Below are 57,671 nucleotides of genomic sequence, written 5' to 3' on the forward strand. Positions count from 1 at the left end.
TTTCTGGGTTGAGCGCTTTGTCGGACCTGAGGTTACACTACACGTCGGTCAGCGATCTTTCGCCGCTGTCCGGGTTGAGCGCTTTGTCGCTCCTTTGGTTAGACCACACGTTGGTCAGCGATCTGTCGCCGCTGTCCGGGTTGAGTGCTTTGTCGGCCCTGTGGTTAAACGACACGTCGGTCAGCGATCTGTTGCCGCTGTCCGGGTTGAGTGCTCTGACGGGCCTGTGGTTAAACGACACGCCGGTCAGCGATCTGTTGCCGCTGTCCGGGTTGAGCGCTTTGTCGGACCTGAGGTTAAACGACACGTCGGTCAGCGATCTGTCGCCGCTGTCAGAGGTGACAGAGTTAAAAAGCCTGTACCTTCGAAATACCCAAATTCAATTTTTGTCCCCTTTGTCAGGCCTACCGCACCTTCGTGATGTGCGGCTGGACGGTAGTCAGGTGGTGGACTTGCGACCGCTGGCACATATGCGCGGTGTTGAACTGGGTTATTTGGATAAAGGTGTGACCTTTCAAGACACCCCCGCCGCGCAGGTCGACACCCGATTGGCGGAGATTGCCGAGATCGAGGATGACACAGCGCGGCTCGAAACCCTGTTTGAGTATCTGGAGGATTGGGAGCCACCGGGGGAACAGGCGCGCATCAACGAGCCGGAACCCGACCCTTTGTTTCAGGTCGTCGAAGAAGGCAACAAGCTAGAGGTTGCGGCCTCCTGTCCAGACGCGGCAGAGCGAGAGGATGCGCTCAAACGCGCCATGCATCAAGCAATGCCAGCTATGGCTGATCGGCTTGCCAGATCGGCGGGAAATCAATTTCCCCGGCTGGCCGATCTGGCCCGTCATTTGGCGGAGCTGGTCGACACCCCGTTTGAGACGCTGGATATGGCGGGTTTGCATCTGGCCCTTGTTGAGCTGCGCGCAATAGAAGCCGTTGGTCAAGAAGAGGGTATGGCGTTCGAAGCCCATATTGTTGCGCAGTTGTCGGCCATGGTGGATGCCGGGGGTGCGCTGACGGTGGATCACCCTTTGGTGACGCTGTTGATGGAACGCGCGCGCAAAGCCCGCGAAAACCCAGATAGTGACGCAGATGATCACGTGCGCAGTGAGATGAGCCATGCGGTCGCCGGGGATGTTGACGCCATGGGGCCGCGATTGCGGGCAATGGAACAATCGGTTGCGGACAATCCTGACCCGCAAGCCAAAGAAGCCAAGAAAGCCATCAATCGAAATGTGCTTTGGGTGATCGGGGTGAGCGGTTTTGGTTTTGTCGCCAATGCGGTGGCCGGTCAAGTTGTGACTGACTTGGTGGGTGTACCGGTGTCTGCCTTTGTCAAGGCGAACCTGCCCTTGCTTCTTGAGGTGGCAGGTACGTATGGCGCGGTATTTGCCGATTGGTTTGCGGCAAGCCTTGCCAATGTTCCCGACTATCGACCGATCATTGAGGCGCATCAAGGTCGGCATACAAAGAAGGCCCCGGAAGCGCCGCCAAGTTGAGGCATACCCTTGCAACCAAGCCAATCCTGCGCCATCTAGCAGGCAACGCAACCGCAACTGGCGGAGGAAATTATGTTGGAACTGGGTGGTGCCGCACCGGCGGCGACTGATCTGATCAAGGATGTGACCGAGGCGGATTTCATGAGAGAGGTTGTCGACGCCTCGATGGAAACCCCGGTTATTGTTGATTTTTGGGCCCCTTGGTGTGGGCCGTGCAAAACGCTGGGGCCTCAGCTTGAAGCGGCTGTGACGGCGGCGAATGGCGCGGTCAAGATGGCCAAGGTCAATGTCGACGAAGCGCAAATGATTGCCGGTCAGTTGCAAATTCAGTCGATTCCGACGGTTTACGCCTTTTGGCAGGGCCAGCCGGTTGATGGGTTTCAGGGCGCGGTGCCTGAATCTGAGGTCAAAGCCTTTGTGGGTCGTGTGGTTGAGGCGGGCGGCGGTGATGCGTCGGGTGGTCTTGATGGCGCGCTGGATGCGGCCGATGAAATGCTTGAGGCAGGCGCGGCAGATGATGCGGCCCAGACCTATGCCGCGGTTGTGGAAGAAGATCCCAACAATGTGCGCGCCTTTGCCGGGTTGGTGCAGGCGCATTTGGCGCAGGATGATTTGGCGCAGGCCGAGGCAATCTTGAACGGTGCCCCGGCTGAGATTTCGGGCGCGCCCGAACTCGAAGCGGCCCATGCGCAGATTGAGCTGGCCAAACAGGCGGCGGATGCTGGCCCTGTGGCTGAGCTGACGGCGGCGGTTGAGGCGGACCCTGACAACCATCAGGCGCGGTTTGATCTGGCCCAGGCATTGCACGCCAATGATGATGCCGAAAATGCGGTGGCCCAGTTGCTTGAACTGTTCCGGCGCGACCGTGAGTGGAATGACGGCGCGGCCAAGGCCCAGCTGTTCACCATTTTCGATGCGCTCAAGCCAAATGACCCGGTGGTGCTCAATGGGCGGCGCAAGCTTAGCTCGATGATCTTTGCCTAACGGCCCGACTGCGCTAGATTGCCGGGTATGAAACGGCTGACTGATCTTCCTGAGACCTTGCCGGTCTTCCCGCTTCCGGGGGCTTTGATGCTGCCTCGGGCGCGGTTGCCGCTGCATGTTTTTGAGCCGCGCTATTTGGCGATGCTGGATGATGTGCTCAAAACGCAGACCCGTTTGATCGGGATGATCCAACCCTGCCCAACCCCCGAAAGCGAAAATCCGCGTCTGCACAGCATTGGCTGCGCCGGGCGGATCACCCAGTTTTCCGAAACTGAGGACGGGCGGTATATGATCACCTTGTCGGGGGTGTCGCGCTATCGGGTGATAGAAGAGCTGGAGGGGTTTCAGCCCTACCGCCGCTGCCGCGTGTCGTGGTCGGGGTTTGAGCGCGATCTTGAAGGGGCTGAGGAGGATCATGCCTTTGACCGCCCTCGGTTTATGAACCTGCTGGAGCGGTATTTCGATGTTCAGGAATTGTCAGTGGATTGGCCGACGCTCAAGGATGCGGATGACGAATTGCTGATCAATTCACTCTCTATGTTGCTTGATCTGAGCCCGGAAGACCGCCAAGCGCTGCTTGAGGCTCCGTCCCTGACGACACGGCGTGAGACCCTTGTGACGCTGATAGAATACTCCCTTCGCGGGGGAGAAGAGGATTTGATACAATGAGCCCGAACACAGTGATCGACCGGCGTATGTTAGAAGCGCTGATTTGCCCGGTGACCCAAGGCGGCCTCGATTATGACGCTGAGAAACAAGAACTGGTCAGCCGAAGCGCCAAACTTGCCTTTCCGATTCGCGATGGCATTCCGGTGATGTTGGTCGACGAGGCGAGATCGCTTGAGGAGTGAGTCTGTCGCGACGGCTAGGGACGGAACGCAGACCCGGTGAAATAACGAGGCGCGGTTTGACGGATTTCGCTTTTGATCAGGCATAGGGGCATAGGGTTCAGGCTCTAGCAAGAGGCCGCTCATTCAAGGGCATATGCCGCAGGCTGGGGCTCGGTTCATGACGCCCGTCACGCCAATAGCGCGCAAGGGCCGGTTGGCATCCCTCTGGGATGACGGGCTAAGAGGGATGCCTGTTGTTTTTCGCTCGGCCACCACGCCCAGATATCCAGCCCAGACATCCAGCATTGACTGCGTAAGCCAGCATTGACTGCGCAAGCCGCGCGGCTCATCCCATGCCTTCGAAACTGTAGGCCCAATGGCACGAGCCAATGGCGCAAAGCATCTCAGGCCCTTGCTGGGAGCGCAAATTTATGGGGCCTGACCCTAAAGCGTCTCAAGCGCGCGGGCAAAAATGCTCGGGTCTACATTGCCACCTGAAATTGTCGCGATAATCGTGTCACTGTCGACATCATCCGCGTGAAACAAGGCACAGGCCAAGGCAATGGCTCCACCGGGTTCGGCCACCACCTTGAGGTGTTGAAACGCCAGCCCCATGGCGCGTAAGGCCTCGTCTTCGCTGGCAACCAGACCGGGGCCACACAGGCGCGACATGATCGGAAAGGTGATTTCACCGGGCATCGGTGTGAGGATCGCGTCACACAGCCCACCGGCTTCTACCGCGTTCCGTTCCGCTTTGCCCGATTTCAATGAGCGAGCAACATCGTCATATCCCACGGGTTCTGCCGGGTGGACGCGCATTTTCGGGGCTTTTTCCGCAAGCGCCAGCGCCACGCCGGATGTGAAGCCGCCGCCTCCGCAACAGACCAAAACATCAGCTTCGCTCACCCCTAATGCGGCGGCTTGCTCGGCGATTTCCAAACCACAGGTGCCTTGTCCGGCGATCACTTGGGGTTCGTCATAGGGTTTGATCAGGGTCAGCCCGCGTTCTTTTGCGATATTTGTGCCAATCGTTTCACGGCACTCGCGTGCGCCTCGGTCATACAACACGACTTCGCCGCCCAGCCGTTTGGTGCCTTCGATTTTCAACGTCGGTGCATCTGAGGGCATGACAATGACCGCCGGGATGCCAAAGGCGTGGGCCGCAGCGGCAATACCTTGGGCGTGGTTGCCCGATGAAAACGCGATCACACCACGGTTTCGGGTGGCTTCGTCAAGCGCCGAGACCGCCGACCATCCGCCGCGATATTTGAAGCTTCCGGTATGTTGCAGGCACTCTGCCTTGACCAAAATGCGTTTGCCCGCAATGTCATCCAGTGCTGGTGAGGACAACAGCGGTGTGCGGCGGACATGGCCATCGACCCGTTTTGCAGCGGCGGAAATCATCTCAAAATTCATCGGCTTGATCCTGATACGCGAGTGTCGCTGCCAAAGGGCCTCAGTGCGGCGCGGCTGTCAACGGGTCTTGCGCTGGGGCGGCGCATTCGGCAGCTTGCGGCCATGATTGAACGCCATGCAGACCAAGACGGGCAACGCAGCATTGCCTATTATTCGCCCTGCGGCACCTATCGCTATGGGCTTGAGCGGATTTGGGGGGAGGGGCCGGCGTTGCTGTTTGTGATGCTCAACCCGTCAACGGCGACCGAAGAAAAGAATGACCCGACGATTGAGCGCTGCCAGCGCCGCGCGATCCAGCTTGGGTTTGGCACCTTGAAAATCGCCAATTTATTTGCCTTTCGCGCCACGCTGCCCACCGATTTGCGCAAAGCGGATGACCCAGAGGGGCCTGAAAACGCCGCCTTGCTCGGCCAATGGTCGGGCAAAGCGCAAATGACCATTGCTGGGTGGGGAACGCATGGCGCGCTATTGGGGCAGGGCACGCGGGTTGCGCCGCTTTTGAATGGTGATGTACGACACTTGGGCTTGACCAAGGACGGCCATCCGCGCCATCCCCTTTATGTTTCTTACGCGACAAAGCCGACGGCTTGGCCCAAGGAGGCCCGTTATGTCTAAACCTGTTTCTTCACAACACACTGACACGCTTGAATTGGGCCGTCTGGCCGATGAGGTGGCGCGGTTAAATGCGCATCGGTTTGTGCGTGTTCACAATTCGATCCCGCGCTTGATTGGGTTTCAGTTCTTGCGCGGTCTGGCCTTTGGGTTGGGCACTGCTATTGGCGCAACGGCCCTGGTGTCTGTGGTTGTTCTTGTGCTCAGCCAAATCGAATTTGTCCCGATTATCGGTTCCCTTGCAGGGCAGGTTATTGATGAAATTGCCAACAAACCTTGAAGGCATTCGTTAACCACCGAACGCGAATATTATTGAATAAAGGGCCGCAATCTGGGATGTTTCCAGCGGCTCCGTGTGAGGTTTGATGCGATGTTTTTCTTAGCTGGTCTTCTTGGGATGATGGCCCTTGGTTCCGTGGTGGTGGTGAGCACTGCCACGCCCGATGATGAGCTTGTCGATGACACCCCTCAAAACTCTGGTGCGGATGGCGCAGGGCAAACCGGGTCTTTGTTTGAGCAATTGGGGCTGGTTGAAAGCGGCACAGACGACGATGATTCCATGGCGGGAAGCGATCACACCGATGCCCTGATTGGGTTGGACGGCGATGATGTGATTTCTGGCGGCGGTGAAGACGACGAACTGCACGGCAACGATGGCAACGACACGGTGCTTGGCGGAGACGAGAACGACACCGTGCATGGCGAAGATGGCGATGACGTGTTGGATGGCGGCGCCGATGATGACGATTTGTACGGTCATCATGGCGACGATGCGATGCAAGGCGGGTCCGGTGACGACCATTTGGTTGGCGGTCTGGGCGACGATCTGATGGATGGGGGCATCGGCGATGATGCCCTTGGCGGTCGCGAAGGTGCGGATACATTGCATGGCGGACTGGGCTCAGACACGCTGTTTGGCGGCTTCGACAATGATATTGTAAACGGCGTTGTCCGCGATGAAACTGGCGAAGATATTGACGATCAAGACTTCCTGAATGGCGGTGATGGCGACGACACAATCACCGCCGGGTCGGGCGATATTGTCACCGCAGGCGAAGGCGAAGATACCTTTGTGCTGGGGGATTGGATAACCGGCGATGCTGCTCAGTTTATGGATTATGACAACGCGGAAGATCAGCTTGTCATCGTCTATGATGATAGCGCTGGCGGTGAAGATCCTGAACTTGAAATTCGGGCGTCGGCTGATGATCCGAACACCACCGAGATTGTGGTGGATGGCACCGTTTTGGCAACCCTGGCCAGTGAAAACGCACCGACATTGGAAACCGTTGTCTTGGTTGGTGAAAGCGTCGCTGAGGAATTGGCCGTTGCCTAAGGGGCGGCCGCGTCCGCCCTTAAACCCTATGAACGCGGTGCCAAAGAAATCAACACACTGACAAACTCTCTTCCCTTTTGATTGGGAATCGCGTATGTGCGCGCATCCGCTCTTGCGGATATCTCCACGGGCCTTGCTGGACGACATCCCGGCTTGCGCCATAACCCTTATCTTCTGAAAGGAGACCCCGATGTCGATTACGCCCGAAGAAAAAACACGCTTGATGAAAGAATTCGGCACCAAAGAAGGCGACACAGGTTCGCCCGAAGTACAGGTTGCTATCCTCACCTCGCGTATCTCGACACTGACCGAGCACTTCAAAACCCACAAGAAAGACAACCACTCGCGTCGTGGTCTTCTTAAGTTGGTTGCTCAGCGTCGTAAGCTGCTGGATTACACCAAAGCCAAAGATGTGGCCCGTTACCAGGACCTGATCAAACGCCTCGGCATCCGCCGCTAAAACAGGCTGGGTTCGCCCATCTGTTCTTAAACCAAATATCCACATTGGGTTGAACACTCGGTCACAGGTTCAGGGCGCATGTGCGTGCTGAACAGGACAAGAGCGCTCATCCTCGGAGACAGAAAGGCGGCAAATTTTTTGCCGCCTTTTTCTATGTGCGCAAGATGTTTTGGCCGCATCTTATGCCCGCCCCCCCCCCCTCGTTAAAGCAGGCGCTTCGCCCCACTAGGGCGCGGGGCTGACTGCTGTACGCGGATGACAGCCCCAGAGCTTTCAATACGACCTCAACACCTTACGATAGAAAATCTAGAAAAAATATAATCAAGGGTTGATTAAAAGAAGATTTTAGCTGCATCTTTACACGACAAAATTGAGCCAACTGATTGATTACCAAGCGAGCCGACAGGCCTTTGCCAGGGAGAGCCATAGTGCCCCAAGCGTTTGATCGAATCCTCATTGTTATGATGGAAAACCAATACCGGAACTATGTTCTGAGCGATGCCTTTATGGGCAAATTGGCCCGTGCCGGGATGTCGCTGACCAATTCCTTTGGGTGTTTTCATCCTTCACAGACAAATTACGTGGCCTCTCTCGCGGGGGAGCTGTGCAATGTCACCAATGACGACGCTCCGACGACTCCCTTGCCGCAGCAAACGCTGATCGACCGGATCGAAGAGAAAAATGTCAGCTGGAAGGCCTATATGGAGGCATTGCCCCCAGAGCTTTGGAACGAAAACTGGGCCAAACCGACTTATCCTGCGGCTGACGCCCCCTTGGCTCAATACCCCAATAGCAATGACGCGCTTGCTCGGTATTTTCGCAAACACAACGCCTTTGCATCATTCCGAACCATTCAGTCAAACCCGGATCGCTGGGCGAAAATCGTTGACGAAAACCAGTTTTGGAATGACGTCGAAAACGGCAACCTCCCTCAGTATTCCTGGTTCACGCCCGATATTTGGAACGATGGGCATTACCTTTATAACACCCATTTTGACACCAATCCGCGCACCCGCTTGGTTCCGCAATTGTCGGCTTGGTTGGAATACGTGTTTTTGGGTGATCCGGGCGTGGAAAACGTGCAGGGCGCGCAGGCTTCTGGCGTTGCCAATATCGGTTTGAACCTTGATGTCGATCTGTTGCTGAGCGACCCGGAAAAGGCGTGGAAAGCCTCGCGGGTGCCTGAGGGCACTTTGATCATGATCACCTTTGATGAGGCGGATTATGACGCTGTGGGCTATGACACCAATTACGATGGCCCCAATCAAATCTACTCTGTTTTGTTGGGGGATATGATCACGCCGGGCAGCACATGGGACCGGCCCTTTAACCACTATAGCCTGCTGCGTACCATCGAAAAGAACTTTGACCTCAACAGCTTGGACAGGAATGACAAGGACGCAGGTTGGGTGCGGGGATTGTGGGGGCAAACCTATGATTGGTCCAAACCGCAACAGGCCGATTTGCCCTTGGGGCAGGTGGCCGAAGCAGCGCTGTGTGGCGATGTGCCCTGTTTGGTGACAGACACCGATGGGGCGCTGGTGACGTCGCGGCTTGAGGGCGGTCAGTGGAGCGCTCCTGTGCCGACCGGGTTTGCGTTGCCCCAAGGCGATGTGCGCCTGACCGCGTTCAAAGACAGCGTGATGCTGGTGATGCCGCGCGACGATGGGGGGTTTGTGTTTAGCCTGTCACGGGACGGGGTGCATTGGTGCGATCCAAGGCCCATGCCCGATGACATCCGAGGCAGCAATCTGACCCTGTTGGGATATCGCGACATTGGTGACAAGGATGCCGCCAAGGCGATGGTGTGCTGGCAAGACCCGCAGGGGTTCATTTTCAGTTCGGTCTTTGACGGTGAATGGGGTACGGCAACGCCCGTGGGGCAACTGTCTGACGGGCCTATGGCGTTGGGACAGCTTGGGCCATCGCTGTTCCTGGTCTACAAAGAGCGCAACACGCAAGTGATGCGAGTGACATCTTATAACCTCGCCGCCTTTAACGTGCTTGTGGCCAAGGATTTTGCCGGAAACCCGGCCCCCGACAACAACACCACACAATATGCATGGGCCGTTGCTGATTTCGAGGTCGGCAATTTTGCCAAGAAACTGTCTGCACTCAAGAACGAATATCTTGCGGATGGTAAGCTGACCCTGGCGACAATGGACGGCGAATTGCATCTGGTGCATCGCGCCGCCTATGCGGACACGCCGCAGGCCTATGACACTGTTTTTGGCCTGACCGGAATTTTGACTCCGGGCTCTGAACGCTCAAACGGTTTTGGCTCTCTGGACCAGGCGGGATGGACGCGCGAGCAACAGATCCCCGGCGTGTCTTTGCCTGCTGGTGGGTTGCATGCGCTCTGCCCTGATGGCGCGGATGGGTTGGTTATGGTTTGGCCGGGTGCCGATACGATGATGTGGAGCCGGGCGGCGTATCACCGCACCGCTTAACCCATTTTCTCAATATTTTCAGATAGCTGCACAGAGGTTTGAACAATGGACAATAAAGTTACGTTTTTTCTCAACGGTGACAAAGTTACTTTGGACGACCCATCGCCAGATTTGTTGTTGATTGATTACCTGAAATCGCCGGACATCAATTTGACGGGCCCCAAGAAACCCTGTGGGCAGGGCGGGTGCGGTGGCTGCACGGTGATCTTATCTGATTGGGATGGCGAAAAAGATCAACCCAGACATCGGGCGATCAACTCTTGTTTGCGGCCAGTTTGTGCATTGAACGGCTTGGTGGTGACCACGGTCGAGGGCACCGGAACGCCCAATCAACCCATTCCTGCACGGCTTGAACATAACCCGGTGATGGGGCGCGCCGGGTCCCCGCGGGGGCAACGTCAGGCCCGCCCGGTTACGCCGCCTTTGATGTCGGTGCTTGAAGCGCAGGAGCAGCATATTGACGTGGTCGCCAGTGCTGACAAAGCGGCCGAAGCCATTGATGATGGGGCGAAAGTCCCGCTTGGGACGGTGCCGGCGCATGGTGGTATGAACCCGGTCGCGCATCGTTTGGCGGCCAATAATGGCACGCAATGTGGCTATTGCTCGGTTGGGTTTGTGATGAACATGACCGAGTATTTGTACAACAATCCCGACGCGACCAAGCGCGAGATTGAACAGGCTTTGGACGGCAATCTGTGCCGCTGTACCGGTTACCGGGCGATCCTGACCGGGATGAAGACCTTTGCCTCGGATTGGAGCGAACTGGATGAAAAGGAGCGGATGAAATGCCGCCTTGATCACGAAGCCCGCACCCAAATCCCAGCTTCACAAATTGAAATTCCCTACCCGGATGCGGCCGACCATGTGCCAGCCCCAGCCGAGCAGACCAGCGGCGCGCGCAAATGGTTTGCCCCAACCTCGGTGCCTGATTTGGTCAATCTGATGGAAACGCATCCGACGGCGCGCTTGGTCCATGCGAACACGTCTTATGGCATCTACAAAGAGGAATACCGCGCGGCGGATGTTCTGATCGACATTCGTGCGGTGCCCGGTTTGCACGGTGCGCCATCGCAAATCGACGGCTATCTCAACATCCCCGCCGGAACGGATTACAGCGATTTGATTGCGGCGCTTGAAACGGAAATGCAGGCTCTGGGTCAGACGGTTACCGAGCCGGACGGGCGCATTGTTTACCCAAGCACAACGCCGCTTGGCGCGGTGCATCATATGGCGATGCGAACCGCAGGCAGGTTGGTGCGCAATGCGGCGACACTTGGCGGCAACTTCATGCTGGTCGCGCATCATATTGCGCAGGGCGAGCCCTTCCCATCGGATGCGGCAACAGCGCTTGCAGGGACAAAATCATGGGTTGAGTTTGTCGATATTGAAGGCGGAGCACAGGCGCAGTGGATCCGCATTGACGAGTTGTTTGACGTCCTGAGCCAAGACCCAGGCCTAGCGAGCCGGATGATCTTGATCCGTTTCCAAGTGCCGGTGGAACCGGGCGAGGGCGTGGTGACCTTGGCGCAAAAGGTGGCGCTGCGCGAGGTGAACTCGCATTCATTGGTCAACACAACGACCCAGATTGACGTGACGCCGGATGGTACGATTGAGGCCGCTTGCCTGACCTTTGGCGGCATTGCCCCCTATCCATGGCAGGCCCGCGCGACACAAGAGTTGATGCGCGGCAGACCGTTTAACCTTGGGGCCATCGCCGAAGTTGCAGAGTGTTTGTTGGGCGAAGTGCTTGAGGAGTTGGATCGCCAAACTGAGCGCATGGCCGGTTTGCCCGATGAGGGCGTTCCAAACGCCTACAAGGCGCAACTGGCCGCGAGCTATCTGTACAAAGCCTATGTCAACGGGCTTGAACAGCTGGGCGGGGATGTGCCTGTGACGGATCAATCCGCTGGCATTGAAGCATGGGGCAATTGGCCGATAAGCGACGGTCGTCAAAGCTGGCAATCGGATGCCTCTATGGAGCGTCAGCCGGTTGGTGTGCCGTTCATCAAGTACCTCGGTATGGAGCAAACCGCAGGCAAGCTGCGCTATACCCATGAGCTGCCAAGCCCGCATGGCACCCTGTTTTCCAGTCTGGTCCATAGCACCGTTGCGCTGGGTGTGTTCCATTTCAAACATCCCGAAAGCGACGATGAAATTTCAGCCGACACTCTGGCCCTGATGTTGTCTGAGAAATTCGCCGGTTTTGAGGATCTGATCACCCATGACAATGTGCCCAAATCGGGCATCAACCTGCAAGGGATGGGCGGGGATCAGCCGCTTTTGTGTGATGGAACCGTGGTTTATGTCGGTCAATGTTTGGCGTTGATCGCGGCCAATGACCCGATGCTGGCCGAAGATATTGCGCAATTTGTGCAACAGAACTGCGTCGGCTACCGGGCCAAAATCTATGACGCCCCGGACGGCACAGACAAGCCCGATTGGTGGGACAGCCCGGTTTTGACGCTGGAAGACGCCATGAGCGTTGGATCGGTCTTTCCCGATTGGCCGTCGCGGGCAAGTTTCGTGTCGCATGTTTGGAAAATCGAACGCCCCGGCAGCCTGTTGGATTGGGCCGATTGGGGGGCCGATCCGGTCACCCGCCCAAGCCGCGACGATCAGGTTAACCTGAATGGCATCCCCTGTACCGTGGTGGGAACCACCCACAAAGTGGGCGGTCAGGCGCATTTCTATATGGAACCGCAGGCCGTTCTGGTCGAGCCGGGCGACGCCCATACCATGACGCTGCGCCCCTCAACGCAAAGCCCGCAAGAGATGCATCAAACCGGGGCGATGGCGATTGGCGCGCAATATAACCATCTGCAAGTCAACGTGCCTCCGGTCGGTGGTGGGTTTGGCGGTAAGACCGAACAGACGCGTTTTGTGGTCGGGCCGGCGGTGGTGGCCGCCAATGCGACCAACAAACCGGTGCGTCTTGCGCTGAGCCGTGACCAAGACACGGCAATGATAGGCAAACGCCACGGCTATTTTGGCAAGGTGCAGATCGCATTGGATAATGGGGATCTGAACCCCGATGACCGGGGCCGTATCCGCGGCCAAAAGATGGAGCTTTGGGGCGATGGTGGGGCGTTTTACGACTGTTCCTTTATCGTGTCGAACTGCATCATCACGCGGGCCGACAACGCCTATTCGGTGCCCAATTACCTTGCGCAGATTGATGTTTGCCGCACAAACACCGCGCCATCGACGGCCATGCGGGCCTTTGGCGATATTCAATCCAAAGCGATTGTCGAGGCCGCGATTGACGATGCGGCTTATGCGCTGAGCCTTACGGGTGAGAAAATCACCGGCGAGCAGGTGCGCGAACGCAGTCTGTATCAGCGCGGAGAGGCCACGCCATTTGGGCAATCGCTGACCTATTGCTACATGCAGGAAGTCTGGGATTGGCTCAAGGACAAGGCCAAGCTGGAGTGCAAGCAAGACGAGGTTGAAAGCTTTAACGCCGCCAATCGCTGGCGCAAGCGTGGTGTTGCGATGCTGCCGGTCAAATATGGGTCGGGCTATAATCTGCCGATGTTGGAACAGGCCACGGCCACGTTGTCGATCTACCAGTCGGATGGCACGGTGGTGATCCACCAATCCGGCGTGGAAATGGGGCAGGGGCTTTTGACGGTGGCGCGGCAAGTCGCGGCAATGGTGCTGAACATCCCGATGGATATGGTCCGAGTCGAAAACGCGGCCACAACCGTGACGCCCAATCCAACCTCGACCGGGGGATCGACCGGCACGTCATATAATGCCGAAGCGGTCAAACAGCTCTGTCAGGATATGCGCACCCGGTTGATGGCCTATGCAGACGAATTGCGGATTCAAAACGGCGAAGACTGGTGTGTCAAAACCGGCGTCGATTATTGGAACCACAAGCTGAAAGGCTGGCAAGCCACCAGCAAGGCGACCGGCAAAATGATCTGGCCGACGCTGATCACCCAAGCCTATGGTGATCGGATCAACCTGACGGCCACCAAAAACGCCCAAATCCAGGGTGGTTTGGACGAGATGCCCAATGTGACCTACAAATCGACAAACCCCGCCGATCAGCCGTCGATCCCCGGTTATACGGTCAGCGACGCGCCTATCCCCGGCTCCTTCACCCAGTTCTGTGGATGGACCTATTCGGCGGCCTGCGCGGTGGTTGAAGTTGATGTGCTGACGGGTGAAACCAAGATCATCTCTTCGGACATCGCCTATGACATGGGGATGAGCCTGAACCCGGCGGTTGATATCGGCCAGGTCGAGGGCGCATTTGTTCAAGGCGTTGGGTTCCTTTTGACCGAGAAACTGGCCTTCCAGCCCAAGGGCGACGACAACGAAGGCCGTCTCAACAGTGTCAACACATGGCGCTACAAGGTGCCGGCGACCACAACGATCCCGCTGCGGATGGACACGCATCTGTTCCCACGCAGTCAGGTGCCCTTTGCCCTAAGTCCAACAGAAGGCGTTTTGTCGTCCAAAGAGGTGGGCGAACCGCCTTTGGTTCTTGCCACCAGTGTGTTCCTGGCGCTGCGCAACGCGGTCCGGGCCAGCCGGGTGGAACGCGGGCTTGATCCGTTCTTCGTGCTGGATGCGCCTGCCACCGTTGATGCCATCAGCGCCGCGCTGGAAGTGACGCCGGAACAATTTGCCGCCGAATGACATTTGCCCAAAAACCAAAAAGGGAGACCAATAAATGAGAGACAGATACACCAAATATACATGGCTGGCCGGGGCCGTTATGCTGGCCCTGCCCGGCGCGGGGATGGCCGAAAGTCCAAGCAAAATCAATTCATTGTGCCCGGATAACGCCACCGCGCCGCTGCCGCCGAATGCAAGCCGCCCCGTCAAGGAACAAACCGATCCAGTTGCGTTTGATTTTCACAACAATCCCTACCCGGATTTTGGCTTTATGGTCAGCCAGCAAGAGTATTTCTATTGCTGGTCGGATCAGCCCGTCTTTCGCCTGAAGACCGATTTTCCAGACACGTTGCCCGACTATGTTCCGCCATTTGTCGGCAATGGGGATTTTATGAACCCCGACTATGCCGCGGAGTACCTGGAAGAGGTCAAAGCCTACGCTTTGTTTGGCAACATCCCGCATTGGGACCCGTTCCAAAATGCCGAGGCCAATTGGTATCACATCCCTTGGCTGCATAGTTCGCCAACTGCCTATCCGCCAAATGGCGGCACCGAGGGCTTTCACGGTCTGATCAAAGAGGCCCCGCTGAGCCCACTGCAGATTTCCGCAGGGCAAGCCGGGCAGGACGGAGATTACTCTGTCTATGCGATCACGCTGGTGAACGACATTGCCGCCTATACTCTGTACGAGATGTGGAAAGACCCAACGGCCCCCGATCCGCGTGCCACAGATGCGCGGTATGGTGGTGGTTTCAAAGATGGCGCGGTGTTTGCCAAACTGCTCTTCACCGATGCGCCCAAAGGCGCGGATGAAGGCAAAATCCCCTTCCTGGAAAACCCGTTTTCCTGGCAAGGCTACATCACGCCAACCTTCAATCCGGTTGGTGACAAGCCGGTCCAACGCGTTGTCCGCGAGGTGAATCTGCTGCAGATGGATATCATGGTCCGCGACAGCACGGCTCCGGTAACCAATTGGGTTTTAGGCACATTTGCCTATAACGGCCAAGCCGAAGTTGAAGGTGCCCCGGCCCCTGATCAGCGCACCGACGCTGAAAAGATGATGTACAACCTGATTCCGGTCGGGCTGATGTGGGGCAATGACCCTGAAAACATCGACAATACCACCAACCCGTTTCCGCCGACCCAAACCATGGTCAACCCTGACCTGCTGGAAACGATCATCACCGACAGCCCCAACCTTCCGCCGCAGCATTTGGGATGGAACGGGCGTTTGAACGGGCCAGCAGATTTGAACACAACCTCCTGCTTGTCCTGCCATATCATGGCGCAATACCCGCCGCTGACATCGCTGGTGCCCCCCGGATCCGTGCCGGATGGTGGTCCAAATCCTCCTGATATCGCTGATCTGGAAGAGTGGATGTTCTGGTTCCAAAACGTACCCGCAGCGACATCGACCAATTCCTCAGCCTATTCGACGGACTTTAGTTTTCAGGTCGCGATTTCGTTGACGAATTTCTATGCGGCAAAAGATGCGGCCGAGTTTGGTCATCGGACCGACGAATATCTGGTGGCCCCGGTTCCAATTGCACGCGGGCAATAGGGCGCGCGGGTTTTACCCTAGGCCGATCAAAACACAGAAAGGGGCGCGCCGGCGAAGGACGGCGCGCCTTTTTTGGTGCGCAATATTGTCGGCCCTTAGATTTATGGCTGGGCGATACCAAGTGATGGGGGGCGATATGGGGCTGAGCTTGGCGGGGAAAAGAGAGGGTTGCGATTTGTTACGTTATAAAATAACAAATGGCCAAAGCGGCTATCGAGGATCACATGCGCAAACAAGCATCTGTTCGGCAATCTGACGTTTTGGGTGTGCTCCACAACCATGACAAACCCATGAAAAAACATGAAAAACCCATGACTGCCTATGCCATTCTTGATCAAATGAAGCGGCAGGAACCTAGCCTTGCGGCCCCCACGGTGTACCGGGCGCTTGCGGCGTTAACGGATCAGGGCGGGGCCTACAAACTCGAATCCCTCAAGGCTTTTGTGTCGTGCCAATGTCGCCACGAGGCGTCGGCCCCGGTTCTGGGAATCTGCGAAGACTGCGGCAATGTAGAAGAACATGACGGCGCGGGTTTGCTATCGGAATTGTCGGTCCTATCGGCCCAGCCTGGCTTTCGCGCCAGCCGCCATATCGTTGAAATCCACGGCCTTTGCCAAGGCTGTACCACCTAATATCCTTCCTCTGTTTACAGGTTACTCTCATGAAAACCCTTTCTATTCTTGCTCTGACGACCGTGATTGCAGCGCCCGTTTTCGCCGAAACCGCGCGCCAGCTTGGTGCCCATGAACATGGTGTCGGGCAATTGGACATTGCCTTTGACGGCGGCCAGATCGCGATGGAACTGCATGCGCCGGGCGCGGATATTGTTGGCTTCGAATATGAGGCAACAAGCGCTGAGGACAAAACCGCCGTGGACACCGCACTTGCGGCCCTAGTCAAGCCACTTGATCTGTTTGTTCTGGCGGATGCAGCCGGGTGCACCGTTGCCAAAGCCAGTGCCGAGCTTGAGGCCGAAGGCGATCACGATGACCACGGTGAAGAGGGGCACGATGACCATGGTGAAGAAGCCCATCACGACCACGACGAGCACGCGGAAAAGGGCCACGATGATCACGACCACGATGAGCACGGCCACGACGATCATGATGATCACGCGGAAAAAGGTCATGATGACCATGACGAGCACGGCGAAGACCATCACGATGATCATGCAGACGAGGCCGGTCACACCGAATTCCATGCGCAATACCTGCTGGACTGCACCGATCCTTCTGCGGTAACCCAAATCACGTTTGCCTATTTCGACACATTCCCAAATGCGCTTGAGGTTGAGGTGCAGATCATTTCCGACAAAGGCGCCACGTCGTTTGAAGTTGAGAAAGACGCGCCTGTGCTTGATCTTGGCGGCCTGTTCTAAAACGGATGCTTCATGCCTGATACGGCTGCAATTTTGCTTATGGACGACGTTCGCTACCGCTGGCCGGGGCGGGCGTCGTTTGGGTTGCATGTTCCGAAACTTGCGCTGGCAGCGGGGGAAACCGTGTTGTTGCTGGGCGAAAGCGGATCGGGCAAGTCGACGCTTTTGTCGTTGATTTGCGGCACGATTATCGCCCAATCTGGTGGGGTGTCGGTGGCTGGAACCCAGATCGCCGACCTATCAGCCGGACAGCGGGATCGGTTTCGAGCCGAGCAGATTGGCCTGATTTTTCAACAGTTTAATCTGTTGCCTTTTGCTTCCGTCCAAGACAACATCCTGCTCCCTTTGCAATTCGCTCCACAGCGTCGCCGACGCGTGGCCGATCTCAAGGCGGAAGCAGCGCAGCTGTGTCGCGATTTGGGCTTGCCCGACGGGGTGATGACAACGCGGGCCGGGCGCTTGAGTGTTGGCCAGCAACAACGCGTGGCCGCCGCGCGCGCGCTTATCGGAACGCCGCCGCTGATCATCGCGGATGAGCCGACATCCTCGCTTGATGCGGCCAGCCAATCCACATTTCTCGACCTTTTGTTCGCCCAGTCGCGCGCCCATGACACTGCGCTGCTGATGGTGAGCCATGACGCCCGCCTCTCCGACCAATTTGACCGGGTTATTCACATGTCTGACATCGCCACATCAGAACGAGCAGCGGCATGATCCTACGTCTTGCCTTTGGGTCGTTGCGCGCGCGCGCCTTGACGGTTGGAATGACCATTCTTGCCATCGCCTTGTCCGTGACCCTGTTCCTTGGGGTGGAAAAGGTCAGGACCGGGGCCAAGTCGAGCTTTGCCGACACGATTTCAGGCACCGACCTGATTGTTGGTGCGCGGTCTGGATCGGTTCAATTGCTTTTGTACTCGGTGTTTCGGATCGGTAACGCGACGAACAATCTGACTTGGGAAAGCTACCAAGACATTGCCGCCCAGCCGGTTGTTGACTGGATCGTGCCGATTTCGCTTGGGGATAGCCATCGCCAATTCCGGGTCATGGGCACAACCACGGCGTTTTTTGAACGATACAAATACCGATCAGGTCAATCGCTGGCGCTGCGCGATGGGGCTCTGATGGATGACCTGTTTGACACGGTGATCGGGGCCGATGTGGCGGCGACGCTGGGGTATAATATCGGCGATCCGATAGTGGTGGCCCATGGGTTGGCCTCCTTTTCGGAACACAAGGATCAGCCGTTTCGCGTCTCGGGCATTTTGGAGAAAACCGGCACGCCGGTTGATCGCACGGTCATCGTGAGCCTAGAGGCGATTGAGGCAATCCATGTCGATTGGAAAAGCGGCGCGCAGATTCCGGGCCAGTCAACACCCGCTGATGTCATCCGGCAAATGGAGCTCCAGCCCAAGGCGGTGACCGCCGCCCTTGTCGGCGTCAAAAGCCGCCTACAGGTGTTTGGATTGCAACGGGCCATCAACGAATATCCGCAAGAACCACTTCTGGCGATTTTGCCCGGTGTGGCGCTGCAAGAGCTCTGGCAAATCGTCGGAATCGCCGAAACCGCGCTGATTGCAGTGTCGGCGATGGTGGTTGTGACAGCTTTGATCGGGATGATGGCGACGATTTTTTCGAGCCTGAACGAACGACGCCGCGAAATGGCGATTTTTCGCGCTATGGGCGCGCGACCTCGTGTTGTGCTTGGCCTGCTGGTGCTTGAAGCGGTTGTGATGGCCGCAATTGGGGCCGTGCTTGGGCTGGCTTTGCTCTATGCCGGGCTGTTTGTGGGCCAACCTATCATCGACGCCGCCTTTGGCCTTTGGTTGCCGATTGATCCACCATCACTGCGCGAAGTCTGGGTGTTGCTCGGAGTGGTGGCGGCTGGCGCAATTGTGAGCATGGTTCCGGCCGTGCGGGCCTACCGCATGTCTCTGGCTGATGGTATGATGGTCAAAATCTAAGTGTAAAGGTACGAGACAATGCATCTGTCACGACGCCAGTTGATTGCCGCAGTTGCCGCCGGTATGGCGCTGCCAAAAGCGGCTTTGGCCAATTCCGCCACCGAAATCACCTGGGACGATCTTATTCCGCCCGGCGTGCCCTATTCCGAAATCATTGCCGAAGGTGAGATGGATGAGGCAAACGATTTCTGGCTGCCGGTTTTTGATGCCAATGCCACCAAGCTCAACCCAACGCTGGATGGGGCCTATATCAAGATGCCGGGCTATATTTTGCCGCTCGATTTGTCGACCGACGGCGTCACGAGCTTTGTCCTTGTGCCCTATGTTGGGGCCTGCATTCACACGCCGCCCCCGCCCGCTAATCAACTGGTTCTCGTAACGACACAAACCCCGTGGAAAAGCACTGACCTTTGGGAACCCGTTTGGGTCACAGGCGTGATGAAAAACAGCGTCCAGTCTACCGAGGTTGCAGAGGTGGGGTATTCGCTGACAGCTGACAAAATGGAGGTCTATGAATGGTAAATCCGCGCATGGATCGCCGCCGTTTGATGGCCGGTTTGGCGGCTTTGGCCTGCACGCCCGGGCTGGCTTGGGCTGAAAGTTTTGTTGATTTGGAATGGACGGACCTCATCCCAGAGGGGCAACCGGCCATGCCGCCGATGTTGCAAAACCTGATCAATCACGACAATCCGCCAATGTCGAGCCAACAGCCAGAATCCCTTGGGGTTCGCCATGACTGGGATGGTCAGATCGTGCGGCTGCCCGGCTTTATCCTGCCGATTGATTATTCGGGAACGGGTGTGACTGCCTTTATTCTGGTCCCCTTCGTCGGAGCCTGCGTCCATGTCCCGCCGCCACCTGCCAATCAATTGGTTTTTGTAACCACGTCAAAACCTTACGAAAGCTCGGGCCTCTATGAGGCGGTCAACGTTACCGGCATGTTTGGTGTGTCGTCGGTGTCGACCCAAGTGGCTCAAGTGGGTTATGCGTTGTCCGCCGATTTGATTGAGCCGTTCTAGGGGCCAGCCCCTAAGCGCGTGTCTGCGCCAAAGTCATTCATGACACCGATCACGCGCGCCCCTAATCAAGTGCGTCACGAAGGGCTTTGGCCAATTGGTATTGCTGAAACGGCTTGTGAAGCAGCACTTGGTCGGGCCCAAAGAAACTGTTGTTCTGAATAGACTCCGCCGGATATCCAGACATGAAGATGACTTTGAAATTGGGGTAGATTTTGCTGGCCCTATGTGCAAATTCAGGCCCGCTTTCGCCGCCCGGTAGCACGACATCCGACAGCACCAGGTCAATATTTGGCTCACGTTTCATGATTGCCTCGGCCTCAATCGTATTGGCTGCAGACAGGACGCGATACCCGATGTTTTTCAACATCCCAACGGCAAATGCGCCGACATCTGGGTTGTCTTCTATCACCAAGATCAGTTCGGCCGCGCCGCGCGGTGAAATCATCTTTGGGATTTCGGCAATGGGGGCCAAGTCGCCTTTGGCGCGCGGCAAAAAGACCCGGACAGTTGTGCCCGTGCCGAGCTCGGTTTCGACGCTCACATGGCCCCCGGACTGCTTGGCAAAACCATAAATCATCGACAGGCCAAGCCCGCTGCCTTCGCCCACTTCCTTGGTTGTGTAAAAGGGTTCAAACGCATGGGCCTGCACTTCAGGGGTCATGCCAGTCCCCTCGTCGCTGACCTCAAGAACCACATAATCGCCAAGTGTTGCGTCGGGGTTAAGCGCGATGGCGTCTTGATCCAAGTGTTTGTTGAAACAGCGAATAGTCAACTTGCCTTCGCCATCCATGGCGTCCCGAGAGTTGAGGGCGAGATTGAGCAGGACGTTCTCGACCTGCCCCGCGTCGGCCAGCGGTGTCCAAAGGTCAGGTGGCACGCCTATCGACACTTCAATCGCTTCGCCCAACGTGCGGCTGAGCATTTCGGACATGTCCAAAACCAAATCCCCAAGGTCAATGATCTGTGGCATCAACGCTTGTTTGCGCGAATAGGCCAGGAGCCTTTGGGTCAAACTGGCCCCGCGGTCCGTTGCCTTGATAATGGCGGCGATCAAGGCGGGCTGGGCCTCAGGATCGCCGTCTTCCAGCATTTCAGCATTGCCCATGATAACCGCGAGCAGGTTATTGAAATCATGTGCAATACCGCCTGTTAGCTGCCCAACCGCCTCAAGCTTTTGACTTTGTCGCAAGCCATCTTCGGCCAGTCTCTGGGCGGTCATGTCGATCGCGACTTCGCCGATCCCCGTAAGGTTGCCATGGCTCCCAAAGACCGGAAATCGTGTGAGGTGCAAATGGTGATAGGCACCGTCGGCGAAGGGAATAACGATTTCCTCTTCAAAGGGATGTTCGTATTTCACAACATATTTTTGCCCGTCCGACCACCGGGCGGCAAGATCTGGGCCAAACACGTCGGAGGGTAGTTTACCGATTAGGTTCCTGGCTTTGACACCAAGGGAGGTTTCGTAACAGCGATTTATCAGCTGGAACCGACCCTCAAGATCTTTGAGAGCCAAGAGTGAGGGCGAATGATCAACAACCGAGCGGAAGCGCTCTTCGCTTTCACGCATGGCTTTCTCGGCGCGTCGACGTTCATCTACTTCGGCGGACAAATCTTCGTTGGCTTGCTGCAACACCTGGTTTCGCTCCAGCCGACGCACCACGCGCAGGATAAACAACATGATACCAAAGCTGAGTAGGAGTCGGAGGCCGCTGATCAGGATGATCCTGTCGCGGGATGTTCCACCAATCGTATCGCGTTCCGCGCCATCAATCACCAAAACGACATTGCCGATGGGATCACCGTCATGCACAATATCGCGGCGCAAACTATGCGGCATTGCGTCAGAAAGAGGCGGTCGCTCGGCGGTCAGAAACTCATCCTGAGCGAGGGATGTGATCTCGATGCTGATCACCCGTGGATCCGTCATGACGCTATCAATGATCCCGGTCCCGGCTTCGGGGATGAGGTTCCAGACCGGATCGCGCATCCCATTGGCCAACATATCGGCCATGTGGTTCATTTCCATCCGAAAGGCCTTGTTTAGGGCGTTTCTCTGCAGGTTGAGAGAGTACCAAGTTGCAGAGAGCAGAGGCACAACCAAGGTCAGCAACAGCATCACCCCGATCCATCCCCAACGGCGGGACGGCGCAAAGTTGCGCGGTGGAAGCGGGGGGCTAGGTGCGCGCATCAGACGGGCATCACCCGAGAGAAACCGTGGTTGATGGTGTGGCAATGGATCACTCGACGTCCAATTCATCAAAGCCGACGCCCAAATGGTTGCGATAGATTTGATCGACGACCCCCTCTGCCAGCAAATCTTCTAGAGCGGCATTGAGAGACCTTTGTTCCGACACCAAGGCGGCATTCATCGTTGGATATAAATAGTCGCTAGAATGGGTGGGTGAGAGCGGTCGAATGTTGAGGTTTTTGCTATGCGCAATGGATGTGGTATTGGCGTAATCCGCGACAATTGTGTCAACGCGACCAAAAGCAAGTTTGCGAATATTTGTTTCATCATCAACGGCATAGTCGATGGACGCTTTGGCAGCCTCGAGCATTTTGATCAAATCTTCAGGGTAGGTGTACCCGCTGACCAATCCCACGGTTTTGCCAACCAGCGCATCGGCGTCGAACGTCTGGGATTCACTGTTGCGATGGACCCAAAAGGTGTTTGTATAGAGGCTAAAGCTCGCGGGGCCCTGAAGGAATTCTGGCCTTTTGGCTGCGTCCAGCACCCCGTCCATCTCGCTTTGGCGCACCATTTCAAGGCAGCGGTTCCAAGGGAGGTTATGAAAGCCAAGAGAAACCCCCATCCGCTCTGCCGCGGCTTGCAAGATGTCGACCGTGATGCCCCGCGCGTTGCCCGCGTTTGTCGAAACATAGGGGGGCCAATCGTTTTAGCAAAACTGCAGATCGCTCTCTTGGGTCCGGGCCGGTTGGGCAGAAACGAGCACCACAAATATTGGGACGAAAAATGCTGCGTATAAGAGCATCTGCCGTGGCGGTATTTTTTGCGTTCTCATGGCTGTTCATTCCCCACTGTTCTAAAAAGCTATCACTAGTAGGTACGACTACGGATTCTACCAAACATAGGTTAACATGTCTTTAATTAAGGTTACCGCCCCAAGGGGGCGGGCGGGGGGCTTTGTTCAAAAGACCACACAAGCCTGCGATGGATGGTGGCGGCTTGCACGGCTTGCTTTGCCCAATAGACGCCTAAACCAGAGCCTGAAATCGGGGCCTAAACCCGGTTTCAATGACATAAAAAACCGCTGTCAAATCTTGTGCAAATCCGCCGCCAAAACATAACCCTCACCGCGAATGGATTGGATGAGAGAGGGTTCCGCGTTGTCGCCATCAATTTTGCGCCGCAAGCGCGAGACATGCGCGTCCACCGCCCGATCTGTGATCGCAACTGAGTTTCCATAGAGCTCAGACATCAACCGGTCTCGGCTGATGATTTTACCAGCTTGCAGAGTTAACATCTTGAGGAGCGAAAACTCGGTGCTGGTTAGGGTGATGGGGCGATCTTCGGCAATGTGACGCAGGCCGCGTTTGGTCAGGTCAAACTCAAGCCCTGCAAACACGGCTTTGCTAAAAACGGTATCCGTTTCAGTCGGTTGTGGTGTTTCCAAGCGGCGTAAAACGGCTTTGATCCGGGCCAATAATTCGCGCGGCTCACAGGGTTTGGTGACGTAATCATCAGCCCCGATTTCAAGCCCGAAGATTCGATCAAAGACCTCATCGCGCGCCGATAAGATGATGATGGGCGTCTTGGCTTTGGCCCGAATTTCCTTGGCCAACTCAAACCCATCCGCATCGGGCAGGTTCAGATCGAGGACAATCAAGCTGGTATGCTTTTCTTCAAACAACGCACGGGCCTGCGCACCCGAACTTGCGGTTTGGGTCTGATAACCGTGCTTTTTCAGGAACCGCGCCAGAAACGAAGTCAGCTGCCTATCATCGTCGACTATGAGAATTGTTTGACCCATCTCATATCCCTTGTGTCCCGTAGCGCTAACATGGCCCAAGTTCACCGCAGCATCAAGGTAGCGCACCATGGCCACGCACACCCAGTCGTCACATCGGTTTTATCTGGTGGGTTTTTTAGCGGGCTTCCTGCTTTTGGTGACTGTCTTGCTCGGGCTGTTTTTGGGGACAGAAACACGCCGCCAGTTTGGGGAAATTGAAGCCAGTTGGATAGAATATGACGGCGATGTGGGGCAAAAGGGGGTCTGGATCAGTTCTATCCGCGGGTATCTGGGCTATGGCGGTATTATCCACAATTTCAAAAATTACGTGCTGCGCCAGGATGAGACCTATCTGACCCGCGCCCAAGTGCAGGTCCGGCACTTTCGCAGCGTGGTCGATGTCTATTTGGCGCAAACCACCGATCCGGTTGAACAGCGCGCCTTGCGAACGGTGCGCCGGACTATGGAGGCCTATTCCGACAAGTTTTCCGTGGCAAGGCAAGGGGTTGCCGACGGGCTTAGCATTGAACAGATCGACGCGATGGTGCGGATTGATGACAGCGCGGCCAAGCTGGCTTTGGTTGATCTCGAAGCGGTTTGGACAGACGCTCGGATCATCTCAACGCGTCGGATATTCGCGGCTGTGGGGCAGGGGCAGGCGCTTATCGGCATCGGTTTTGTCTCGATCATTGCTTTGGTTTTGGCTGCTTTTGCGATTGGTGTGATGTTGTATTTGATGTTTCGCGACATGGGTCACACGTTACACCGGCTGTCGGGTGAACTCACCGCCCGGCGCGAAGCTGAGGCCAGTGAAAAACGGCTCGCCAATGTGGTTGAGCAAAGCCCGTCGACGATTGTGATCACCGACACCTCTGCGCGCATTCTCTATGCCAATCGGCGGTTTCGCGAATTGACCGGGCGGGGCAGTGACGAGGTCGAAGGCAAGACGCCGAAGTTCCTGCAATCGGGGGATACCAGTGACAGCACCTATGCCGAATTGCGCCGGGCTTTGGCTGAGGGGCGCGAATATCAGGGCATCTTTCGCAATCGCAAAAAGGACGGCACGACCTATTGGGCCGACACCCGGATTTTGCCTCTGGTTGGGCCGGATGGCACCGTGCAGAATTTTATCGGCATTGGCGAAGACATCACCGAACGCCGCGAGGCGCGTGAACAGGTGGCGCGGGCGCAAAAGCTTGAGGCGGTTGGGCTTTTAGCGGGGGGGATTGCCCATGATTTTAACAACGTGCTGACCACAATCGTTGGTGCCGCGCATCTGGCGGCGATGGATGCAACAGAGGGCAGCGATTTGGCGGGTGAAATCGAGCAGATCGAAATCGCCGCCAAACGGGCACAAAGCCTTGTGCGTGGATTGCTGAGCTTTGCACGGCGTGAGCCGGGGCAATCGCAGCCGGTCAATCTCTGCGGTGTCGTGCAAGAAGTGTCGCGCCTTTTGCGCGCGTCGCTGCCGCCGACGGTACGGCTCAAAACCTGCGATGCGCAAGACATGGTTATGGTGCTGGCGGATCACACGCATTTGCACCAGATCGTTATGAACCTGACCCGCAATGCTGCCGAAGCGATTGGGGCCGCCGAGGGGCAGGTGATCATCGGTGCCGAAAATGTCGATGGAACGCCCGAGGGGCTGCTTGATCGCTCGGACGGCTGGGTCTGTCTGAGCATTCAGGACAATGGCCCCGGCATGTCATCGGAAACCCGCGCCCGGCTGTTTGATCCGTTTTTCACCACCAAACCGCTGGGCAAAGGCTCGGGTCTTGGGCTTGTCGTTGTCGCGGGGTTGGTTGAGGAAATGGGCGGCCGGATCGAAGTCGACAGCGCACCGGGGGAGGGCGCGCGCTTTTTGATCTATCTACCCGCCACCGATTTGCCCGAAGAGATCGGCACTTTGCGGGATGGCACGCCAACCCCGCGTGGCCACGAGCGGATCATGATTGTCGATGATGAGACCGAGATCGCCGCGACATGGCGGCGGATGTTGATGCGGTTGGGGTATCGGGTCGAGGCCTATACATCGCCGATTATTGCGGCTGAGAAGCTATTGGCGGATCCGGGGCGCGTTGATCTGTTGGTGACGGACATGGTGATGCCGGACCTGAGCGGTGAAGCCTTGACCGAAAAGGCGCGCTCGGTTCGGCCCGATTTACCGGTGGTGATCTGCACGGGGTATGCGCCGTCTTCGATCAAAGTCAGCGGCCCGGCACCCAAGGTTTTGGACAAACCCATCGACCCAGATCATTTGGCCCGCCAAATCAGAGACACGCTAGACGGCAAATGACACGGGTCAATACACCTTAAGTCACAAACGGTCACAACTGGTCATGTTAGGTCACCCTGAGCGCAACACTCGTCGCAAACACTTGCCCTAAAATCGTAGTGAACACCCTGATTTGGGTTTCCAAAGTGGTTCTCCCAATTGGTCCCCAAGTCGGGCGCGAGCAAGAGCGACATGCTTTAGCCAGCGATCTCGTCGCTCCTGTGTTTTTAACGGTCGTTTCGCCCAGCATGTCACCGGGCGAGGCGGCCCAAGAGGAGGCCCAAGATGATCCGAACCCTATCCGTCATTGGGGCGTTGTTTGCCGGGACGGCTGCAATGGCTCAGGACAGTGTTCCCATCCAGCCGATGGATGTGAACGCCGCGCGCGCCGAGCTGGGCAAGCGCATGTTCTATGACCCTCGCCTGTCTGGCGATACCAGCCTGGCCTGCGCCAGCTGCCATATGCCGGACAAGGCCTTTACCGATGGTGAAGCGCTCAGCCAAGCTTATTCCGGCGCAATGCATTTTCGCAATTCCCCGACCCTCGCCAATGTCGGCTATCGGGCCGCTTGGATGCATGACGGCCGTTTGGGCACCAACCTGAACGATGTCGCGCGTGAAATGATCACCGAAACCTATCTGATGAATATGGACATGCGCATCATGCAAGAACGCATGAAGCAAGATCCAAAATATGTGGAAATGTTTGCGGCGGCGGGCATGTCTGAGCCCTCAAATGGCGGGGCCCGCAATGCCTTGATGGATTTCATGAAAACCATCGTGTCGCGCGGCGCACCCATTGATAGCGGCGACCTCACTAGCAGCGCTGAACGCGGGCGCCTCATTTTTGAGGGCAAGGGGCAATGTTCAAGCTGCCATTCCGGCCCGCGCTATAGCGATGACAAACCGCACAACACCGGCGTACCCAACAACCCCGATATCTGGTCCGACCCGGAACGCCATTCGGCTTTTGTCACCTATGGCAAATTCATGGGTGTCGAAAACTACATGAACCTGCGCGAGGACTTGGGTGCCTATATCCGCACCCATACCCCTGATACGAAACGCTCTTTCCTGACGCCGACTTTGCGCGAACTGACCTACACCGCGCCCTACATGCATAACGGCGTGTTTGAGACGCTCGAAGAGGTGGTGGAATTTTACAACGCCGGTGGTGGCGATGATGATCTCAAAGACAGCCGTCTCAAACCGCTTGGCTTGGCCGCGTCTGAAAAGGGCGATCTGGTTGAATTCCTCAAGTCTATGTCCGGCGACACCTATGACGTCGACGCCTATGTCTGGCGCGAAGATGACTTCGGGTACCAGCTGATTGACGACTGGCGCAACGCAACAAACTGAGGAGACGGATCATGAAAAAACAAACCACCGCAATCGTCCTCGGATTGGCCGTTATGGCCGCACCGCTTGGCGCTGAAATGCCGCGCCCTGAGGGGTTGGCCGCTTTGGGAGATGTGCCGGTTCCGGGATCAAACCCGCAAACCGACGCCAAGGTCGAGCTGGGTAAAATCCTGTTCTTTGATCCGATCCTGTCGGGCAATTATAACATGCCGTGTTCTGCCTGCCACTTGCCGGATGCCGGTTGGGCCATTCAGGCACCGATCAGCTTTGGCTATCCGGGCACAACCCATTGGCGCAACTCACAAACTATCGTCAATTCGGGCCATTACAAAAAGTTGTTCTGGGCCGGGGCCTCTGGGTCATTGGAACATCAGGCGCGTTCGGCTGCGCGGGGCGGCGTGGCTGGCAATGGCGAAGATGACATGATGGAAAGCCGCTTGGCCTTTGTGCCGGAATATCGGGAACGGTTTGCCGATGTCTTTGGCGATGACTGGCCCAATATCCGCCACGCCTATGATGCCATCGCGGCCTTTGAACGCTCGATCAACCAAACCGATACGCCGTTTGATCTCTATATGAATGGGGATGACGCGGCCCTGTCCGAACAACAGGTGCGCGGATTGGAGCTCTTTGCCGGCAAGGCCAACTGTATCTCCTGTCACAACGGCCCGCTTTTGAGCGATGAGAAATATTACAACACCGGTGTGCCGCCCTATTCGGGCTGGGAAGACGATGAGATCGCGCAGATCACCTTCCGGTTTGAGATATTCGCCAAAGGTGCCACCGAAGAAATGTACCGCGAGATCAAGGATGATCCGGGGCTGTATTTCCGCACCAAGGAAAAAGCCGACAAGGGCAAATTCCGCACGCCGTCCTTGCGATACACGAAATACACCTATCCCTACATGCATAACGGCATGATCGAGACCCTCGCGGATGTGGTGGATTTCTACAATGACGGTGGCGGCTTGAATGACTTTGCCGACAACAAATCCGCCCAGATCAGACCCCTGAACCTGAGCGACGGGGAAAAGGCCGATCTGGTCGCTTTCCTCGAAAGCCTCAGCGGTGATGAAATCCTGATCGACGAACCGGACATCCCTGACATGCAGCCGCTGCCTGCCGTTGCGAACTGAACACAGGAGACAGGAAGATATGAAAGACCTAGATCCGAAAACCGCCCAGATCATCTCGGGTGCCATCAATGGCGAAAACGGCGAAGCTGCCAAAGCTGGCACGCGCAAATGCCTGATGAATCGTCGCCAGTTTTTGCTGTCCTCGGGCCTGACCACCACCGTGGTGATGGTGGGTATTCCGGGGCTGAGCGAGGCGGAAACCCCCGCCGTTGTGTCGACCTATCCGCGCAAGCTCATCGGGAAATTGTCCGAGCTGAAGGTGGATGAACCCATGTCCTTTGAATACCCCGACGAGGGCCAATATGCCGAAAGCATTCTGGTCAAGCTTGGGACCAAAGCCGGAGGGGGCATTGGCGATGAGCAAGACGTCGTTGCCTTTAACTATACCTGCACCCATCAGGGCGGGCCGCTTCAGGGCACCTACAAAGCCGCCGACAAGGCGCTTGGGCCATGCCCGTTGCACCTGACCACCTTTGATCTGACCCGCCACGGCATCTTTATCGCCGGGCAGGCCTATCAATCATTGCCGCAGGTTCTGCTCGAAGTTGAGGGCGATGATATCTACGCCGTCGGCATGTTTGGCCTGATTTACGGCCGTTACGACAATCTTCAGGGCTAAGGAGGAACACCCATGTCTGTACCATATTATGTCCCCGAAGAATCCGTGCCATTGCCACCACCAGATGCGGATGTGATCGCAACGGCTTGTGATTACTGCATCGTCGCTTGTGGCTACAAAGTGTACCGCTGGCCGGTGCGTGGCGGTCGCAATGGTGGCCCAGAGGCGGATCAAAATGCCTTTGGCGAAGACTTTCCCGTCTCGCCGCTTGGGCCGTGGGTTGCGCCAAACCAGCACAACATCGTGCTGCATAATGGCGAACCCCATCACGTCGTGATCATCCCTGACAAAGACGCAGAACACGTCAATCCGCTAGGAAACAGTTCGATCCGCGGCGGCGCTTTGGCGCAAAAGGTCTACAACCCACAGACCCCAACCCGCGATCGTCTGAAAACGCCGATGATCCGCATGTTTGGTGTGCTGATGCCGGTCACCTGGGATTTCGCATTGGACATCGCCGCCGAAGTCGGCAAGCACGTGCTCGAAAAACACGGCACCAATGCCTATGCGGTCAAGACGTTTTCCTATGGCTATATGGAGAACACCTACGCGATCACCAAATATGCGCTGGGCAATGTGCGCACCGCTAATTTCACCTTCCACGATACACCCTCTGATGTCTCCTCGACCCCCGGTTTTCGCGATGCGGGGTTCGACAACTTTGGACCGTCTTACGAAGATTGGGGCAATGCCGACACTCTTCTGATGTGTGGCACCGATCCATATGAAACCAAGACCATTTTGTTTACTGACTGGATCATGCCAGCCATTCAAAACGGTCAAAAAGCGATCTTTATGTTGCCGCGTCGCAGCTCTGGCACCGCCTATGCCGAGGCCAACGGTGGTCTTGTTCTCGACATTCAGCCCGGCACCGATCTTCCCGTCGTGCTGGCGATTGCGCGTGTCATCGTTGAAAACGGTTGGCAGGACAAAGAGTGGATCGAAAACTGGGTCAATAACAAATGGGAAAGCTCGTCTGGCTTTGGCCAGGGGACGCGCAACACCCCGTGGCAGTGGCGCACAACCTGGGGCAAATTCCAGACCGATGGCTTTGAGGATTGGACAGACTGGTTGATGGCCCAAGAGGAATCTGTGCCGGAAAAGGCGGCTGAAATCGCCCAGATCGACGTGCAGAAAATCTATACCGCCGCTGAATGGATGGCCAAACCCAAGGCGGATGGCACCCGGCCCAAAACCTCGATCATGATCGAAAAGGGGTTTTATTGGTCCAACAACACTGGCAACACCCAAGCGATTTCGGCGCTGGGCATCACGGTTGGGGCCGGTGGTCGCCCCGGTCAGGTCATTGGCCGCGCCGGTGGGCACCAACGTGGCGGGCTGCGTGGTGGGGGCTATCCGCGCAACAAGTCTCCTGAAAAGCTCCCCGGTCGTCGGCGTCGCGCCATGGATTGTGACCGCTATTTCATGTCCGGCCACACCCGGTTGGCGCATGTGATCGGCAACACCTGGGTTCAGGCGATGTGCGGTTCGCAAAGCCTGCAGGCCAAGTTCGAAGAGCTCACAGTGCGCAACCCGCATCAGGTTATGTCTTATGACAAGCAAGAGATCATCGACACCCTCAAAGCCCGCGCCGACAGTGGTGGCACCGTGGTCTGGGATCAGGATATCTATCTGGTCGATCCCATCGGTGCGCGCTATGCCGACATCGTCTTTCCGGCGGCGGGTTGGGGCGAAGATACCTTCACCCGTGCCAATGGCGAACGCCGCCTGCGCGTGTACCCGAAATTCTACGACGCGCCGGGTGAGGCGAAACCCGATTGGTGGATCATCGCGCAGCTTTCCAAGAAGATGGGCTACGAAGGTTTTGATTGGCAAAACTCCAACGATGTTATCGAAGAAGGGGCCCGCCATTCCCGTGGTTCGCGCAAAGACTTTAACATGGTCTTGGTCGCGGCGCGACGTGAGGGCAAAACCCTGCATGAAAAGCTTGGCGAGTTCGGCACCGCCGGTATTCAGGGGCCTGTGCTCATGCTGGATGACGGCTCGCTTGTGGGCACCAAACGCCTGCATGACACCACGCGCAAATTGCCGGAAACCGGGCCTGCTGGTGCGAATATGTTCAACAAGAAACTGACCCATTTCAATTCGCAAACCGGCAAGTGCAACATTCAAAAAGCGCCTTGGAACCTGTTCTCCTCCTATTGGGAATGGCTCAAACCACGTGAGCAGGATGATGAGATCTGGATCACATCGGGCCGGATCAATGAGCGTTGGCAATCGGGTTATGATGACCGCCGCCGCCCCTATATTGTCCAGCGCTGGCCGGAAAACTGGATCGAAATTCACCCGGAATTTGCCGAGAAACACGGCATTGAAAGCGGTGATTATGTGCAGGTCTACTCCGACCGGATCCCGGTCCAAAAAGACACGATCGTGGGCGTCGAAGGCGATGACTTTGACTTCGCCAGCCTGATGAAAAACGGCCATATTGAGCTGACCAAAGCCTCGATCACCGCCGTTGCCATCGTCACACCTGCGGTCAAGAACAACATGGGTTACATGGATTTCTTGCACACGTCACAGCCCGCAAACGCGTTGGCGGGGCGTGTGGTTGACTGGATTTCGGGCAACTACAACTACAAAATGGGCGTCGGGAAAGTGCGTAAGATGGGCGAAAGCCCCTATAAAACACAGTTCCGTTCCATGTCCTTTGCGCGGCGTGACATCGCCTAAGTGCCCCCTTTGATGCCCCCTTTGATGCCCGAGCACACCGCTTGGGCATCATCCTTCCGTTTTGAAATTTTCCGAGGTCCAAGATGCTGAAACGTATGGCTTTTGATACTGATAGCTTTGACGCAGTTCCGACGCTGTTGCACCATCTTGCGACCGGCAATGAGGTGATCCGCACCGATGCCGCCCGCGCTTTGGCTAACACTGCGCGCGGTGATGACCGTGTGCGCAGAGCGCTTTTGGCCGCCTTGCGTGACGAAGACCCTGATGTGCGCTCTGATGCAATGGAGGCGCTCCGCCATTTCGCCGATCCTGATGATGCACCAATCATCCGCGCAAGCCTGATTGGTGATCCCGTCCGCGAGATAAAACTCGCGGCCATCGCGCTCTTGGTCCAATTGCGGGACAAGGATGCCATCCCTGTGCTGCACAAATTGGCGATGGACCGCTGCCAGGATGAAATCGCCTGGGAAGACGACCTTGGCATGTGGGACGAATGGCTTGAGGTGCAAACCGCTTGTATCCGCGCCTTGGGTCAGTTGCACGCCACGGCGTCCGTGCGCGACATTCTTGAAGCGCGCGACGATGAATTTGGCCAGAACCTCGATCTGCCGGTTTGCGATGCGCTCTCGCAAATGGGGCCTGACGGGATGGTCTGGCTGTTGACCATTGCTCAAACTGAACAGGGTTTGGCACGCAAACGTGTGCTCGAAACAATGGCGCGCATGGACAGCGCCGCGCTGGAGCCGCATCTTGATTTCCTCTTGAACGACGACAATTTTGACGTGCGCAAACTGGCCCTGCCGCTTTTGGCTCCTGATGATCCCAAACTCGCCGATTTGGCTTTGAATGACCCCCATTCGGACATCCGTGTCGCGGCCCTGATCCGTGGCGCTGCGGCCCAGTCTGAGATGGCCGTGTCGGGTCTTTCTGATCGCGCGCCCGAGGTTCAGGCCGCGGCCTTGGATCATCTGACCCTGCCGCTAGATGAGAAACTGGTCGCGGCGTTGGAGCCCAATTTACAGGCTTGGCTGCTCACCGATGACGGCAGTCTGGCGACCGCTGTGGCCCGAAACTGGCTGCGCCTGAGCGCGGGGGGGGAGGTTGACCCGTTGTTGATGTTGATCAACAACAATGACCGCCCGCTTGAGGCCCGTCTCGCCGCTGTTGATGCGCTTGCCAAGATGCAAGGTGCGCCTGCGACCGAGCGATTGATCTCGGTCCTGTCGAACCCGGCCCAACAGGTACGCACGCAAATCCTGACCCATCTGGTTGCCCGCGCCAAGTCAGAGGATATGGCCGCAATCGAGGTCTTGGCCGCTGCTGCCCAAGGCGCGTTGCGCGCGGCCCAAGACACCGGACAGTCTGCGCCAGATATCGCGGACAGGCCGCGCCTGCACATCACCAAAGACGGTGATGTTGAGGCCGTTCCCCCCGCAATGGCGCAGGATGAGACCCCCGCCGCCAAACCCGCAGCGTCCTCAACCCTTGAGGCCATTCAGATCAACCGTATCGCCCCGCCCAAGCAAGAGGGAAAAGGCAAAAAGGCGCGCAAACGCCAAGCCATCGAAGGCCCCGCAGATGTCGCCCATGACCTGTCTCGCCTTGCGCTGAGCCTGATTGGCGGTATCGCCTCGGACGACATCGCAAAGGCCATTCGTGCCATGACCGGAAATGCCAAAGATGACCTGCGCTTTGGGGCTTTTCGCGCCCTCGAACAGCGCAGCTTCGCCGGGCTGCTGACTGCCGAGGACACCCCATACTTGTCTACCGGCATGATGGATCGCACCCACATTGTGCGCACCATTGCCGCCCGGTTGGCCGCTGATCTGCCCGATCTGCATCAACAGTTGGTTGCCCTCAAATCTGACCCCGACGCACTGGTCAGATCACTGGCCATTCCTGCAATCCAAGACCCCGCAGAGCTTTTCGATTGCCTGAGCGACCCCGACAACCGGGTGCGCCAAGCGGCGTTTTCACGGTTGCTTTCCCTCGATGCCTATGACGCAGAGGTGATGTTAGATCGGCTATTAGAGGCTGAAGCCACTCATGTGATTGGTCACGGGGCGGCGCATTCCCCCTCGTTTTATCGCGCGGTTCTGGACCGGCTTTCGACAGAGGGTTTACCGAAAAAGGACGTTCATGTTTTGCTGATGTCTTTGGCGAGCGTGGCAGGAGAGCCAATAAATTAGCCGGTGATATACGGCAAATTTCAGCCAGAAAGAAAGTCGCAGCCAGAGTATCTTGGCGCGATGCAATTCCTGGCGTAAACCTAACTAGGTTGGACGTGCGGAACCACGTTAGGATTTTTTATGGATATTTCTCCTGATCCGGCGGATTATCCGGGTCTCTTGAAAAAACAAAAAGACAAGATTGTAACGCAATTGGTTTGGGCAATTGCGTTGGTGATGTTCCCTATTTCCGCGTCTCTTTTTGTGTCTCTGTATGAGAACGGATGGAATACCCTCATATTTTTAGAGCTGACCATGTATTTGATAACATGGTCAGTCGCCTTTGGACCGGAAATCCTTCTGCCTCGGACCAAGGCGTTGATTGTCTCGATATGCCTTTTTGTCATCGCCCTGATCGATGTGTATCAATATGGCCTTATCACTGCATTCTTTCCGGTACTGGCGGTTTTGCCCATTGTCGGAACCGTTCTCAGTGGCATGCGTCTTGGGCTTATTGTGGTGGCGATTGGCACCGTGTCTGTGTCGGTCATTGGGTGGCTCACGATATCGGGGCATCTCTTCCCGCCGGTCTCCTTGCCCGCCGCATTGCACAGCCCAGCAGAATGGGCCATGCGGATTTTTGGATATTTAATCGCCTCCATAATAGGTGTTTATACAACCGGATTTTTGTATCGTTTCTACAATGAAACCAACGATGAGTTGCGCCAGAAATTTGCGGAACTGGAAAAGTCTCAGAACCGGCTGGCGCAATCTGCGAAACTTGCGGGCTTGGGCTATGCGATTACAAACCTGCAGACCAATAAGATCGAGGAGTGCGATGAGACATATGCGACGATGCATGGTCTCTCGATTAAGAAAATAAAAGCGCTAGATGTCTGTGACGATATTGTCGGAAAAATCATTCATGAGGATGACCGTGACACCGCGAGTGACGTCGGCGAGAGATTGTTTCGCGGCGAATCTCTGATCGCCGAATTGCGCCATGTTCTGCCCAATGGTGATATCCGCTCCCTTCGTAAAACATTCGCTCCTCTGGATGCGTGTGACCCCGAAAATGTGCGGTTTGAATTGGTGTGTCAGGACGTGACCGCCACACGCAAGATGCAAGACCAACTGTTTCAGACGCAAAAAATGGATGCCATCGGGCAAATGACTGGCGGGGTGGCGCATGATTTCAACAACTTGCTTGCGGTTACATTGGGGAACCTTGAGCTGTTGAAGGGGGAAACCGACGAAGTTGAGCAAAAACGCATGATCCAAAATTGCATCAATGCGACGTTGCGCGGATCTGAGTTGACCAAAAACATGCTGAGTTTTGCGCGCCGCGCGCCTTTGGTGCCCACACGGGTTGATCTGAACGACACCGTGCGCAATCTCAATTCCTGGATCAAGAGAACCTTACCCTCCACCATCACCGTCGACATGGCTTTGTCTGAGAATGTGTGGGCGATTACTGTCGACGAAAGCTCGTTTGAGAGTGCGGTGCTCAATCTGATCGTGAATGCGCGCGATGCGATGCCGGGCGGTGGCGTTTTACGCATCAAAACTGAAAACCTTGAGGTTTCATCCGGCGAGCTCAAAGTGCGTGGCGAGAAAATCCCGTCAGGGCAATACGTTGTGTTGACCGTGTCTGATGATGGTCACGGCATTGACCCCACTCAGCTCCCCAGAATCTTTGACCCGTTTTTTACGACCAAGGGCGTTGGCGGCGGATCAGGGCTTGGGCTTTCGATGCTGGACGGATTTATGACGCAATCAGGTGGTCGGGTTGGGGTGACGTCGGACCTTGATCAAGGCACTGAATTCAGGCTGTATTTCAAAGCCTTTATGCCCGAAGCGGATACGATGACCGCGCCGCAGGACGCGCCACTTAATATGGAAGGGTCCACAAGGATTTTGTTGGTCGAAGACAATGAAGATGTACGTGTGGCTTTGGTCAAGTCCTTGTCCAAGCAAGGTTTTGATGTGACCGAAGCGGTGTCAGGCGACGCTGCCCTTGAGCAGGTTATGGAGCTTGAGGATCAGGTGTTTGGCTTTGACCTTTTGGTGACTGACATTGTGATGCCCGGCCAATTGCAAGGGACCGACTTGGCCAAGGCGCTGCGCGAATTGCGCCCGGACCTGCCGGTTGTTTTCATGTCTGGCTATGCGAGCGAAGCCACAGAGGCGGGGAATGGGCCGCTTTCTGGCGACATCCGCCTGATGAAACCTGTGCGGAGGGACGATTTTCTTGCGGCCATTGCCCGTGCCTTGGGGGCCGCTAAACCGTAATCACAACGGCAGCGACATTTGCGCCTGATGCTTGGTTTGTGCAATTGTTTCAAAGGGCTGCGCCAGTTTCTCTTCGGCCAAGAGCACAACTTCAGCCGAGGCACGCGCGTCTTCTCCCGCGTCGTGATGGGTGAATTCCAACGCCAGCGCGGTTTTCAGATGCCCAAGCCCGTGCCCGCCATTGCCCTTGAACTCTGGCCAGGCTTGTCGGGCAATACGCACGCTGTCGCTCCAACTTAGATCGGGGCGTGGCAATCTATATTGCTTGCACGCCGCAGCAATGGCTTTGCTGTCAAATTTACTATGCTGCACAAGGTGACAGGGGGCCAGAAACGGCAGAAGCTCGGCCCAGATTTGCGGAAAAGTAGGTGCACCAGCCACGGTTTCGGGGCCAATTCCGTGCAGCTGAACGTTAAACGGCGCAAAGCCTGTTTCGGGGTCGACATAGGTCACATAGCTGTGGATGTGGTTGCTATGATCCACGCAGGCCAAACCAATTTGGCAAATGCTCGCTGGCTGACCGCTGGCTGTTTCAACATCCAGCGCCACAAATCGAAACGGGCCAAGGGGCAGGGGGCGCATTTTTTGTCCGGTACGTTTAAGTTCTCTGCGCCTAGGCATATCACATTCGGCCGGTGGCTCTAGCCCTCAACCGCCACATGTTGAAGCGCGGCGTTTTGGCCCTTGACCTTCCCCTAACTGGAACCCTTACCTTCCAGTCACAAGAAGCCGACCCCAGTCACTCAGTCCAGTCACTCAGTCCAATCACTCAGGCTAGCAACAACACCCCCAGCCAGCCTTTGGGCCGCCTGCCACTAACGCAAAAGGTGCGATATGTCCTCGCCAACGACCCTCTCTTTACCTGTTTCACGCATGTCTTGTGCGTCCTGCGCTGGCAGGGTGGAACGTGCGTTGATGGCGACAGAGGGGGTCGATCAGGCCGCTGTTAATCTCGCCACCGGAGCGGTGTTTTTGACCTATAGCGCACCTGCCGATCTGGCCGGTATTGTCACCGCGCTTGACGAGGCTGGCTATCCGGCCGACCTTCAGACAACTGAGCTTGCGGTGTCGAATATGTCTTGCGCCTCATGTTCAGGACGCGTGGCCCGCAGTGTAACAGCGGTGCCCGGCGTTGTTGAGGCCAATGTGAATTTGGCAACCCAAATCGCCACAATCCGCTATGCCGCCACTGTGACCAGCCCCGCAAAACTGGCCCATTTGATCACCGATATGGGGTATCCCGCCGCATTGAAAACCGGCGCAACCACGCAGCCCAACGCCAATTCCAGCGCCCATGCCAGCGCAAAGGCAGATGACGATATTGCGCGCCTTGGACAGCTGACATTGATCGCGGGACTGCTTGCCTTGCCGGTGTTCTTGATCGAAATGGGGGGGCATGCGGTTCCGGCTCTGCATCATTGGATCAACCAAACCATTGGGGCGCAAACCAGCCGCCTTTTGCAATTTGTCTTGACCAGCGCCGTTCTGTTTGGGCCGGGCCTGCGGTTTTATCGCATCGGGGTTCCGCAGCTGCTCAACGGGACGCCGGACATGAACTCGCTTGTCGCGTTGGGCACCGCTGCGGCTTACGGCTATTCGGTCGTGGCCACCTTTGCCCCCGAGCTTTTGCCGGCGGGCACCAATCATGTCTATTTCGAAGCTGCGGCGGTTATCGTCGTTTTGATCCTCTTGGGCCGATGGCTCGAAGCGCGGGCCAAAGGGCGCACTGGCGCCGCGATCCGCAAATTGATCGGTCTGCGCGCCACAACCGCACGGGTGTCGCGCGGTGATCAGATCGTCGAAGTGCCCATCGACGACATCGTGGTGGGCGACGAAATTCACACCCGCCCCGGCGAGAAAATCGCCACCGATGCTGTTGTTTTGTCTGGTCGTTCCTTTGTCGATGAAAGCATGATCACAGGAGAGCCGATCCCGGTCGAAAAGGCCCAAGGCGCGCAGGTTGTGGGCGGCACAATTAACGGCGCGGGGGCTTTGGTTGTGCGCGCCAGCAATGTCGGTGAGACCACCATGCTTGCGCAGATCATCACCATGGTCGAACAGGCGCAGGGGGCAAAATTGCCAATCCAAGGGGCTGTTGATCGCATCACGATTTGGTTTGTCCCGGCGGTGATGCTCGCGGCTTTGGCGACTGTTGCGCTCTGGCTGATGTTCGGCCCGACCCCGGCGCTGAGCCATGCTTTGGTGGCCGGTGTGGCGGTTTTGATCATCGCATGCCCCTGTGCCATGGGCTTGGCCACGCCAACGTCGATCATGGTGGGCACTGGCCGCGCCGCCGAAATGGGGGTCTTGTTTCGTAAAGGCGATGCGCTGCAATCCCTTCAAGAGACCAAGATCATCGCCCTTGATAAAACCGGAACCTTAACCGCCGGACGTCCCGAGTTGTCCGCCATTCATCCCGCGCCCGGCATGGATGAAGATCGGGTTTTACAGCTTGCGGCCGCCGTTGAAAGGTTCTCAGAACATCCAATCGCTCAGGCCATCACCCGTGCCAGCACGGCGCGTGGTCTTGACGATCTGATCGTCACAGATTTTCAATCCCATACCGGATACGGAGTTTCGGCGCAGGTTGAAGGCCATACGGTTTTGGTCGGCGCTGACCGTTTTATGGACGGCCAAGGTATCCATTTGGGTGGGTTGGACGATCAGGGCAAGGCCCTTGGTCGTCAGGGCCAAACCCCTTTGTACGCCGCCATCGACGGCAAGATCGCCGCGCTGTTTACGGTGGCTGACCCCATCAAACCCGGCACGCCGGACGCAATCAAATCCTACCAGAAATTGGGGCTCAAGGTTGCGATGATCACCGGCGATTCCCAAGAAACAGCCGAAGCCATCGCCGCCGATCTGGGCATAGATTTTGTTATGGCCGAAGTGCTCCCCTCTGGCAAAGTCGCCGCCATCAAAGAGCTAAGCCGTTCTGGAAAATTGGCTTTTGTCGGTGACGGTATCAATGATGCGCCCGCGTTGGCCGCGGCGGATGTGGGCATCGCCATTGGCACCGGCACCGACATTGCGATTGAGGCGGCGGATGTTGTGCTGATCTCGGGCGATCTGAACGGGGTGGTGTCCGCTTTGGATATTTCGGCGCGCACCATGCGCAATATCCGGCAAAATCTGTTTTGGGCCTTTGGCTATAATACGGTTTTGATCCCGGCAGCGGCGGGTGCATTCTACCCGGCATTCGGGCTGTTGTTGTCACCGGTTTTGGCGGCGGGGGCGATGGCGCTCAGTTCGGTTTTTGTGTTGTCCAATGCCCTGAGACTGCGCTGGATTGTGCCCAAATCCGTCAACGATACGACAAAGGACCAGCCGGCCAACCCGGCACTGGCCGCTGCGGAATAAAGGACGCCTCCTATGAACCTCACCATCGGCGATGTGGCCAAACGTACGGGGCTTCCGGCCAAAACGATCCGCTACTACGAAGACATCGGCCTTGTGAAACCTCTGCGCGAAGACAACGGGTATCGGGTGTTTCGCGACAGTGATCTGCACAAGCTGACGTTTTTGGGCCGGGCCCGCGCGTTGGGGTTTAGCATCGAAGATTGCCGGACATTGCTGGCCCTATACGAAGACGAAACCCGCGCCAGTGCCGATGTCAAAGCGGTGGCGCAAAAACACCTTGCCGAGATTGAGGCCAAGATCACCGACCTGCAATCCATGCATGCCACCTTGAGCCATCTTTCGTTGGAATGCTCGGGAGACGGGCGCCCCGATTGTCCGATCCTCAAAGGGTTGAGTGGCCAAAACGTCTAGGGGCCTGCCCCTGACCCCTCTGTATCCCGGCTTGGCAACACATGTCTTGGATGTCGGCGTTCACGAACGATGTGTGTGCGTTGGAAACGGCACAATGGCCCCTTAGATTTGTAGGGCTTGCACGTTTGGCACCCAAGCCAAAAGATGCCCCAGGAGTTGACTATGAGTTGGAACCCAACCATTGAACCGCACCATCCCGACGCCGGGTCCGTGGATGATATTGAGACTTTGATCATCCCGCGCGCCCGCGACATCGGTGGGTTTGAAGTGCGCCGCGCCTTGCCATCTGCTCGCCGTCAAATGGTTGGCCCCTTTATCTTTTTCGATCAAATGGGTCCGGCCGAGTTCATCACCGAAGGCGGCATTGATGTGCGCCCGCACCCCCATATCGGTCTCTCGACGGTCAGCTACCTGTATCAGGGCGAATTTGAACATCGCGACAGCACTGGGGCGCATCAGATGATCTATCCTGGTGAGGTCAACCTGATGACCGCCGGGCGTGGGGTCACCCATTCCGAACGCACCAGCGCGCAGACCCGCGCCACCCGCCATGCGTTGTTTGGCATTCAAACCTGGATCGCCCTCCCGGAGGAATACGAAGACACCGACGCCGCCTTTGAACACCACGGCAAAGATGCGCTTCCCTTGCTTGAAGGTGAGGGCAAAGAGGTGCGGCTTATCCTTGGCAACGCTTGGGGTGAAACCGCTCCGACCCGCAGCTATTCCGACATGTTTTATGCCGACGCGCTCTTGCAACCCGGCTCCAAAATTCCGCTGCCCGACAATCATGAAGACCGGGGGGTATATGTGGTTCAAGGCGCTATTATTGTGGCGGGTCAAACCTTTGAGGCCGGTCAAATGATGGTCTTTCGCCCCGGTGATGCGATCACGCTGATTGCCGGGGGGCAGGGCGCGCGCCTGATGCTACTGGGGGGGGCAACGTTGAATGGTCCGCGCCATATCTGGTGGAATTTTGTCGCCTCCTCGCGCGAACGTATTGACGAGGCCAAACAGGCCTGGGCCGCCGGTGATTGGCAAGACGGGCGCTTCCATTTGCCCCCCGGTGACGACCAAGAGTTCATCCCGCTCCCCGAGTAAAGCCAAGAGATCGCACAAAATACCGCACAAAACACTGCGGTCAGGAATGCCAGCCTTGCCTAACCGTCCAAGGCTTCGTACCCCTCTTAGGGCGGAAACGCACCGCGCCAACCTCAGGGGGTATGACTTGAACGGACCTTTCACAGCGCCAGCGCTTGGTCACCACATCCTGGTTGATTTCTGGGGGGCCGATCACTTGCACGATCCAAGGCCCGCCGCCGATGTGCTGCGCCGCGCCGCGCAGTCCGCCGGGGCGACCGTGCTGGAGGTAAACCTGCATGATTTCGGTGATCGCGCCGGGTTTACCGGTGTTGCGCTCTTGGCGGAATCGCATATCTCGATCCACACATGGCCCGAACACGGCTATGCCGCCATCGACATCTTTATGTGTGGAGACTGTGATCCCCTCCTGAGCCTCGCACCGCTGCGGGCTTATTTCCAACCTGAATCCGAACAGATCAAACAGCTTAAACGCGGGCTTGCCCCCGCTGTGACCTAGCTCGTCCCGCCTCTTGTGGCCAAAGGGTTCGGCCCGTCGCTACCAAGAGGCCAGCACCGGTGCAACGCGGCCCAAACACCTATTTTTGTTCAAGCGAGCTTTCCCAGTTGCGCAAAAAACTTTCCCGTTTCAATTGATCCAAAAACACCAATAATCCCGGCCCAAACCGAATAGGTCGCAGCGCCGTATTCGATTGAAACGAGGCACTGTTAATCGCGGGCAACCCCGTCGCTGTGATCAAATCGGGGCGCTGATTATAGCTAAGTAAAAACTCGATCATCGCCTGCGCCCCGGTTTCATTTTCAACTGTCGCCGGGATCAGCGCGGTGCGTGACATTACATTGGTGAAATCGCTCATCTCAATGATATGAAATCCGGGCGTGTCAACCGCTTGCGCCGCCGCATAGCTCCCCAAGACATTATACGCCAACGCCAGCCGCCCTTCGGCGACATCGCGGATCATGTCGCTTGAACAACAATACAGCCGGGCATTTAGGCGCCCCATGACCTCCATCAGCCGCCAAAACGCCTCTGAGTTGCGGCTGTCTTGGGTGGCCATCAAATAGCCAAATCCCGATCGGCGCACATCATAGGTGCCGATCTTGCCGTCAAAACGCTCTGGGCTGTTGCGCAAAATCGCGATCAGCTCGTCGCGATTGCGCGGGGCCTCGCCTGCGCCGAAAAACGCATCCGAGACCACCAAAACCGCCGGTTCCTGGGTGAAGGCAAAGAGCTGATCACGCCATGTCGCCCATTCCGGCAGGTCAATCGCTGCGGGTTTATAGGGCACCGCAAACCCGTCATTGGCCAGCTTGGTCTGCAAATCCATCGCCGATGAAATTGCCACATCAAACTCCGCACCTTCCTCATAAATCGCGGTCATCAGATCGGAGGTGCCGGTGACCGTATACGCGATTGTGGTGCCGGGATGTTCCGCTTGAAAGGCCTTTAGAACCGGCTCAAACACCGCCATATCGGCGGTCGAAATGATGCGAAGCACGGTCTCTTCGGTCTCGGCTGGATAGGTCCGTTGATCTTCAATTTCAAAGGCTTGGACAGCACCTGCCAGAAGCATCGCCCCTAGAAAACCAATGATACGCATGCGCCGCCCCCGCTTGTGTTTTCCGCGATTTCAAGCCGTCCACCATGCACCCGCGCCACCTCTTCGGCGATGGTCAACCCAAGGCCGGAGCCGACCACATCGCCGACATTTCCACCACGCGTATAGCGCTTGGTGATCTGGCTCGGATCGGCACCTCCAAAGCCGCGCCCTTGATCGCTGATTTCCAGCCTGATCTCATTGCCGCGCGTCAACCGTACCGAGATATCACTCTCAACCGGTGAATATTTGATCGCATTATCCAGGATGTTCTGCATCGCTGCCTGTAACAAAATCCCATCGCCTTGGATCGTCACCGCCGCGTCGGGCACATCGCGGGCCACGGCAATGTCCTTAAGATCCGCCGTCGGTCCAAGTCGATCACAGGTCTCGCTCACCAGCGCCCGCAAATCCAGTACATCCCGCGCCAGACTATCGGCACGAAAGGTCACCATCGCATGGTCAAGCATTTGCCCCGCCGAGCGTGAGCTTTCGTCAATCGCGCGGATCATTTCGCGGATCGCTTGTTTGTGCTCTGGCTTGTTAAGCTTTCGGTGGGTGATTTCCGCCTGTGCGCGCACCGTCGCCAATGGCGTGCGCACCCGATGTGCGGCTTCGGTGATAAAATCTTCGGTCCGAGACAGCGAGGCGCGCAAGCGGCCCATAAAGGAATTCAACGCCTCAACCAAAGGCACCAATTCCTCGGGGGTTTCGGCCCGCACTGGGCGCAAATCGGACGGTCCGCGCCGTGTCACCGCCCCGGTCATTCGGCTGATCGGGGCCAATGCCGAATTCGCGGCCCATAGGCTAAGTGCCGTTGCCAAAAGCAAAAAGACCAATCCTACCCCCGTTGCGGTTAGGGTGATCTGCCGCGATATCGCCGCCAATCCCAACCGGGTTTGCGCCACGGTAATCACCGCCGTTGTGGCATTGGCCGCCGGTCCCACACGGCGCGATACCGACACCATGCGCACAGCCTCGCCGCGATATTGCAACGTCGTTAACACCCGCGCGCCCAAGAGCGGCACCAGATCCGGCAATGGTAAATCCTCGTAACCGGTCAAGGTTTCGCCCCCGACGCTGACCCGATAAAATACCCGATCTTGGTTAATCGTTCCCAGCATCGACAGCGCAGAATAGGGCAAATCAAGCGTGACCCCGTCGCCTTCGCTGCGCAGACTGTCGGCAATCGCGGTGGCTGAGGCGGTCAAAATGTCGTCCTGCGTGCCTTCCGCCGCGCGTTCGGCCACGCCGCGCACCACCAAAATGAACACCAAAGACAACAGCGCCGCGACCCCGGCAAGCTGGAAAAACAACCGTCTACGGATCGAGCCATGCGCCTTCACGCAGGCACCATCCGATAGCCCAAACCGCGCACCGTTTCGATCTTGCTTCCTGATCCCTCCAACCGTTTGCGCAAGCGCCCGACATAGACCTCAATCGCGTTTTCCGAGGCCTCATCCGACAGTGAAAACAATCTGTCCATCAGGTGAGATTTGGCAAATACCTGGCCGGGGGCGTTGAAAAACACCTCTAGCAATCGCAACTCCCGGTTGCGAAGCGCGATGACCTTGGTGCCGAATCGCAGCTCGGCGCTGGCCGAATCAAGCACCGTTCCTTCAAAGGTCTTTTGGTTGTCAGCGGCACCGCCCTGACGGCGCAAAACCGCTCGACACCGGGCCTCAAGCTCGGAAAAATCGAAGGGTTTGGTGATATAATCATCCGCCCCCAGGTCGAGCAATCCGACCCGGTCTGACACGGCAGATCGCGCCGTGACCACAATCACCGGCACCCGTTCCTTGGCCTGCCTCTGCCGTTCCAGAAAGGTGCGCCCATCGCCATCGGGCAACATAATATCCAGCAATATCAAATCAAAAGAAGCCACCGCCATGAGATCATCTGCGGCCTCCAATGTCGCGGCGTGATCCACCGCATGGCCGTCAAGCTGTAAGCGTTCAACGATATTGGCCGCCAGTTGCATGTTATCTTCAATCAGCAAAAATCGCATCAAGGGGCCTTTTTGTGCGGATGACAGGTTCTTGTCAGGTTCAGGGGATTTGCTCAAAGCATGGGCGGATCAAACCGCCGTGTCAAATGGGAGGAAACCATGACAAAACGTCTTTTCAAGGCGCTGATGACCAGTGCCGTACTCAGCGTTACCGCAACCACTGCGTTCGCTGCCGAATGTATTGCCCCTGCGAACCCCGGTGGTGGCTGGGATTTTACCTGCCGTCAGATTGGTAAAATCATGCATGACATCGGTGCGGTCGACAAACCTGTTCAGGTCACCAATATGGCCGGTGCCGGTGGTGGTCTTGCCTTCAACCATGTTGTGTCTGAGCGTGCCGATGACTCTGATCTGATCGTGGCTGCATCCTCCGCAACCTCGACCCGTCTGGCCCAAAACGCCTATGCTGGCATGACCGCCGATCAGGTGCGTTTCGTGGGTGCCATCGGTGCTGATCCCGGCGTGATCGTCGTTGCGGCCGACAGCCCATACCAGTCGCTGACCGATCTGGTTGACGCGATCAAGGCCGAGCCGGGCAAAATCGCCTTTGCCGGTGGCTCTGCGGTTGGCGGGTTTGACCACATCAAACCTCTGATGATCCTACAGCGCGCCGGTGTTTCCGACGTCAAAGCGATCAAATATATCGGTGTTGACGGTGGCGCGGATGCGATCACCCAAACCGTGGGTGGTTTCACCGCGGCGATGACCGGCGATATGTCTGAAATCGTTGGCTTCCTCAAATCCGGTGACGTGCGCGCCATCGCGGTTCTGACCGAAGAGCGTGTGCCCGGTTTCGAAGATATCCCAACCGCCAAAGAGCAAGGTTTGGACGTTGTCGCCGTGAACTGGCGTGGTCTCTATGTGCCAAAAGACATCTCGGATGATGACTTCAACATGTGGGCCGAGCGTCTGCAAAAAGTGGCCGATTCCGCCGAGTGGCAAGAAGCCATGGCCGCCAACGGCCTTGCGCCTTTCACCAAAGTTGGTGGGGATTTCCAATCTTACGTTGACGGTGTTGTCGAAGAAATTCGCACCCTGTCCAAAGAGATCGGGGTGATCCAGTAATGGCCTCTGACCGCATCTTCGGAGCGGTCGTGACACTGATTGCACTGGCGTATATCGCCAGTGCAACACAGATCCAGACCAGCTTCATGGCCGACCCGGTTGGCCCGAAAACCTTTCCGATCCTCGTGGGCGCAGTGGCCGCCATTTGCGGGATCATCATGTGCCTCAAACCTGACGAAGACCCAGAATGGCCAGAGCTGGCAACGCTCGGATCGCTTTTGATCGCCGTTGTTGTGTTGATTGGCTATGCCTATGCGCTCAAACCTTTGGGTTTTATCCTTCCGACCGCGGTGACCGCCGCGATCCTGAGTTATCAGATCAACCCGCGCCCGGCCCATGCCGCGCTGGCCGGGGTTGGCCTTTCGCTAGGCCTGTTCGTGATCTTCAAATTCGCACTTGGTCTTAGTCTGTTTGGCTTGCCCAAGTTCGTGACTGGCTAGGGGCCAAAACCATGGAATTGCTATCTAATCTGGCGATCGGTTTCGACATCGCCCTGTCTCCCTTTACCCTGATGTTGGCCGTTTTCGGCTGTTTCATCGGCACTATTATCGGCGCGTTGCCGGGCCTTGGCCCTTCTAACGGCGTCGCCATTCTGATCCCGCTGACCTTTTCGATGGGGCTTGATGCCACCTCGGCCCTCGTCCTCATGACGGCTGTTTATTACGGCGCGATGTATGGCGGGCGGATCAGTTCGATCTTGCTCAACATCCCCGGTGATGAACCGGCGCTGATGACCACGCTTGACGGATACCCGATGGCCAAACAAGGCCGCGCCGGTGATGCGCTGGTGATCTCGGGTGTGGCGTCTTTTGTCGGGGCCTTTCTGTCGACCATCGGCTTGATGCTTTTGGCACCAATCTTGGCGGGCATCGCCTTTCTCTTTGGGCCTGCTGAATATTTCGCGCTTTACCTGCTGGCCTTTGCCACGCTTGGTGGCATCGGATCGAACAACCAAGCCAAGGCGGCGATTGCCTCTTGTATCGGGCTTGGCATTGCGATGATCGGCGTTGACAACAACTCCGGCATGCCGCGCCTGACCGGGGGCAATCTGCACCTCTATGACGGTATCGACTTCCTTGTTGCCATCGTCGGACTGTTCGCCATCGCCGAAGTCTTCTTCTTCATTGAAAGCCACGGCAAGAACACCTCAATCGGTGTGAAGCTTGAAAAAGTCACCATTCCGGTCAAGGACATCATCGGCTCCTCTGTCACTATGGTCCGCGCCTCGGTTGTCGGTTTTGTCGCCGGTGTTTTGCCGGGGGCAGGGGCCTCGCTTGGCTCTTTCCTCGCCTATATGTCCGAGAAATCCATCGCCGGTGAAAAGGGTGGTTTCGGCACTGGGGTCGCCAAAGGAGTCGCCGCGCCCGAGGCCGGGAATAACGCCGCCGCCGGTGGCGCGCTGGTGCCGATGCTGACGCTGGGTGTGCCCGGCTCTGGCACCACGGCCGTTCTGCTTGCGCTGTTGATGACGCTCAACATCACGCCGGGTCCAACCCTGTTCACCGACCGGCCCGAAGTGGTCTGGGGCCTGATTGCCTCGCTCCTGATCGCGAACTTCGTGCTGCTGTTGATGAACGTGCCGATGGTCAAAATCTTCGTCAAAATCCTGATGGTTCCGCCATGGGTCTTGCTTCCAGGGGTCACAATGGTGTCCTTCGTCGGCATCTACTCGCTCTCTGGAAGCTACTTTGACTTGGTGTTGATGGTCGCCTTTGGCTTGCTCGGCTGGATACTGCGCAAACTCGACGTGCCCACCGTGCCGATCATCCTTGGCATCCTGCTCGGCGGCAACATGGAAGACGCCCTGCGCCGCGCCATGGTTCTGTCGGACGGAGATTGGACCTATCTGTTCAGCTCTGGCATCTCAATCGGATTGTGGACCGTTGCAGTTCTGGGCTTTGTCGCCCCGATGTTCCTGCGCCGTTTCCTGACCAAACCGCAAAGGATCACCGACTGATGGTCAAAGTTCTCATCCCCTCTGGGGCACTTGGCCTAGGCTATGACCGCGCGGCACTGTCGCGCGGGATTGCCGCCAAACCTGACATCATCGCCATTGATGGGGGGTCCACGGATAGTGGGCCCCATTACCTTGGTACGGGCACCTCGAAATACTCGCGCAATTCGACCCGCGCCGAATGGGCCGAATTGATGGAGGCCCGCGCCCAGGCCGGTGTGCCACTTATCATCGGCACCGCTGGCACCTGCGGGGCGGATTCAGCCGTCGATTGGCTCGTCGACATCACCCGTGAAATCGCAGCCGAACGGGGTGAAAAGCTCAATCTCGCCGTGCTCAAAAGCGGCCAATCCGCCGACACGTTGATCAAAGCGCTTGAAAATGGCCGCATCTCTGATCTCCCCGCCGCGCCAGAGATCAGCGCCGACATCCTGCGCAACTGCACCAATATTGTAGCCCTCGCCGGGGCCGAACAGATCCAAGCGGCGCTCGACACCGGGGCCGATATTGTCATCGCCGGGCGCACCACCGACACCGCGATTATCTCGGCTCTGCCGCTGGCGCGCGGCTGTCACGCCGGGGGCGCATGGCATGGGGCCAAGATCGGCGAATGTGGGGCGCTGGCCACCACCAGCCCGAATTCCGGCACCATCCTGATCGACTTTGACGCCGACGGTTTTACCATGACACCCATGGGCGACGAGGCCCGCGCCACGCCGCACACGGTCTCAGCCCACATGCTCTACGAAAACTCTGACCCCTATATATTGTACGAACCCGGCGGGCATCTGGACGTGCGCGGTGCCACCTATACCGCACTCGATGATCGCTCTGTGCGCGTCACCGGAAGCACATGGGTGCCCTCTGACACTTATACCGTCAAACTCGAAGGGGCCCGTCAGGCCGGGTTCCAAACCGTCTCGCTCGCCCTTGTCCGCGACGCCCGCTATGTTGAACACATCAACGCTTGGTGTGACGATATCGTCGACAAATGCACCGCCAAGGCCCAGGCTCGTATCGGGGCGCGCGTCGGTGGCGACTTCACGATCGAACTGCGGGTGATTGGCCAAAACGCCACGCTTGGCGCGCTCGACACCCATGCGGTCAATGGCACCGAATTGGGCGTCATGGGCATTGTCACCGCCGAAACCGAGGCGCTCAGCCGCGAAGTTGCCAAGATGCTCAACCCCTATCTTTTGCACCATCCGCTGACCGAACAAGAGGAAATGCCGACCTTTGCCTTTCCCTTTTCGCCGCCCGAAATGCCGCGCGGGGCGATCCACGAATTCTGCCTCAACCACGTGCTTGAACTCGACGATCCGATGCAGGCCTTTCGCCTGACAACCGAGGAGATCGGCGCATGACCCGGCTTGCTGATGTTGTTCCGAAAATCCGTTCCAAGAATGCCGGTCCGTTTTGGTTGACCGTCGATATTTTCTGCGGGGATGCATTGACCTTTGATCGGGTCAGCGTTGCAATTCGTAGCGAAAGGGTTGCCGAATTGTTTCAAATGCAATCAGACCAGTTGAAACGTTTTGACATTGCTGATCTTCATGTCGTCAAATTCAGCTTGCCGCGTCCTCACATTCAGGGGGTTCAGGCTGATCGGGATATGCATGGGGCGTCGTTTGCTAACCTATTGGCCGAGTTGGACATCTGACACAAACGCGCGCTCAAAGCGCTTTGACAAAACTGGCGGACTAACATATCAGTCTTGGGCGCACTCCATCGCGACAGGACTTCCCGACTATGCCTCTGACTGATCCCGACCGCCTCTTTCCTTATGATGACGCGTTGCGCGGGCTTGCCCGTGCCCTTTATAGTTCCATTCAAACTCTGCCAATTCTAAGCCCGCATGGCCATTGCGACCCGCAATGGTTTGCCCAAAACAAGCGGTTTCCCAATCCGGCCGAGCTGTTTGTCACCCCCGATCACTATGTCTTTCGCATGCTGGTGAGTCAGGGTGTCTCCATGGATGATCTGGGGATTCCGCGCATTGATGGCGGCCCGGTTGAGCAAGATCCGCGAAAAATATGGCAGCTGTTCGCCAAACATATTCACCTGTTTCACGGCACGCCGTCGGGCCTGTGGCTCAACCATTCCTTCGAACATGTCTTTGGCTTTCTTGAGCCGCTGACCGTCGAGAATGCCGACGATTATTACGATCATATCGACACCACTTTGGCGATGGATGAATTCCGCCCCCGCGCGATGTTTGACCGGTTCAAAATCGACTGTCTGGCCACCACCGAAGGCGCGCTTGACGATCTGCGCTGGCACAAACAGATCATCCAAAGTGATTGGTCGGGGCGGGTGATCACCACCTATCGCCCGGACGCCGTGGTTGACCCGGAGTTTGAAGGTTTTGTTGACAACCTCGCCCGGTTTGGCGAATTGACCGGTGAAAACACCGCCACATGGGACGGTTACCTGACGGCTCATCGTGTGCGCCGCGCGTTTTTCCGCGATCACGGGGCCACTGCCACGGATCACGGCCACCCCACTGCCCGCACCGAAGATTTGCCGCAAGACGAAGCCGCCGCGCTGTTTGCCAAAGCGATTTCGGGCCGCTGTACATTGGCCGAGGCTGATGCGTTTCGTGGGCAAATGCTCACTGAGATGGCCCGGATGAGCGTTGAGGACGGCATGACCATGCAGATCCATGCGGGGTCAAGCCGCAATCATAGCGCACGGGTCTTTGCCAGCCATGGCCGCGACAAGGGGTTTGATATCCCGCGCCGCTGTGATTTTGTTGATGCGCTCAAGCCGATGCTGGATGCGGTCGGGATGGAACCGGATTTGACGATCCTGTTGTTTACACTGGATGAAACCACCTATGGACGCGAGTTGGCGCCGCTTGCCGGGGCCTATCCTGCGCTCAAACTTGGGCCTGCTTGGTGGTTTTTTGACAGTGCCGAGGGCATCAAGCGCTATCGCCAAATCACCACTGAAACTTGTGGGTTCTACAATACGGCCGGGTTTAACGACGACACCCGCGCCTTTTGTTCGATCCCAGCGCGCCATGATGTCTCGCGTCGGGTTGACGCCTCATATTTGGCCGAACTGGTGGCTTCTGGGCGTTTGACCGAGGACGACGCCTTTGATCTTGCCAAGGTTTTGACCACTGATTTGGTCAAATCGGCCTATAAGCTCTGATCGGCCTATAAGCTCTGATCGGCCTATAAGCTCTGATCGGTCTGTAAGCTCTGAGATTTTTTGATCCATCGCCCCCTTCTGATCGCCCCGTTTGATCGCCGCGTCTGTGCGGCCAAACCCTAGCCAAGAGAAGGCTGCGAATTGGGGGCGATGCCCACCAGCGGGGCCCCCAATTGATCGTTTGCCGCCACGATGTGGTCTTGGCGGGGGGCGCACCTGTCGGGCTGTCTTGGTCCTTGGGGACAGCTAACGGAGTGATTGAAGGTCAGAGGGCCAAAACCCGAATGCCCCCGGAATTTACCCCAGGAATTTGCCTCCGGAATTTACCACTGGATTTCCCCGCAAAATTCCTCGCAAATTTACCCTAGGGCCTGACCATGGCCCGTTCCCGGCTTAGCCAAGAAGCCACCACAACAGGCTGGCCCAAAACCCGATAGACAAAAGAATGGCGAACGGCACCCACCAGCCATTGGGCAGGTCGGATTTTTTACCGTAGTTCACCTGATTTTCTGGGCGCACCGCCTGTTGATAGCTTTGCTGTGGCAAAGCGTCTGACGCGATGGACAAAGTGTTGTGCAATGGTGCCCCCTACGATTGCTGCGGACTGCCGCTTTGTGACAGTCTAGCAACCATAGGGTGAATTTTTTATGAATGGAAAGGCGTTTTCCGTTCAGGTATCGACGCTAATGCGCGTCAGAACCTTAACGCCCCATCCAGCCGCCATCGACGACCAAAATCTCGCCGTTCACATAATCTGACGCGCGCGATGACAAGAACACAACCGGTCCCGCAAAGTCTTCTGGTGTGCCCCAACGCCCCTGCGGAATACGGCCCAAAATCGCCTCTGAACGGTCCGGATCATCTTGCAATGCTTGGGTATTGTCGGTGGCAATGTAACCGGGCGCGATGGCGTTGACGTTCACGCCTTTGCCTGCCCATTCATTGGCCAGCGCCTTGGTCAACTGACCAATGCCGCCCTTGGAGGCTGCATAGCCCGGTACCGTGATCCCGCCTTGAAAGGTTAACAGCGACGCGGTGAAAATGATCTTACCATGACCGCGTTCAACCATGCCGCGGCCAATTTCGCGACTCAGCACAAATTGCGCCGACAGGTTGACCTCAATCACCTCGTCCCACCAGTCATCGGGATGCTCAGCCGCCGGTTTGCGTTTGATCGTCCCGGCATTGTTCACCAGAATATCTGCCGCAACGCCATCTGCTTCCAGTTGAGCCGCCAAACCACGCACCGCAGCCCGATCACTAAAATCGCACTGATAGGATTTGAACGACCGCCCCATCGCCGTCACGGCCTGTTCCACCTCGGAACCGGGCTGTAATGACGCCGACACACCGACAATATCAGCCCCAGCAGCGGCCAAGGCTTCGGCCATGCCCCGGCCAATGCCGCGCTTTGCTCCGGTGACAACTGCGGTCTGGCCGCTTAGATCAAACATCTGGCTCATACGTCTTTTCCTACTTTTATCAGGCTTTTCATCGCTGTTGGGCTGCGATCCAGTGCTTCAAACGCCGCTTGAATGTCATCCAAAGGCGCGACGTCGGTGATGAATGTCTCGGCATCGACACCCCCCGAAGCAATGATCGCAATCGCTTTTTCGTAATCTTCGTGCTCATAGACCCGCACACCCACCAGCTTCAGCTCGCGCCAGAAAAACTGGAACATGTCGACGCTTGGCTTTTGGGCGTGGATCGCCACCATAACAATGCGTCCGCGCGTTGCCGCCACGGTGGTCATCGCATCGACACCCGGTTGGCTGCCTGACACTTCAAACACCACCTCGGCGCCTTTGCCGCCGGTGCGGGCGTTCACAAACTCGGCCAGATCGGTTTCGGCCGGGTTCACCGTGTCAAAACCCATCTTTTGCGCAATGGCCAAACGGTTGGGATTGACCTCAGAGATCAACACCTTGCCCCCGGCGTCGCGTGCCACCATGGCGACCAAAACGCCAATCGGGCCGCCGCCAATGACAACGACATCTTCGCCTTCGGTCAGATCTGACAAGCGCACATCATGACAGGCCACCGCCACCGGTTCGATCAGCGCGGCGTGATCCAGACGCATGTCATCGGGCAGGGAGTGCACCGTATGGGCCGGCACAACCCAGACTTCCTGCATCGCGCCATCTGTATCAATGCCAAGGAACTTCAGCTTGTGGCAGATATGGGTGTGACCGGCCTCGCAGGCGGGGCAGTCACCGCAATGATCCAGCGGGCGCACCACAACCTTTTCGCCAAGGTCAAAGCCCTCAACGCCGGCACCTACCGCTTCGACCACGCCAGACATCTCGTGGCCGATGATCCGGCTTTCGCCGACGCGGGCGTCCATATTGCCGTGATAGATATGCATATCGGTGCCGCAGATGCCGCAATAGGCGATGCGGATTGCAACTTCACCGTCACCCGGCAGGGGCGAGGGCGCAGGTTCGACCACAAAGCTCTTGTTGCGGCGGTAATAGGCGGCGTTGATTTGTGTGCTCATGCGTGATGCTCCTGATGGGCGGCGTGAAGTTTATCCCAGTCAAAACTGACGCCGGTGCCGGGGTCTGATGGGGCGACGGCCAGATGGTTTTCCACCACCAGGGGCCGGGTTGTGTATTGATCAATCGGAAAGCTGTGAACTTCGAGCCAACCGCCGTGGGGCTGGGATGAGACAAGGCTCACGTGCAATTCCTGCATCCCATGGCTACAGACCGGGATGTTATGTGTGCGGCTGAGCGCGGCGACCTGTAGCCAGCCGGTGATCCCGCCGCAATTGCTCGCGTCCGGTTGAACATAGCTTAGTTTGGCGTCCGCAAAGGCGTATTCGAATTCGTGGATCGTGTGCAGGTTCTCGCCCATGGCCAGCGCCATGCCGGTGGCCTCGGCGATCCGGCCAAAGCCTTTGTAATCGTCGGGGATGGTCGGCTCTTCGAACCAGGTGATGTTTTGGTCTTTGACCGCGCCGGCCAAGGCAATGGCCTGATCCACGCTGAGTGCGTAATTGGCGTCGATCATAAAGGGGGCGTGTGGGCCGATCAGCTTGCGCACCGCTTGGATGCGCGCCACGTCCTCGGCCATGTCCGGTTTGCCGATCTTGATTTTGACGGCGTTAAAGCCAGCGTCCAAATAGCCTTGAATATTCCCAAGCAGTTTTGGCAGTGCAAAGTTGAGGTCGATGCCACCCGCATAGGCTTTACAACGGTCGCTGGTACCGCCTGCCATTTGTACAAGAGACTGGCCCGAGGCCTTGCCGCGCAGGTCCCACAGCGCGATATCCACAGCTGAAATCGCAAAGCTGGCGATGCCGCCACGCCCAACATAGTGAACGTGCCATTGCATCTGTTCATAAAGCGTTTCGATATTTTCGGCGTCCTGACCGGTTAGAAACGGGGCCAAGTCATGGGTGATCATGGCCGCAATCGCGCGCCCACCTTTGCCCCCTGTATATGTATAGCCGGTGCCCGTTGCGCCGTTTTCGAGCCGGACAGTCGCTGTAATCAGCTCAAAATGTGTGTGATCGCCGTGTTTGGCGTCGCTTAAAACCTCTTCCAGCGGCACGTCAAACACCTGAACATCTATAGAACGGATTCGCGCCATCCGATTTCCCCCCGAAATTTCCCCTGCGAATCTGGTATACCATTTCGTCAAGCGGCGCAATTCTGGTATACCATTTAACGGAAATTTTCGGTTTCGGTAAGAAATGGCGGGGTTTACGTTAATAAGCGACCAAATTAGATCGCATTTTCACGGTCTTCGATGTGGTTTAACGCAATATTGGTTTTTTTCTACAAATCTCCGTTCGAACTACTCACAGGCGGAGAAAGATATGAGCATTCATTCGTCCATGGAAAACGGCTCCAATCAGGGCTTCATGGCGAGCTACCTAGATGCACTCGGGTTGGTGGAACGACTCCACCGGCTTTTGCTGGATGTCATCAAGGATGAGTTCGAACGACTTGGCATTATTGATGTGAACGCGGTGCAAGCGCTGCTGCTGTTCAACATTGGTGAAAACGAAGTAACGGCGGGCGAGCTTAAATCGCGCGGCTACTATCAGGGCAGCAACGTGAGCTACAACCTGAAGAAGCTGGTCGAGATGGGCTATATGCATCACCAACGCTGCGAAATTGATCGCCGCTCGGTGCGTGTGCGTCTGACCCAGCGCGGTCGCGATATTTGCGGCATCGTAGAAGAGCTGTTCTTGCGTCATGCGGACGGTCTTCAGAACAAAGCGGTCCTAAGCTCGGATGGAATTGACGAAATCACCACGGCGCTGCGCCGCGTTGAACGTTACTGGACAGACCAGATCCGTTACATTTACTAACGACTGCCACACGCCCTAACACATGCGTCACAGAACCGGACGTATCGGGGCGGGTTAAGGATTGCGAGACAGTACCAGAATGGTCAGCTCGCGCTTCAATTTGCGGCTCATGGCGGCTTGGTAGTCGTCAAACCCTGTCGCGACTTCGACAAAGGCATCTGCACCTTGAATAACATATCTCCGAAAATAGGCGCTCAGCCCTGATATTTCGGTTTCCTGATGATCCCCCCCAATCACCAATGCGTTGATCGTGATCCCTGAGGGCATCACATCCTGAGGTCTTGGTCCGGTGTTCGATTCCCCGTCGCCGGAAATGTCCAGCACGCTGCGCCAACAGGATGGTTGCTGCGCCAAAAGGGCTGCGCCAAATCCCTTGGCCCGGCCCAAAGCGGTCGATGGCTCTTGCAAAGCGCGGCGCGTCTTGTGCAATTGTGTCGCGACCTCCTCAAGGTCCGCCTGCTCCGAAATCTCCCGCCACGGGATCAACAATCGTTGCGATTGCGGACCGCTCCATTCATAGATCGCCAAGCGGGCAGGGGACTCGGGCAATGTCAAAAACGCCGCCGCCACCTCCGGGTCCATCAATGCCCCGGCCAATCCATCCAGTTGCAACCGGTATTCGCCAGCGTCCACCGATCCCGATACATCCAGCCCCAGGGCCAAAGCCTGCCGACAGGCGGCATCGGCCATCCCTGCCCACATCCCGGCCCACAGGCTAATCGTGATCCAAAGCCAGAGCCGCATCACCCACCACCCGTGTTTCAATCTCGCGATAGAGCTTGCGGGTCATTGCTCGCTCGTACCCGCTATAGCCTTGAGATGTTTCAATAAACGCGCCGGGGCCGCGCAGCACCTCATAGGTGAAATGATCGACCACATCCGGGTCGGCCCCAAGGATCGCCAGGGCATTGACCGTGATGCCCTCAAACGGAAAATGCTTATAGGCCAGCTGCGGCCAAAACCCGTCATTGGTGATGCCATCGCCCGACAGGTCAATCACCTGCCGATCACAATCTGGGGCCCGCGCCATCACGCCCGCGCCATAGCCCAACGCATATCCCAAAGCTGTCGGGAATTTATGATTTGACCTTTGCGCCGACAAAACGCGTGCCGCCGCGCGCTCGATCTCGGCTTCGGATCGCAACATCACCCAATCCAAAACCATCTCAGACTGGCGCCGACCGCTCCATTCATAAACCGCAAGCGCGATTCCCCCGCCTTGCAGGATCGCGCTTTTGACATCCTCTGATTGCAGCGCCGCGGCCAGACCATTGCGCTGCAAAATATATTCTTCCGCATCCACCGATGAGGATACATCTTGCGCCAAAACAAGCGCCAAAGGACAGCTCTGCGCCATGGACCCAAAGGCCCCAAACGCCAGCGCTGTCGCTTGTTTGATCACCAGTGACCTACGTTTTGCATGCTGATCCAGGGTTCAGCCGGTTCCAGCGCCTCGCCCTCTTGTAGCAACTCAATCGACACATTGTCCGGCGAGCGCACAAACGCCATGCGGCCATCACGCGGCGGGCGGTTGATCACCACCCCATTGTCTATCAGATGCTGGCAGGCCTCATAAATATTGGGCACAGAATAGGCCAAATGGCCAAAATGGCGCGAATCCGACGGCAGCTCATCATCGCCATCCCAATTGTACGTTAGCTCAACGGGGCATTCTTCCTGGCCTTCTGGGGCCATGAAAATCAGCGAAAACCGCGCCGATTCGACGTCATGACGGCGCGTTTCCTTCAAACCCAAAAGCTCATAAAACGCCATCGAAGCCTCAAGGTCTTTGACCCGGACCATCGTATGTAAGTAACGAACACCCATTGGAAAATCCCCTTATTTGCAGCGACTCACGGTGTGTGGGCGCAAACAATCCGAGGTCAGAATACCGATTTGATGCCAAGCCGCAAATCGGTACTTTGCGAGTCATAAATGCCGTAATTCGAACCACGATCCCGAAAGCTCAGCCCGATTTCCGGGGCAAATCCATAGAAATCGACCTTGGGCAGCAAAACATCGACCGATAGTTTCCATTCCGTGTCATGTCGTGT

50 protein-coding genes and 1 pseudogene (1 of these 51 running past the window's edge) are annotated in these 57,671 nt (G+C 57.0%); 35 read left to right on the forward strand and 16 right to left on the reverse strand.

What is annotated here, in order from left to right; all coding sequences use genetic code 11:
* The 4 genes from ACRBB0_RS04625 to ACRBB0_RS04640 all read left to right on the forward strand — a co-directional run.
* Window positions 1-1,496 (forward strand): leucine-rich repeat domain-containing protein (locus ACRBB0_RS04625; RefSeq protein WP_431373236.1); only part of this gene is annotated, 1,496 nt, incomplete at its 5' end.
* A gap of 72 nt (window positions 1,497-1,568) precedes the next feature.
* Window positions 1,569-2,480 carry a tetratricopeptide repeat protein gene (locus tag ACRBB0_RS04630; RefSeq protein ID WP_431373237.1) on the forward strand — a complete coding sequence of 304 codons (912 nt, stop codon included), beginning with the start codon at window positions 1,569-1,571 and terminating at the stop codon, window positions 2,478-2,480.
* A 27-nt stretch (window positions 2,481-2,507) separates the two neighbouring features.
* Window positions 2,508-3,149 (forward strand): LON peptidase substrate-binding domain-containing protein, encoded by a 642-nt coding sequence (locus tag ACRBB0_RS04635; protein ID WP_431373238.1) that lies wholly within the window; start codon window positions 2,508-2,510, stop codon window positions 3,147-3,149.
* Window positions 3,146-3,331 (forward strand): Trm112 family protein, encoded by a 186-nt coding sequence (locus ACRBB0_RS04640; RefSeq protein ID WP_431373239.1) that lies wholly within the window; start codon window positions 3,146-3,148, stop codon window positions 3,329-3,331. The genes ACRBB0_RS04635 and ACRBB0_RS04640 overlap by 4 nt, the downstream gene beginning before the upstream one ends.
* A gap of 423 nt (window positions 3,332-3,754) precedes the next feature.
* On the opposite strand, the gene ACRBB0_RS04645 is transcribed toward ACRBB0_RS04640, so the two are convergent.
* Window positions 3,755-4,726: a threonine ammonia-lyase gene (locus tag ACRBB0_RS04645; protein ID WP_431373240.1), complete on the reverse strand. Its 972-nt coding sequence runs from the start codon at window positions 4,724-4,726 to the stop codon at window positions 3,755-3,757.
* Between the two features lie 21 nt (window positions 4,727-4,747).
* On the opposite strand from ACRBB0_RS04645, the gene ACRBB0_RS04650 reads away from it, so the two are divergent.
* The 13 genes from ACRBB0_RS04650 (at window position 4,748) to ACRBB0_RS04710 (ending at window position 20,132) form a co-directional block, all read left to right on the forward strand.
* Window positions 4,748-5,341 (forward strand): DUF1643 domain-containing protein, encoded by a 594-nt coding sequence (locus tag ACRBB0_RS04650; protein WP_431373241.1) that lies wholly within the window; start codon window positions 4,748-4,750, stop codon window positions 5,339-5,341.
* Window positions 5,334-5,618 (forward strand): DUF5665 domain-containing protein, encoded by a 285-nt coding sequence (locus ACRBB0_RS04655; protein ID WP_431373242.1) that lies wholly within the window; start codon window positions 5,334-5,336, stop codon window positions 5,616-5,618. The genes ACRBB0_RS04650 and ACRBB0_RS04655 overlap by 8 nt, the downstream gene beginning before the upstream one ends.
* A 90-nt stretch (window positions 5,619-5,708) precedes the next feature.
* Window positions 5,709-6,674: a calcium-binding protein gene (locus ACRBB0_RS04660; RefSeq protein WP_431373243.1), complete on the forward strand. Its 966-nt coding sequence runs from the start codon at window positions 5,709-5,711 to the stop codon at window positions 6,672-6,674.
* 190 nt (window positions 6,675-6,864) lie between these two features.
* Window positions 6,865-7,134 (forward strand): 30S ribosomal protein S15, encoded by a 270-nt coding sequence (gene rpsO, locus ACRBB0_RS04665; RefSeq protein ID WP_299922608.1) that lies wholly within the window; start codon window positions 6,865-6,867, stop codon window positions 7,132-7,134.
* Between the two features lie 428 nt (window positions 7,135-7,562).
* Window positions 7,563-9,584 carry an alkaline phosphatase family protein gene (locus ACRBB0_RS04670; protein ID WP_431373244.1) on the forward strand — a complete coding sequence of 674 codons (2,022 nt, stop codon included), beginning with the start codon at window positions 7,563-7,565 and terminating at the stop codon, window positions 9,582-9,584.
* Window positions 9,585-9,629: 45 nt separating this feature from the next.
* Window positions 9,630-14,234, forward strand: a complete 4,605-nt coding sequence (locus tag ACRBB0_RS04675; RefSeq protein ID WP_431373245.1) for a molybdopterin cofactor-binding domain-containing protein — start codon at window positions 9,630-9,632, stop codon at window positions 14,232-14,234.
* Between the two features lie 34 nt (window positions 14,235-14,268).
* The gene (locus tag ACRBB0_RS04680) at window positions 14,269-15,774 is read left to right on the forward strand and encodes a hypothetical protein (protein WP_431373246.1); all 1,506 of its coding nucleotides are present in this window, start codon (window positions 14,269-14,271) and stop codon (window positions 15,772-15,774) included.
* A 290-nt stretch (window positions 15,775-16,064) separates the two neighbouring features.
* Entirely contained in the window at window positions 16,065-16,406 is a 342-nt protein-coding gene (locus ACRBB0_RS04685) for a Fur family transcriptional regulator (RefSeq protein WP_431373247.1), read from the forward strand.
* Between the two features lie 29 nt (window positions 16,407-16,435).
* Complete coding sequence (zrgA, locus tag ACRBB0_RS04690; RefSeq protein WP_431373248.1) at window positions 16,436-17,152, forward strand: zinc uptake protein ZrgA; 717 nt, start codon at window positions 16,436-16,438, stop codon at window positions 17,150-17,152.
* Between the two features lie 12 nt (window positions 17,153-17,164).
* Window positions 17,165-17,866 (forward strand): ABC transporter ATP-binding protein, encoded by a 702-nt coding sequence (locus ACRBB0_RS04695; protein ID WP_431373249.1) that lies wholly within the window; start codon window positions 17,165-17,167, stop codon window positions 17,864-17,866.
* Window positions 17,863-19,113, forward strand: a complete 1,251-nt coding sequence (locus tag ACRBB0_RS04700) for an ABC transporter permease (RefSeq protein ID WP_431373250.1) — start codon at window positions 17,863-17,865, stop codon at window positions 19,111-19,113. Before ACRBB0_RS04695 ends, ACRBB0_RS04700 begins: the two co-directional genes overlap by 4 nt.
* An 18-nt stretch (window positions 19,114-19,131) precedes the next feature.
* Window positions 19,132-19,635, forward strand: coding sequence for a DUF3299 domain-containing protein (locus ACRBB0_RS04705; protein WP_431373251.1), 504 nt, complete (start codon window positions 19,132-19,134; stop codon window positions 19,633-19,635).
* Window positions 19,629-20,132 carry a DUF3299 domain-containing protein gene (locus ACRBB0_RS04710; RefSeq protein WP_431373252.1) on the forward strand — a complete coding sequence of 168 codons (504 nt, stop codon included), beginning with the start codon at window positions 19,629-19,631 and terminating at the stop codon, window positions 20,130-20,132. The genes ACRBB0_RS04705 and ACRBB0_RS04710 overlap by 7 nt, the downstream gene beginning before the upstream one ends.
* A gap of 61 nt (window positions 20,133-20,193) precedes the next feature.
* Here the strand turns inward: ACRBB0_RS04710 and ACRBB0_RS04715 are convergent, their stop codons facing one another.
* The 3 genes and pseudogenes from ACRBB0_RS04715 to ACRBB0_RS04725 form a co-directional block, all read right to left on the reverse strand.
* Window positions 20,194-22,248 carry an ATP-binding protein gene (locus tag ACRBB0_RS04715; protein WP_431373253.1) on the reverse strand — a complete coding sequence of 685 codons (2,055 nt, stop codon included), beginning with the start codon at window positions 22,246-22,248 and terminating at the stop codon, window positions 20,194-20,196.
* A gap of 121 nt (window positions 22,249-22,369) precedes the next feature.
* A pseudogene (locus ACRBB0_RS04720) lies at window positions 22,370-23,014 on the reverse strand (substrate-binding periplasmic protein); the annotation flags it as partial.
* Between the two features lie 393 nt (window positions 23,015-23,407).
* A complete protein-coding gene (locus ACRBB0_RS04725) occupies window positions 23,408-24,193 on the reverse strand; it encodes a response regulator transcription factor (protein ID WP_431373254.1) in 786 nt (261 codons plus the stop codon).
* Between ACRBB0_RS04725 and ACRBB0_RS04730 the strand changes: the two genes are divergently transcribed.
* The 7 genes from ACRBB0_RS04730 (at window position 24,192) to ACRBB0_RS04760 (ending at window position 36,646) form a co-directional block, all read left to right on the forward strand.
* Window positions 24,192-26,399, forward strand: a complete 2,208-nt coding sequence (locus tag ACRBB0_RS04730) for an ATP-binding protein (RefSeq protein WP_431373255.1) — start codon at window positions 24,192-24,194, stop codon at window positions 26,397-26,399. The two genes, ACRBB0_RS04725 and ACRBB0_RS04730, sit on opposite strands and share 2 nt — an antisense overlap.
* A 264-nt stretch (window positions 26,400-26,663) precedes the next feature.
* The gene (locus tag ACRBB0_RS04735; protein WP_431373256.1) at window positions 26,664-27,737 is read left to right on the forward strand and encodes a cytochrome-c peroxidase; all 1,074 of its coding nucleotides are present in this window, start codon (window positions 26,664-26,666) and stop codon (window positions 27,735-27,737) included.
* Window positions 27,738-27,748: 11 nt separating this feature from the next.
* The gene (locus ACRBB0_RS04740) at window positions 27,749-28,873 is read left to right on the forward strand and encodes a cytochrome-c peroxidase (protein WP_431373257.1); all 1,125 of its coding nucleotides are present in this window, start codon (window positions 27,749-27,751) and stop codon (window positions 28,871-28,873) included.
* Between the two features lie 19 nt (window positions 28,874-28,892).
* Entirely contained in the window at window positions 28,893-29,492 is a 600-nt protein-coding gene (locus ACRBB0_RS04745) for an arsenate reductase (azurin) small subunit (protein WP_431373258.1), read from the forward strand.
* A 12-nt stretch (window positions 29,493-29,504) separates the two neighbouring features.
* On the forward strand, window positions 29,505-32,186 hold the full coding sequence (locus ACRBB0_RS04750) for an arsenate reductase (azurin) large subunit (RefSeq protein WP_431373259.1): 2,682 nt from the start codon (window positions 29,505-29,507) through the stop codon (window positions 32,184-32,186).
* 83 nt (window positions 32,187-32,269) lie between these two features.
* Window positions 32,270-34,375 (forward strand): HEAT repeat domain-containing protein, encoded by a 2,106-nt coding sequence (locus ACRBB0_RS04755; RefSeq protein ID WP_431373260.1) that lies wholly within the window; start codon window positions 32,270-32,272, stop codon window positions 34,373-34,375.
* Window positions 34,376-34,495: 120 nt separating this feature from the next.
* Window positions 34,496-36,646 (forward strand): ATP-binding protein, encoded by a 2,151-nt coding sequence (locus ACRBB0_RS04760; RefSeq protein WP_431373261.1) that lies wholly within the window; start codon window positions 34,496-34,498, stop codon window positions 36,644-36,646.
* On the opposite strand, the gene ACRBB0_RS04765 is transcribed toward ACRBB0_RS04760, so the two are convergent.
* Window positions 36,647-37,228 carry a 3'-5' exonuclease gene (locus ACRBB0_RS04765; RefSeq protein WP_431373262.1) on the reverse strand — a complete coding sequence of 194 codons (582 nt, stop codon included), beginning with the start codon at window positions 37,226-37,228 and terminating at the stop codon, window positions 36,647-36,649.
* Between the two features lie 252 nt (window positions 37,229-37,480).
* Here ACRBB0_RS04765 and ACRBB0_RS04770 point away from each other — a divergent pair, with 252 nt between their 5' ends.
* The 4 genes from ACRBB0_RS04770 to speD all read left to right on the forward strand — a co-directional run bounded on the left by ACRBB0_RS04770 (window position 37,481) and on the right by speD (window position 42,014).
* Window positions 37,481-40,006 carry a heavy metal translocating P-type ATPase gene (locus ACRBB0_RS04770; RefSeq protein WP_431373263.1) on the forward strand — a complete coding sequence of 842 codons (2,526 nt, stop codon included), beginning with the start codon at window positions 37,481-37,483 and terminating at the stop codon, window positions 40,004-40,006.
* A 12-nt stretch (window positions 40,007-40,018) separates the two neighbouring features.
* Window positions 40,019-40,417, forward strand: a complete 399-nt coding sequence (gene cueR / locus ACRBB0_RS04775) for a Cu(I)-responsive transcriptional regulator (RefSeq protein WP_431373264.1) — start codon at window positions 40,019-40,021, stop codon at window positions 40,415-40,417.
* Window positions 40,418-40,579: 162 nt separating this feature from the next.
* A complete protein-coding gene (locus ACRBB0_RS04780; protein WP_431373265.1) occupies window positions 40,580-41,515 on the forward strand; it encodes a pirin family protein in 936 nt (311 codons plus the stop codon).
* 127 nt (window positions 41,516-41,642) lie between these two features.
* Window positions 41,643-42,014, forward strand: coding sequence for an adenosylmethionine decarboxylase (gene speD / locus ACRBB0_RS04785; RefSeq protein ID WP_431373266.1), 372 nt, complete (start codon window positions 41,643-41,645; stop codon window positions 42,012-42,014).
* 79 nt (window positions 42,015-42,093) lie between these two features.
* Here speD and ACRBB0_RS04790 read toward each other — a convergent pair whose 3' ends face one another.
* The 3 genes from ACRBB0_RS04790 to ACRBB0_RS04800 are packed head-to-tail and all read right to left on the reverse strand — an operon-like array spanning window position 42,094 to window position 45,121.
* Entirely contained in the window at window positions 42,094-43,116 is a 1,023-nt protein-coding gene (locus tag ACRBB0_RS04790; protein ID WP_431373267.1) for an extracellular solute-binding protein, read from the reverse strand.
* A complete protein-coding gene (locus tag ACRBB0_RS04795; RefSeq protein WP_431373268.1) occupies window positions 43,095-44,459 on the reverse strand; it encodes a sensor histidine kinase N-terminal domain-containing protein in 1,365 nt (454 codons plus the stop codon). Before ACRBB0_RS04795 ends, ACRBB0_RS04790 begins: the two co-directional genes overlap by 22 nt.
* A complete protein-coding gene (locus tag ACRBB0_RS04800; protein ID WP_431373269.1) occupies window positions 44,456-45,121 on the reverse strand; it encodes a response regulator transcription factor in 666 nt (221 codons plus the stop codon). The genes ACRBB0_RS04795 and ACRBB0_RS04800 overlap by 4 nt, the downstream gene beginning before the upstream one ends.
* A 99-nt stretch (window positions 45,122-45,220) precedes the next feature.
* Here ACRBB0_RS04800 and ACRBB0_RS04805 point away from each other — a divergent pair, with 99 nt between their 5' ends.
* From ACRBB0_RS04805 to uxaC, 6 genes are all read left to right on the forward strand, one after another.
* Window positions 45,221-46,186 carry a Bug family tripartite tricarboxylate transporter substrate binding protein gene (locus ACRBB0_RS04805; RefSeq protein WP_431373270.1) on the forward strand — a complete coding sequence of 322 codons (966 nt, stop codon included), beginning with the start codon at window positions 45,221-45,223 and terminating at the stop codon, window positions 46,184-46,186.
* Window positions 46,186-46,626 (forward strand): tripartite tricarboxylate transporter TctB family protein, encoded by a 441-nt coding sequence (locus ACRBB0_RS04810; protein ID WP_431373271.1) that lies wholly within the window; start codon window positions 46,186-46,188, stop codon window positions 46,624-46,626. Before ACRBB0_RS04805 ends, ACRBB0_RS04810 begins: the two co-directional genes overlap by 1 nt.
* Window positions 46,627-46,637: 11 nt before the next feature.
* Window positions 46,638-48,143 carry a tripartite tricarboxylate transporter permease gene (locus ACRBB0_RS04815; protein WP_431373272.1) on the forward strand — a complete coding sequence of 502 codons (1,506 nt, stop codon included), beginning with the start codon at window positions 46,638-46,640 and terminating at the stop codon, window positions 48,141-48,143.
* Window positions 48,143-49,504 carry an acyclic terpene utilization AtuA family protein gene (locus ACRBB0_RS04820; RefSeq protein WP_431373273.1) on the forward strand — a complete coding sequence of 454 codons (1,362 nt, stop codon included), beginning with the start codon at window positions 48,143-48,145 and terminating at the stop codon, window positions 49,502-49,504. The genes ACRBB0_RS04815 and ACRBB0_RS04820 overlap by 1 nt, the downstream gene beginning before the upstream one ends.
* Window positions 49,501-49,800: a DUF4387 family protein gene (locus ACRBB0_RS04825; RefSeq protein WP_431373274.1), complete on the forward strand. Its 300-nt coding sequence runs from the start codon at window positions 49,501-49,503 to the stop codon at window positions 49,798-49,800. The genes ACRBB0_RS04820 and ACRBB0_RS04825 overlap by 4 nt, the downstream gene beginning before the upstream one ends.
* An 89-nt stretch (window positions 49,801-49,889) precedes the next feature.
* Complete coding sequence (uxaC, locus tag ACRBB0_RS04830; RefSeq protein ID WP_431373275.1) at window positions 49,890-51,296, forward strand: glucuronate isomerase; 1,407 nt, start codon at window positions 49,890-49,892, stop codon at window positions 51,294-51,296.
* 393 nt (window positions 51,297-51,689) lie between these two features.
* Here the strand turns inward: uxaC and ACRBB0_RS04835 are convergent, their stop codons facing one another.
* The 4 genes from ACRBB0_RS04835 to ACRBB0_RS04850 form a co-directional block, all read right to left on the reverse strand.
* Window positions 51,690-51,875: a hypothetical protein gene (locus ACRBB0_RS04835; protein WP_431373276.1), complete on the reverse strand. Its 186-nt coding sequence runs from the start codon at window positions 51,873-51,875 to the stop codon at window positions 51,690-51,692.
* 122 nt (window positions 51,876-51,997) lie between these two features.
* On the reverse strand, window positions 51,998-52,759 hold the full coding sequence (locus tag ACRBB0_RS04840) for an SDR family oxidoreductase (RefSeq protein WP_431373277.1): 762 nt from the start codon (window positions 52,757-52,759) through the stop codon (window positions 51,998-52,000).
* A complete protein-coding gene (locus tag ACRBB0_RS04845) occupies window positions 52,756-53,793 on the reverse strand; it encodes a zinc-dependent alcohol dehydrogenase (RefSeq protein WP_431373278.1) in 1,038 nt (345 codons plus the stop codon). Before ACRBB0_RS04845 ends, ACRBB0_RS04840 begins: the two co-directional genes overlap by 4 nt.
* On the reverse strand, window positions 53,790-54,890 hold the full coding sequence (locus ACRBB0_RS04850) for a mandelate racemase/muconate lactonizing enzyme family protein (RefSeq protein WP_431373279.1): 1,101 nt from the start codon (window positions 54,888-54,890) through the stop codon (window positions 53,790-53,792). The genes ACRBB0_RS04845 and ACRBB0_RS04850 overlap by 4 nt, the downstream gene beginning before the upstream one ends.
* Window positions 54,891-55,119: 229 nt before the next feature.
* On the opposite strand from ACRBB0_RS04850, the gene ACRBB0_RS04855 reads away from it, so the two are divergent.
* Window positions 55,120-55,617, forward strand: coding sequence for a MarR family winged helix-turn-helix transcriptional regulator (locus ACRBB0_RS04855; protein WP_431373280.1), 498 nt, complete (start codon window positions 55,120-55,122; stop codon window positions 55,615-55,617).
* A gap of 54 nt (window positions 55,618-55,671) precedes the next feature.
* Here ACRBB0_RS04855 and ACRBB0_RS04860 read toward each other — a convergent pair whose 3' ends face one another.
* The 4 genes in view from ACRBB0_RS04860 to ACRBB0_RS04875 are tightly spaced (at most 56 nt apart) and all read right to left on the reverse strand, a layout consistent with a single transcriptional unit that may run on beyond the window.
* Entirely contained in the window at window positions 55,672-56,361 is a 690-nt protein-coding gene (locus ACRBB0_RS04860; RefSeq protein ID WP_431373281.1) for a DUF1194 domain-containing protein, read from the reverse strand.
* A complete protein-coding gene (locus ACRBB0_RS04865) occupies window positions 56,333-57,019 on the reverse strand; it encodes a DUF1194 domain-containing protein (RefSeq protein WP_431373282.1) in 687 nt (228 codons plus the stop codon). Before ACRBB0_RS04865 ends, ACRBB0_RS04860 begins: the two co-directional genes overlap by 29 nt.
* Window positions 57,016-57,444: a VOC family protein gene (locus ACRBB0_RS04870; RefSeq protein ID WP_431373283.1), complete on the reverse strand. Its 429-nt coding sequence runs from the start codon at window positions 57,442-57,444 to the stop codon at window positions 57,016-57,018. The genes ACRBB0_RS04865 and ACRBB0_RS04870 overlap by 4 nt, the downstream gene beginning before the upstream one ends.
* Before the next feature lie 56 nt (window positions 57,445-57,500).
* Window positions 57,501-57,671, reverse strand: the 3' portion of a protein-coding gene (locus ACRBB0_RS04875; RefSeq protein WP_431373284.1) for a surface lipoprotein assembly modifier. The gene runs 1,200 nt beyond the window's last position; only the last 171 of its 1,371 coding nucleotides appear in the window; the start codon falls outside the window, past its right edge; its stop codon occupies window positions 57,501-57,503.

Origin of the sequence: Pelagimonas sp. (genome assembly GCF_050633425.1) — a bacterium.
GTDB lineage: Bacteria > Pseudomonadota > Alphaproteobacteria > Rhodobacterales > Rhodobacteraceae > Pelagimonas.

Coding starts and splice junctions, on each gene's coding strand:
- ACRBB0_RS04820 (WP_431373273.1), top strand. CDS start 48,143: ATGGTCAAAGTTCTCATCCCCTCTGGGGCACTTGGCCTAGGCTATGAC.
- uxaC (WP_431373275.1), top strand. CDS start 49,890: ATGCCTCTGACTGATCCCGACCGCCTCTTTCCTTATGATGACGCGTTG.
- ACRBB0_RS04760 (WP_431373261.1), top strand. CDS start 34,496: ATGGATATTTCTCCTGATCCGGCGGATTATCCGGGTCTCTTGAAAAAA.
- ACRBB0_RS04855 (WP_431373280.1), top strand. CDS start 55,120: ATGAGCATTCATTCGTCCATGGAAAACGGCTCCAATCAGGGCTTCATG.
- ACRBB0_RS04680 (WP_431373246.1), top strand. CDS start 14,269: ATGAGAGACAGATACACCAAATATACATGGCTGGCCGGGGCCGTTATG.
- ACRBB0_RS04780 (WP_431373265.1), top strand. CDS start 40,580: ATGAGTTGGAACCCAACCATTGAACCGCACCATCCCGACGCCGGGTCC.
- ACRBB0_RS04750 (WP_431373259.1), top strand. CDS start 29,505: ATGTCTGTACCATATTATGTCCCCGAAGAATCCGTGCCATTGCCACCA.
- ACRBB0_RS04700 (WP_431373250.1), top strand. CDS start 17,863: ATGATCCTACGTCTTGCCTTTGGGTCGTTGCGCGCGCGCGCCTTGACG.
- zrgA (WP_431373248.1), top strand. CDS start 16,436: ATGAAAACCCTTTCTATTCTTGCTCTGACGACCGTGATTGCAGCGCCC.
- ACRBB0_RS04710 (WP_431373252.1), top strand. CDS start 19,629: ATGGTAAATCCGCGCATGGATCGCCGCCGTTTGATGGCCGGTTTGGCG.
- ACRBB0_RS04695 (WP_431373249.1), top strand. CDS start 17,165: ATGCCTGATACGGCTGCAATTTTGCTTATGGACGACGTTCGCTACCGC.
- ACRBB0_RS04860 (WP_431373281.1), bottom strand. CDS start 56,361: ATGCGGCTCTGGCTTTGGATCACGATTAGCCTGTGGGCCGGGATGTGG.
- ACRBB0_RS04845 (WP_431373278.1), bottom strand. CDS start 53,793: ATGAGCACACAAATCAACGCCGCCTATTACCGCCGCAACAAGAGCTTT.
- ACRBB0_RS04755 (WP_431373260.1), top strand. CDS start 32,270: ATGCTGAAACGTATGGCTTTTGATACTGATAGCTTTGACGCAGTTCCG.
- ACRBB0_RS04800 (WP_431373269.1), bottom strand. CDS start 45,121: ATGCGATTTTTGCTGATTGAAGATAACATGCAACTGGCGGCCAATATC.
- ACRBB0_RS04730 (WP_431373255.1), top strand. CDS start 24,192: ATGGCCACGCACACCCAGTCGTCACATCGGTTTTATCTGGTGGGTTTT.
- ACRBB0_RS04655 (WP_431373242.1), top strand. CDS start 5,334: ATGTCTAAACCTGTTTCTTCACAACACACTGACACGCTTGAATTGGGC.
- ACRBB0_RS04840 (WP_431373277.1), bottom strand. CDS start 52,759: ATGAGCCAGATGTTTGATCTAAGCGGCCAGACCGCAGTTGTCACCGGA.
- ACRBB0_RS04725 (WP_431373254.1), bottom strand. CDS start 24,193: ATGGTGCGCTACCTTGATGCTGCGGTGAACTTGGGCCATGTTAGCGCT.
- cueR (WP_431373264.1), top strand. CDS start 40,019: ATGAACCTCACCATCGGCGATGTGGCCAAACGTACGGGGCTTCCGGCC.
- ACRBB0_RS04715 (WP_431373253.1), bottom strand. CDS start 22,248: ATGCTGTTGCTGACCTTGGTTGTGCCTCTGCTCTCTGCAACTTGGTAC.
- ACRBB0_RS04825 (WP_431373274.1), top strand. CDS start 49,501: ATGACCCGGCTTGCTGATGTTGTTCCGAAAATCCGTTCCAAGAATGCC.
- ACRBB0_RS04770 (WP_431373263.1), top strand. CDS start 37,481: ATGTCCTCGCCAACGACCCTCTCTTTACCTGTTTCACGCATGTCTTGT.
- ACRBB0_RS04805 (WP_431373270.1), top strand. CDS start 45,221: ATGACAAAACGTCTTTTCAAGGCGCTGATGACCAGTGCCGTACTCAGC.
- ACRBB0_RS04810 (WP_431373271.1), top strand. CDS start 46,186: ATGGCCTCTGACCGCATCTTCGGAGCGGTCGTGACACTGATTGCACTG.
- ACRBB0_RS04645 (WP_431373240.1), bottom strand. CDS start 4,726: ATGAATTTTGAGATGATTTCCGCCGCTGCAAAACGGGTCGATGGCCAT.
- ACRBB0_RS04815 (WP_431373272.1), top strand. CDS start 46,638: ATGGAATTGCTATCTAATCTGGCGATCGGTTTCGACATCGCCCTGTCT.
- ACRBB0_RS04640 (WP_431373239.1), top strand. CDS start 3,146: ATGAGCCCGAACACAGTGATCGACCGGCGTATGTTAGAAGCGCTGATT.
- ACRBB0_RS04735 (WP_431373256.1), top strand. CDS start 26,664: ATGATCCGAACCCTATCCGTCATTGGGGCGTTGTTTGCCGGGACGGCT.
- ACRBB0_RS04675 (WP_431373245.1), top strand. CDS start 9,630: ATGGACAATAAAGTTACGTTTTTTCTCAACGGTGACAAAGTTACTTTG.
- ACRBB0_RS04850 (WP_431373279.1), bottom strand. CDS start 54,890: ATGGCGCGAATCCGTTCTATAGATGTTCAGGTGTTTGACGTGCCGCTG.
- ACRBB0_RS04660 (WP_431373243.1), top strand. CDS start 5,709: ATGTTTTTCTTAGCTGGTCTTCTTGGGATGATGGCCCTTGGTTCCGTG.
- ACRBB0_RS04685 (WP_431373247.1), top strand. CDS start 16,065: ATGAAAAAACATGAAAAACCCATGACTGCCTATGCCATTCTTGATCAA.
- ACRBB0_RS04745 (WP_431373258.1), top strand. CDS start 28,893: ATGAAAGACCTAGATCCGAAAACCGCCCAGATCATCTCGGGTGCCATC.
- ACRBB0_RS04740 (WP_431373257.1), top strand. CDS start 27,749: ATGAAAAAACAAACCACCGCAATCGTCCTCGGATTGGCCGTTATGGCC.
- ACRBB0_RS04790 (WP_431373267.1), bottom strand. CDS start 43,116: ATGCGTATCATTGGTTTTCTAGGGGCGATGCTTCTGGCAGGTGCTGTC.
- ACRBB0_RS04705 (WP_431373251.1), top strand. CDS start 19,132: ATGCATCTGTCACGACGCCAGTTGATTGCCGCAGTTGCCGCCGGTATG.
- ACRBB0_RS04630 (WP_431373237.1), top strand. CDS start 1,569: ATGTTGGAACTGGGTGGTGCCGCACCGGCGGCGACTGATCTGATCAAG.
- ACRBB0_RS04635 (WP_431373238.1), top strand. CDS start 2,508: ATGAAACGGCTGACTGATCTTCCTGAGACCTTGCCGGTCTTCCCGCTT.
- ACRBB0_RS04765 (WP_431373262.1), bottom strand. CDS start 37,228: ATGCGCCCCCTGCCCCTTGGCCCGTTTCGATTTGTGGCGCTGGATGTT.
- ACRBB0_RS04870 (WP_431373283.1), bottom strand. CDS start 57,444: ATGGGTGTTCGTTACTTACATACGATGGTCCGGGTCAAAGACCTTGAG.
- rpsO (WP_299922608.1), top strand. CDS start 6,865: ATGTCGATTACGCCCGAAGAAAAAACACGCTTGATGAAAGAATTCGGC.